We start from the raw sequence: 57,671 nt of genomic DNA, 5'->3' as shown, positions 1-57,671 counted from the left end.
ACCTCATGGTCGTCTACATTTCCTCATTGACGAATGTGCCGACCGAGATTATGGAGGCTGCGGAAATCGATGGCGCCAATCGCTGGCAGATGCTGCGCAGCATCATTGTTCCGCTGATTATGCCAGCTGTTACGATTTGTTTATTCCTGGCGATTTCCTGGGCGTTTAAAATGTTCGACCTTAACCTCTCGCTGACGAAAGGCGGACCATTTAAATCCACAGAATCGGTCGCCATGAACGTTTATGCGGAAGCCTTCCAGAATAACCGGTACGGTCTGGGTACGGCGAAGGCCATGCTGTTCTTCGTAATCGTCGCGGTCATTACGATCATTCAGGTGGCGCTGACGAAGAAGAAGGAGGTCGAGGCATAATGCAAAAAAGATATTCCGGTCGCCTGTTCGCAACGGAGATTATCATGGTTATCGTCGCTCTGCTCTTCTTATCTCCGTTCTATTTCCTGCTCGTCAACTCCGTCAAGACGTTTGGCGAGATTATGTCGAACTCGGCCAGCTGGCCGACGGCGTTCCAATGGAGCAACTTTACAAAAGCATGGGAGCTGACGCGGTTTCCCCAAGCGTTTACCAATTCATTGGTCATCACCGTGATCAGCGTAGTCATTCTGGCTTTATTAAGCGCTATGGGCGCTTATCGGATGGTTCGAGCCAACACCTTGTTCAACCGTCTGTTGTTCTTTCTGTTCATCGCCGCGATGGTTATCCCGTTCCAATCGATCATGATTCCACTCATGAGAATTGTGAATGAATTGGGCGTCAACAATAGCAAGCTGGGTCTGATCATCACGTATCTCGGGCTGGGAGCCCCGATGTCGCTATTCCTGTTCCATGGATTCGTCAAATCGATTCCCCTGGAAATCGAGGAAGCTGCAACTGTAGATGGCTGTACATCAATAGGCGTATTTTTCCGAATGGTACTGCCGATGCTCCGGCCAATGATTATGACGGTCGTTGTCCTGAACTGCTTGTGGATCTGGAACGATTATCTCCTTCCGTCACTGATCCTGCAGCGGCCGCATATGCGGACCATTCCGCTGGCTACCTTCTCCTTCTTTGGAGAGTATACCAAGCAATGGGATATTGCACTGCCGGCTCTCGTGCTGGGGATCACGCCGATCATTGCTTTCTTCTTAATGCTTCAACGCTACATTGTTGAGGGAATCGCAGCAGGATCAGTTAAAGGCTAAATAGCTGATCCTCTGTTCCAAATATTTATTAAGTATAGATCAAGGGGGAACATGGCAATGAAGATGAAAAAATACGTTGTCTTACTATCCGCGCTCATGATTTTGTCCGTCATTCTGTCGGCATGCGGCGGTAGCAGCAATCCTGCTAACAATGGCAGTGCCGGCAGCAGCGAAGGCAGCGGCAAGCAGGAGCAAAAAACGGTTACCATTTTCCAATTTAAAACGGAAATCGTAGAAGGACTCAATGAACTGAAGGTAGAATTTGAAAAAGAGTATCCGAACATCAAGCTGGACATCCAGACAGTTGGCGGCGGTGCAGACTATGATGCAGCCCTGAAGACGAAATTCGCTTCCGGCGACGCTCCGGATATTTTCTCCAACAACGGCTATTCGAAACTAGATATGTGGCAGGACAAGGTTGAGGATTTGTCTGATCAGCCATGGGTACAGGATCTGGTTCCGCTGGCTGCCGAGCCGATTACGAAGGATGGTAAAGTTTACGGCATGCCGCTGGCTCTCGAAGGTTTTGGATATATCTATAACAAGGATTTGTTCCAGCAAGTCGGGATTACCGTTCCGCCAAGAACGTATACCGAGCTGGAGGATGCAGCTAAGAAATTGAAAGCGGCGGGCATTACGCCGTTTGCCAACGCTTATCAGGAGTGGTGGCTCGTCGGCAGCCAAGGCATCAGCGTGGCTTTTGCGAACCAAGACGATATCGATGGCTTCATCAATGGACTTAACCAAGGCACGGCTTCTATCGTAGGCAATGAGAAGTTCGAGAATTGGGCGCGCCTGATGCAGCTTACCGTGGACTATGGCAACAAGAACCCGCTGACTACAGACTATAATACACAAGTGACCATGTTCGCCAATGGCGAAGCAGCGATGATGCAAGAAGGCAACTGGGCGCAAACGATGATCGACGGAATTACTCCGAACATGAACATTGGCGTTCTGCCGATGCCGGTGAGCGATAACGCGGAGCAAACAGGCAAAGTAACGATCGGGGTGCCTGTAAACCTGGTTGTGAACAAGGATTCCGATGCCAAAGAAGAAGCGAAAATCTTCTTGAACTGGCTCGTGACCTCTGATATCGGTAAAGAATACATCGTGAAGAAGTTCAAATTTATCCCGACGATGAAGACGATCCAATCGACCCCAGAGGATATGGGCGCGATCGCGGCAGATCTGTGGAACTATATCGAAGAGGATAAAATCATTCTGCATCAGGCCGGTAAATACCCGGATGGCGTAGCCCAAGAGTTCGGCAGCGTGATCCAGCAATTCATCGCCGGAAAGAGCGACATCAAGACCTGGACGGAGAACATGCAGGCGGCTTGGGATAAATTGAAATAATACCAGCCTGATGAGCTAGTATACAGGCAGATGATAGGAAAGTGAAATAGGCTGCTTCTGAGACTTGTCGATAAGGATGAGCGAAGGAGCAGCCTATTTGCTTAGACCGCGCTCAAATCAAGACCAATTCACGATCAATTCAGGGTCAAAGGAGTCATTGCCATGAACAAATATGCGAATCACGTGCAAGTCGGCGTCGTTTATTATCCGGAGCATTGGGATCGGTCCCTGTGGGAGCAGGATGTGCAGCTCATGAAGGTGACGGGCGTGCGGGTCGTCCGGCTGGCGGAGTTCGCCTGGAGCCGGATGGAGAGCAGCTCCGGGACGTATCATTTCGAATGGCTTGATCAGGCGATTGATCTGTTCCATAAATACGATATCCGCGTTGTTCTTTGTACGCCGACCAATACCCCGCCCCGCTGGCTGACCGAGCTGAGGCCGGATGTCCTGCCAAGAAATGCAGACGGGAGCATGACTTATCCGGGCGTCCGGGGCCACCGCTGTTATAACAGCAAATCGCTTCGAGTCTACGGCTCGCGGATCATCGATGAGATGACGCAGCGTTATGGACGTCACCCTGCGGTTATTGGCTGGCAGACGGATAACGAGTACTGGGTGATCGATTGCCATTGCGATGCCTGCAATGACAAATTCCGGGAATGGGTCAAGCGGAAATACGGCACGCTCGAAGCGGTTAACCGCGAATGGGGTACCGTCGTCTGGAGCGGTGAATACAGCGACTGGTCGCAGGTTGGCGTGCCATACGGAGGCTCCAGGCATCAGAACCCGTCCTATCTGCTGGACTTTGCCCGGTTTCAGTGGGATTCGATAGAGGAATTCCAGCGGAGTCAGACGGATATTATTCGCAGGAACTGCCCAGGCCATTTCGTGACTCACAATTTTCATACGTATCCGCAGAGGCTGAATCTGTACCAGACCGGCACCGATCTGGACTTCGCTTCTTTCGATTATTATCCGAACACCGCGCCGGACAAGCAGTCGACCGGACCGTACAGCGGAGCGCTGGCCCTGGATGTCACCCGCGGGATCAAGCGGCGAAATTTCTGGATTATGGAGCAGCTGAGCGGTTCGCCGGGCTGCTGGTTTCCGACGTGGCGGGCGCCGTATCCGGGATTTATCCGGGCATTCTCCTGGCAGGCAATTGCCAAAGGCGCCGACACGGTTGTGCATTTCCGGTGGCGCACGGCGGCCATGGGGGCTGAGCAGTTCTGGCACGGTCTCATCGATCCCAGCAATGTTCCCGGGCGGAGGTTCTCTGAGTTTGCGGAGCTTTGCGGAGAGGTCAACGCCTTATCCGCCAAACTGCAGGGCACCGCTCCACAGCATGAAGCGGCAATCCTGCTGTCCCATGAGCAGCTTGAAGCGCTCCGCATCCAGCCTCAGGCCGAAGGCATGGATTATTATGAGAACGTGAAGGATTATCACCGTGCACTGACGAAGCTGGGGATCGGCTGCGATGTCATCGAATGGACCCAGCCTTTGGACGGCTATAAAATCGTGATTGCCCCTAGCTTCTATCTGCTGAGCGAGAAGGCAGCCGCTGCATTGGAGCATTTTGCCGCCGCAGGCGGTACAGTGATCATTACAAGCCGCTCGGGCGTGAAGCATATGAACAATCAAGCGGTCATGCTGCCGCTGCCCGGATTGCTCGCGAACTGCACCGGAGTCCGAGTGGAGGAGTACGATCCGATCGGGCTTGATATGCACCGGGTTGTTAATAGCGATGGGCGCCCATTCTCCTGCTCGCAGTGGTGCGATATTCTAAGTTTGCATGGCGCGGAAGCGATCGCCTGGTATGACGAGGATTTCTATAGCGGCGTACCGGCTGCAACGGTGAATTCCTTCGGCGGGGGGCGCGTGTATTATCTGGGTACGCATTTAGAGGAAGCTTATTTGCTGGAACTGTTCGAAAAGGAAGCAAAGGCGCATGGCATGCTGATGTTCCCAGGTTTGCCGGAGGGTGTGCAAATCGCGATGCGCAGCGGGAAATCCGCAGCTTATCTGTTCGTGCTGAACCTGAGCCGTCAGCCGCATCAAGTGACATTGCCGGCGTCCTATCACAGCGTCCTCTACGGCATGAAACGACAGAATACGATAAGCATGGAGCCTTACGGCATCGATATTTTGGAACTGCCGCATTAGCTGAAGAGAATCATACCTAAATCTTGATTTATTCGCCTTTACGGCGGCTTGGGGTTTATCTAGTATAAGTTACAGACTGATCGATATATGATCGAAGAGGCAGCAATATATTTTAAATACAAATTTAAATCTATTAACTTGGCAGGGGGAATTCACGGTGACCATCATACAATTTCCGGAAAACTTCGTCTGGGGCGTATCCACCTCGGCTTATCAAATTGAAGGCTCCTTGGATAAGGACGGGCGGGGCCCGAGCATCTGGGACGTCATGGCGGCAACGCCAGGCAAAATCTATCAAGGCGATGATGCAAGCATCGCCTGCGACAGCTATAACCGCTACGAGGAAGACATCCAACTTATGAAAGAGCTTGGCGTTAAGGCCTATCGTTTCTCAGTATCGTGGCCGCGTATTTATCCCAATGGCTTCGGCGAGGTGAACCGCCAGGGCATCGAGCATTACAAGCGCATGGTGACCAAGCTGCTCGAGAACGGAATCGAGCCGTTCTGCACGCTGTACCACTGGGAGCTGCCGCAGGCGCTGCAGGAGAAGGGCGGCTGGGAGAACCGGGAAACGATCGATGCCTTCGTCATGTTCGCCGAAACAATGTTCCGCGAGTTCGACGGCCTCATCAAGCATTGGATGACCTTTAATGAGCCTTGGTGCACCGCAATTAACGGTCATTTGCTCGGCAGACATGCGCCATGCATTATGAATTGGCAGTCCGCGATCCAAGTCGGGCACCACTTGCTGGTCGCGCATGGCAAGACGGTAGCGAAGTTCCGCGAGCTCGGGACAGCGGGCGAGATCGGTTATGCGCCGGATATTTACTGGTATGAGCCATTCTCCCGCAAACAGGAGGATATCGACGCAGCTTACCGGGCATTTTCCATTTACACCTGGTTTGTAACTCCAGTATTTACAGGCAAATACCCGGAGGAAATGGCCGCTTGGATCAAGACGAAGGGCGCGGAGCCCGTCATAGAGCCGGGGGACATGGAGATCATTTCGCAAAAAATAGATTTCCTCGGCCTGAACTTCTACGGCGGCAATATTGTGCGCCATAAGGAAGGCAACAACTACTTGGACCTGGAGCATGTCGATCTCGGCTACGACAAATCGGATAAGGGCTGGTTCATTTTCCCGGAAGGCCTGTATTTAACCTTGAGCTGGCTGACCGAGCAGTTCGGGCCGATCCCGATATACATTACCGAGAATGGCGCCTGCTATAATGACGAAGTAGTGGATGGGAAAGTCAACGACGTCCGCCGTATCAAATTCCTGGAGAGCCATATTGCCGAGCTGGGCCGTGCGATCGAATCCGGCGTAAATTTGAAAGGGTATCTCACCTGGTCGCTGATGGACAATTTCGAATGGGCGTTCGGATATTCCTGCCGCTTCGGCTTGATCCATGTCGATTACAGAACACAGGTGCGCACACCGAAAGAGAGCTATTACTGGTACCAGAAGCTGATCCGCAAAAACTGGCTTGAGCTGGAGAGCCGTTAAATTAGACGAATAATTCATAATAATCTCTGAGCAAGCCCGCCCTTCGTATGAAGGGGCGGGCTTTTTGTCTGATTTATTTCAAAATGAATTGGTTTATAATAGTTTGAAGATTTTACAATCGAGGTGACATCATGAGGAGATGGTTGTGGCTCCCGCTGGCGCTGGTCATTGTGATGCTGGCAGGCTGCGGGGGAAGCAAGAAGTTTACGATGGAGGAAGTAGACGTAGCAGCAAGGATAATGCCAAACGGGGATCTGTTCGTCCAAGAGCTGTTCACCTACCGGTTCGAGGGCAGCTGGAACGGCATGACGCGGTATGTTGACCCCAAAGGGCATGGGGGGATCGAGTTTTTTGAAGCATATATTCCGCCGGAGGGACAGCATTTCAAAGACTTTACATATGACGATTTGCAGCGGCTTGCTGTAGATTTCAATAAAGATAACGATACTTACTTTATACATGCGCCTTCCGCGGATGAGACGAAGCGGGTCTATTACCGTTACCGGATCAAGGGGGCTGCTGTCCGCTATGCGGATACTGGCGAATTGGCGTGGAGCTTCTTCAAGAACAACAATGACGACATCCATAACGTGACGATTGATCTGCAGCTTGGAGAGCCGCTCGATGAGGAGCGCATCCACTATTTCCTGCATGACCGGACGGGCGGCCAGGTTTCGCTGATTTATGGCGGGAAAGGCGAGGCTTCTTATCTTCGTTACTCTAATGCGCTGCTTGATCAGTATGGGACGGCCCGCTTAAGAGTGCTGTTTCCGGCAGAGTGGATCAGCGAACAGGCGGCACTTCCGGAGGCGCTTCCGCTGGAAACGGCTCTGGCTGCGGAACGGGAGCGGGAACTGCGGTTAGCTAAACGGACGGAGCATCTGGCCATCGCTGACGCTGTGCTGGAGCTGCTGGCATATGGAGCCCTTCTAGTGCTGGGGCTGCAAATTTTGCCCTTCCGAAGGGTTGCGGGATGGCTTCTGCGAAGCAGAATAGCTTCCGGTAAGCTGGAGGAGATCGATCCGCTGCTGGCGGTATATATTTACCGTAAAGGGCGGCTGAAAATACGGGACATGTTTGCCGGAGTGTTCTCGCTGCGGCACCAAGGGCTTGTGGCAATGGAGGAAAGGCAGGCCCCAAGGCGGCTGCTGGAAGACAAGAAGGCGCCTGACATCCTGCCGGAGTTCGTCTTCACAGGAAGGCGCTCGGCTTTAAACGAAACGGAGAGGTTTTTCCTGGATAAGTTCTTCTATGGCAAAAAGCTGGAGACCGAGCGGTTTGCCGGCCCTACACGGAAGGAGAAGAAGGATGCCAACGAGTTGAAGCGGTATCGGCGCCTATCCGAACGCCTTCACGCCGATTTTAACAAATGGCGGGTGCTGCTGGATCACAGTGAGGATTATCACGCGTATGTTTACCCGAATCAGTTCCAGCGGACCATGAAGCCGGCTATGATCCTTATTCATTTCTTGATGATCCTTGCCCTGTTTGTCATCGATGTCTCGAAGTCCTCAAGTATCATCTGGGCGGTTCTGATTGTTGGAACGCTGGCCGGATTTGCGCTTGCTTATCCGAAGAAAAGATGGCTTTCTGGATTGTATTACTTCGGCTGCTTCGCAGCGGCAGGATTTCTGTACGACAGCTCTGCCACAGGCACGTATGCCGTGCTGATCGTCATTACATTTATACTCTCGCTCATTCTGCGCCCCTATACTTTGACGCTGGAGGGCTGGAAGCTTCACGCTGGTCTTCGTTATTGGCGCAGGCGGCTAAAACGGGGAAAGTGGTATTCGAAAGGGGCTCCTCGCTACGATACGGAATCCGGTCTCAGACTCGCTGAATTCGCGATCATACTGGATGCAGGGCCACAGCTCCTAAAGGCGATGAAGCGCCGCTCCGGCGACGAAGCATTGCAATCGGTCGCGGCGCGGATCAGCCAGTCTGCGGTGGAGGGCCTGGTCTATTCCCAGAAGGCCATTGCCTATATGCCTCCGGATTCTTCCTCCGGGAGCAGCGGCGGCTTCTCCGGCGGCGGAGGCGGCGGCGGGGACGGCGGGGGAACCGGAGCTTTTTAGGAAGGCGATGGCGATATAAGAAAGACCTGTTAAGGCGGTTATCTCGTCAGCTAGTATATGTGCTATGCGCTATGCGCTGCCAGTGGAAGATGACCGGCCACAGCCCCGTCCTCATCTAAGCCGGCAATAGTGAGCTGGAACGTGATTTGCAGAACGAGGGCGGAATCGTAAAGCGCTTCTTGCTAGGACCTTCCGTTTGATCGGGTAACTGAATGCTGAAAAGCCGGGTAACCCTGTTGCCGAGAGGTTGGATGTACCGAAAGGTTGGGTAACTGCGTGGTGCCGAGGGGGTTAGGAAGCTGCTAACGGACAGAGAAGCCTTTAATGAGAGTCAATCATCTCATTTTCGCTCCATATTAGCGATATAGAGAACCCTCTGTCCGCTAGTTTCGATTTTGCAGGTATTTTCGGCGAATAGCGGAACCAAGGTCCATTAGCATTACCAAGCCAAGCCCATGAAAAAGGGGCTGTCCAGAAGTCATTGAAAACAGACTGCTGGGCGCCCTTTTTCTGTTGAGAAGGTTTTTATAGGTAATCTGACAGCAGCACCTTAGCGATGTCCGGATAACCAGCTACTTGATGATGCGGCTGATGATCCGATTCCGGATGAACGCTGCGGTGGTTGAACCACAGCACCTTCCAGCCGGCATCGAGCGCGCCGACAACGTCGTTGCGCCAGGAGTCGCCGATATAGCAGCAATGCTCGGGAGCCAGGCCGAGCTGATTGGTCACGTGCCGGAAGAGGCGCACGTCCGGTTTAGTGAAACCGACGGCTCCCGAGACATAAATCAATTCCTCCGGGATTAGCCTTGTCAGGATCAAGGCTCTGACCTTGTTCATTTGATGATCGGGCGGACCGTTCGTTATAACGCCAACCACGAAGTTTCTGGCCTTCAGCTCCAGGATCAGCTCTTCCACCCCGTCGAACAGCCTGATTGCATATTGCAGGCTGAGATACTCGTCCTGGACAGCTTGCGCTTGATCCGGTGTAAGCAAAAGGCCGAATTCAGCCAAGGAGAGCTGAAAGCGCTGCCGCCGCATCTGGTGCAGCTCTTCGCCATGTGTTGGCGTTCCTCCAAGCTCTGCGGACAGAGCGTCGCTGAAGTAGCGCATCCGGTGGTAGGCTTGATCGTACGGAAAATCCTCCGGCGTGGACAGGATGTTAGTCAGCGCAGTGCGAAAAGGAATGAGATGATCGTACAACGTGTCATCGAGATCGAAGAATACGGCCCGCTGCCGCGAATTAGATATCATGAATGCAGTTCTCTCCCTTGTAGTTGATCATTCGTATTAGTTACTATTATACCGCCTACCGGAAGAGAACTGGGATTAAAATCTTCTGCTGGCTCCGCCCCCGCCGGAGGAGCCTCCGCCACCGCCGCGGAACCCGCCGCCGCCGCCGCGGAATCCTCCGCCCCGGCCGAGGATGGACAGAAGGAGCATGGTGAATGTTCCGCGGAAGAACACGATGTCGATGATGATGAACGCCACGATGATAATGACCCATAACGGGGACAGGCCGCCGCCCTCCGCAGAAGCGGCTGAGTCCGGCAGGGCTACTTCCTGAGGGCTCAGTTCCTGGTCTACGCCGTATTCCTTGGCGACCTCGTTATACAGGACTTTGTACGTTTCAACGATGCCTTGTCCGGGCTGCTGATTTTCGATATACGGAATAGTGACCTGGTCGAGAATCCGCCCGGTCTTGCCATCGGGCAGCGCTCCCTCCAGGCCATAGCCGACCTCGATACGGACCTGCCGGTTGCCAGGCTGGTTGTCGCCTAAGGAGACGAGCAGCAGGACGCCGTTATTCAGCTTAGCATCGCCGAGCTGATAAGTTCGCAGCGCCTGGAGCGCATACTCCTCGATGGGCTCATCGCCCAAGGAAGGCACGGTCAGTACGGCGATTTGCGCCTTCGTGCGGTCTTCGAGCGTCCTGCCGAGCGAGAGGAGATATCGAGACTGCTCGGGGGTTAGCAGCTGCTCGAAATCCTGCACATATATATCCCCTTGAGGTTTCGGAATCTTCGGAACAGCTGAGACGCTGGAGGAAGAGGCGGCAAATATGAATATAGTCAGGATGAGAAGCGGGAACAAGCTGCGGATGATTCGTTGCCGGCAGGCCGATGGGCTCATGCCCATTCCCCTTTTGGCTGCAGCCTGAGATGCTGAGAACCGGTTCCCGGCAGCGCAGGAATCTGCGAAGTCTCATCCGTGCCGAAATCGACCTCCGGATTCGTTCTGGATTCCGGTGTCGTCTCGAAGTACCGCTTCTCATCGAATCCCATCATCCGTGCGATAACAACACCGGGGAAACGCCGGATCAGTTTGTTATAGTCCGCGACCGCATTGTTGTAATCGGCGCGGGCGACGGCAATCCGATTCTCCGTTCCGGCCAGTTCGTCCATCAGTTGGGTGAATTGGGCATCGGCCTTCAGCGTTGGATAGTTCTCAACGATGACCAGCAGCCGGCTGAGCGCGCCCTGAAGCTGTTGATCGGCTGCGGCCAGCTCGTCGGGTGTGCGTGCTCCGCCCAGCGCGGCCCTCGCATCGGTAACCTCTTTAATAACTTCCTTTTCATGCTGGGCATAGCCTTTGACGGTATTGACCAGATTCGGTATAAGATCGTATCTTCGCTGCAATTGCACGTCGATTTTGCTCCATTGCTGGTTTACCGTTTCCTCAGAGGTCATAAACTTATTGTAATTTCCCGCGAACAAGGCAATGCCGATAATGATAACTGCCGCAATGATAATGATGGGGATCAGACAGCCTTTTCCCTTTAGATTCATTGGCTATATTCCTCCTGTTCATGTCGCTATTCCTTATCTTTATACCCTTTGCTTTATTTCTAAAAACTAAACAAGGTTTTTACAAATTCGCTTTAGACAATATCATGGATCAGACCCAGAGCTGGATTTGGCGCGCCAATTGCCATCGATAACCATGGCGGTTTACATGAAATGGGAGGAATATGGATGATGCGAGAGCATTCGGGAGGATGTTTACGAGCGCCAGGTGCCGGGTTCATGAGCATTAGCGTCATACTCTCTCACCTAGGAGGATACGGGCTCTCCGCGGTTTCACTTCGGGTCTTTACATTCTATAATTAGAGATGTTTTTCAAATAATATTGAGGAGTTGACTTGAACTTGGCTTATGATGAAGTGTTGGAGCGCCGTAATGAGCTGTTGAAGAGACAGGTAGGTGAGATGCTCGTCAAGGAGAACCAATATGGATTGAAAGATCAAGAGAGTCATTTCCTCCGGCGAATGATTAAAGAGCTGCATCAGACGGAATTCGAGCTAAGCGGCAAATCATTGTAATCATTGAATTGGATATGATCATGGAAGTTATGACGACGGTAGAGGATATGCACCAGGTGCATATCCTCTATTGTTTTGAGCAGAGATCATTGAAAGGATGCTTGCAAGCAGAGGACGGAGGGGAGGTGCGATCCGTATCTTGGAAGCAGCCCGTGGAAAGACTCAGGGCAAGCAAGCTGTACCCGCCGTATATGTTTCTTTGCCTTGCAAGAAACCTTGGGAAATTAAAACTAATTGTATTTTATACAGCTAGTTGAGCTCTTTTATCAAAAAAACCATGCGCTAAATGTAATACATGCAGTTAGTTTGCCTGAATGGAGCCAATTCGTCGAAATAGCTTAAATCTAAATGTAGGTTTTGCAGTTAGTTCCCTCTAACAGGGTCAAAACCGATGAACTAACTGTATGAAGTACAACTAGTTACCTTACCTGATCCTGACCACCAGATACTCATCACCTGATACCCACCACCTGATCCTGACCATCTAGTCATAAATCCGTAGTTATAGGAGAGAAACATTCCAGTTCAATGAAGGCACCGTAAGGTAAATACAGCAATCTAGCTGAAAATGTCCAAACTGACCCTAAAGCTGCAATTTTACGCTATGGCTCAGCAAGCAAAGTTTCCAGGAGGATGAGTATTGCGGTTCACGATGACGCTGGATGCGCGCTGCTCCCTGAGCGCACGAAGCGGACCCGGTCCGATTGCATGGCTCCTGCAGTGCCGGTAATGCTACCTTCTGGATAGCTTAAGCACCATTTGATTCAGCACTTCGGACAATACGAGTCCGATGGCGATGGAGCCCGAGATCAGAAATGCCTTGGCGGCAAGCTGGACAGCCAGGTTATATTCGCTCACGACGAACTGCCGCATGGCGTCGTAGGCCAGCCCCCCGGGAACAAGCGGTATGATTCCAGAGACGCTGAAGAGGATGACCGGCTTCTTGTACAGCCTGGCTAGCGTTTGGCTAATACCCCCGACAATGAAGGTTGCTACGACAGTGGCGAAGACGGCATCAAGACGCGGGGACAGCAGGACATAGGCGATCCAGCCCATCATTCCGGCAAGCCCGCATTGCAGGAGCATCCTCTTCGGGGCATTAAACAGAATGCCAAAGGCAGCGGAAGCGATGAAGCTCGTTATAAGATGGGCACTGAGCGATATCCATTGCGGCGATATCATCCTATGATCAAACCTTCTTTCCGGTTAGAAAAATGTGACGACAACGGCAATTCCTACGCCGATGGCAAAGGCGGTCAGGAAAGCTTCGGCTCCTCTGGACAGGCCAGAGACCAAATGTCCGGCCATCAAATCGCGGACGGCGTTGGTGATCAGCAGCCCGGGTACGAGCGGCATGACGGAGCCAATCACAATCTTGTCCAGCACTTGCCCAAATCCAATCTTGACGAACAAAACGGCCAATAGCCCAATTACAAAAGACGCGGAAAACTCCGCAAAAAATTTCACCTTGACTAGTCGCTGCAGCGCAAGAAACATGGCAAAGCCGGCTCCGCCGCATAAGACGCCGGGCAGGATGTCGGCCATGCTTCCCTGGAACATATATGTAAAACAGCCGCTGGCGGCGGCTGCCGTGACGATCTGCAGCCAGATGGGGTACTGGTTTCCGCTTCGTTCAATATCCGTCAGACGGGCACGGGCATCGGCTGGCGTCATGTCTTTGCTTGCCAGCTTGCGCGATACGTCGTTGACTGCAGCGATTTTCGCTAAATCAGTCGTCCGTTCGACGATGCGAATCAGCTTGGCTGGCAGCGAGCTGCCTGGCTGGAACATGATTACCGTAGGGGTGACATAGCTGTGGGAGCCTCCCAGATTCATTGCTTCAGCCATACGGGTCATCGTATCCTCGACTCTGTACGTCTCCGCTCCGCTTTGCAGCATCATTTTGCCGGCCAGAAGACAAAGTTCCGCAGGGTCGATATGGCCTTGTCCGGCGGCGCCTGCAACCATATAGCCAGGTGTCTCTAAAGACTCCATCCCGAAAGAGCTCTCCGCTCCGCCAGCCGCTCTATGATTTTCACGTTCATCCGCGTTATCCATGTGTGTATTCACCCCTGGTTCATACTGCGTCCATTATATCATGATTGCCTTGAGCGGGCGGTGATTCGTCTTACAGTGGCATTGCATCAGCACTTCCCTCGCTATTATGGCCGAATCGTCACTCTCGTTCCTACAGGCACAAGCTTCGACAGGGCCAGCACGTCTTGGTTATACATACGTATGCAGCCATGGGACACTTCGTGGCCAATCGAAGAAGGATCGTTAGTCCCATGAATGCCATAGTGGGGTTTGGACAATCCCATCCAGAACGCGCCGAAGGGCCCGCCGGGATTGGCCTGTTTATTAATAATGACGAAATCCCCGGTCGGCGTCTGGGTCAGCATTTTGCCGATTCCTACAGGAAAGGATCTCACGACGGTGTCCCCGTCAAGCAATTGCAGCTGCCGTTCCGATAAATCTACGATGATCCGGTAATCGGGCATGTTACAACATACCTCCTGCTTCGGTATAATAAAAGGATTCGTTTAGCTCAGGATATGTATATTCCGGCCCAAGGCCAAATGTCCGACGACCTGATCATATTCTACCCTATAGCTTATAATTCTCCCCTTACGAACTGAAAACGCTGACACTACAATGAGATTATACAAATAAGGGAGGTCATGGAATGAAGAGAATTTTTAAATTTGCAGCATTAGTATCCATTCTAGCGATGGTACTGGCAGGCTGCGGAGCAAATAACGCAACCAGTAACGGGCAGGCTGCCCCGGAGAAAGTGAAGCTGACCATCTGGCATAACTGGACGGGACAGGATGCGAAAGCGGTCACGATGAGACAACTGCTGGATGATTTCAGAGCAGCTCATCCTGAGATCGAACTGGAGGACGAAGGGCTTCCGACAGACGGCTTGAAGACGCGGCTCAGAACAGTAGCGGCCGCGAATGAAATGCCTGACCTGTTCGTCATGTGGCCGGATGCCATGACGAAGGAATTTGTGAAGGGGGATCTGCTGCAGCCGATCAATGAATTCATCGACAGCAAACCAGAGTGGAAGGATAATTTCATTCCAAACGCGCTTGATGGCTTTACGGTAGACGGCGGGATTTATGCCGTACCGATGAACCTGGCGCCAACCTCTTTCATTTACTACAACCAGGCTATCTTTGACGAGCATGGCGTGAAGGTTCCGACGACGTGGGCTGAACTGGAAACGGCGATCCAGCAATTCAACGAGAAGGGTGTCATCCCGATTGCGCTGGGCAACAAAGCGAACTGGGTAGCACAGTCGACCATCTTCAGTGCAATTGCCGACCGTGTTACGGGAACAGAATGGTTCCTCAAGGCCGTTGAACAAGACGGCGCCAAGTTTACTGATCCTGAATTTATCGAAGCTCTGAAGGTACTGCAGAATCTCGGCAACATCGGCGCATTCCAGGAAGGGTTCAACAGTATTGACGAGACACAAATGATGCAGCTGTATTCTCAAGGCAAATCGGCGATGTTCATTAACGGCGGCTGGGCGCTGGGTAACCTCGTCAACAATACGCCGAAGGAAGTGCTTGATCATACGCATATCACGATCCTGCCAGCGATCGAAGGCGGCAAAGGCGAGCCCAATTCGACATCAGGCGTCGTAGGCACAGGCCTTGGCGTCAGCAAGAAATTGACCGGTGCAAAGAAAGACGCTGCAATGGAGCTGTTCTACGCTTTGGGCGGCCCAGAGGGACAGAAAGCGACGCTGGACAGCAGCACGCTGGTCAGCTACAACATCGAGCTGGATACGAGCAAAGCTCATCCGCTGTTCGTAGAACTGCATGAGCTGATGAAGAACGTGAAGATCCACCCGGTTTACGACTCCAAGCTGAGCTCCGCTGCGGTTGAAGTGATCAACAATGGACTGCAGGAGCTGCTGATGGGCGGCAACCCTGAGGATATCGCGAAGAAAATTCAAGATGCCCAAGCAGGCGCACTCGGCAAATAAGCAAATAGACGATGTATCGGCCCTCCTATCCAAGGAGGGCTCATATTTACCCTTAAGGAAGTGATACTCGCAATGAATATAAGAAGTCACCGGAATTTTATCGTTCTTGCGCTTTTGCCCGCATTACTGATCTATGCCCTGTTCGTGTTCGTGCCTGTGATCTGGTCGGCGTACTACGGTTTTTTCAACTGGTCGGGGATCGGAGAGGCGAAGTTCATCGGGGTTAAGAACTATATCGAAATTTTGCAAGACCCCGTCTTCTGGCGGTCGCTCAAAAACAATTTCATTTTCGTGCTCGCCGCCGTATTCGGTCAGGTGCCGATCGCTCTCGTGCTTGCAGTTCTGCTGCATAAGAGCAATATGATTCAACGATTTTTACGCTCCGCTATTTTCCTGCCTATGGTGTTATCCACCGTTGTTATCGGGATGATCTGGCAGTACATCTACCACCCGCAAATCGGCATTCTAAATTTTTTGCTGGAATCGTTAGGGCTGGAGAGCTGGAAGCTGCAGTGGCTGTCGGACAATAAAATCGCGATTTATTCGCTCCTTCCGCCGTTGATTTGGAGCTTCGTGGGGCTGTATCTTATCATCTTCATTTCCGCACTGCAGAATATTCCGGGGGAAGTGCATGATGCTGCCAAGATTGACGGAGCCTCTGGTCTCAGAAAACTCGTCAGCATTTCCATTCCCATGATTTGGGGAACAATTCAGGTGGCGATTATTCTGTGCATCTCCGGCAGCTTGAAGTCGTTCGATCTCGTATATATCATGACCAAAGGCGGTCCAGCCCATGCGACAGAGCTGCTGGCTACCTACATGTATAACTCTACCTTTACCTCCTATCGTTACGGATTCGGGAGTGCCATATCGACGACAATCGTCGTGATCAGTCTGCTGCTCATCGGCACAAGCCAGTGGCTGACCAGCAGAAGAGGCAAAAAATAAGGAGGGGGAGAGAAAATGAGCAGTACCATGCTTAGTATAAGAAAAATAAGATCGTCAATTTTTTGGGCAATTTTGATTGGTTATGGTATCGTTACGATATATCCTTTCTTTTGGCTGATTATTAGCGCATTCAAGACGAATGAAGACTTTTACAGCCGCCCGTTCGGCCTGCCGATGAATTGGCAGTGGGAGAATTTCACCCGGGCCTGGGAGAGCGCCAAATTAGGCACGGCATTCATGAACTCGCTAATCGTATCGCTGGGTTCGCTGGCCGTTACATTGTTCATTGCAGCGCTGGCCTCCTTCGTATTGGCCCGGTTTCAATTTCGCATGAAAGGCATGATTATGGCCTTCTTTGTGGTCGGCATGCTGATTCCGATTCATAGCACGCTGGTTCCGCTATTTATTCTAATGAAGCAAATCAAATTGCTGAATACGTATTGGGCGCTGATTTTGCCATACACGGCATTTGCGCTGCCGACGGCGATCTTTGTGCTGTCTGCTTACTTGATGTCGATACCGAAAGATATTGAGGAGGCTTCTTTCATAGACGGGACCGGGGTATGGGGACTGTTCCTTAAAGTCATTCTGCCGATGTCATTACCGGCTCTGTCCACGGTTACTATATTGAGCTTCCTGCATTCGTGGAATGATTTTTCTTTTGCTCTCGTGTTCATTAGCAAGACGAGTCTGAAAACTCTCCCGCTAGGCATCGCGAATTTTGCCGACGGCTATCAGACCGACTACGGGCTGACGCTGGCGGGAATGACCATATCGGTAATTCCAACGGTGATCATGTATTTGATTTTCCAGGAGCAAGTTATGAAAGGTATGACGGCGGGAGCTGTCAAAGGATAGATTGGTAGAAGATTTTAGGATGAACTGACTGACAACATGGGATGGTGGATGGGAATGTCTTTACGGCGAAAACTTTCAATGATGATGTTGGTTTCCATCCTGATCCCTTTGCTGTTTTTAGGTTCTTTTGCGTTTATTACCTCATCCCGTGTTACGGAGGAGAAGACGAAGCTGTCAGGCATCGAAACCTTAAGGCAGATGGACGGGAATCTCAGATTCATTATTCAGGACGTGGAGAATATATCGCTATTCCTGATCAGCCAAGGCGATGTGCAGCAATACTTGAGCTCGGCAAGCGAGGATGAGAAGGTGAGGTCGCGCATCGTGGGGATGATGATGAACCTGGCCAGCTCCAAAAAATATATCACCGATATTTCGATTGTATCGCGGAAATTTCCAACCGCGATGTCGACGGCGACGTTATATGATTCCAGCCTGCCGCAGCAGGTCGATATTCGGAAGGTAACGGATAAGATGTGGACGGGCGTGTACCAAGTCAAAGACTATTCGGGCCTCAAAAATGTCATCACGTTTATCCGTCCGCTGCGCAGCACCCATCACTATGGCGATCTCGGCTGGCTGGCGATCAGCATCGACGAGAAGGCGATATCCCAATATTGGTCGCAGCCCAAGCTGGGCGAAGGACGGGGGCAGGTCGCGCTCGTCAATGAAGAGGGGCTTATTTTGTCGGCGACCGAGAAGGATTGGCTGGCGAAGCCGCTTGAGGAGCTGTATCCTGGCTTGACTCGCGAATTCAGCGCGAACCTGTACGGGAGTATGACGTATGGCCAAGGGGCAAACAAGCAGACGATGCTGCATTTTCGCGAGCCAAGCGTCGGCTGGATGCTGATCGGTATGATTCCGTATGACCAGTACAGCGCGCAGAACCGCTACATTTTGCTGCTGACGATTGCAGCTGTAGCACTTGCGGCTATGATCAGCGTCGGGCTAATCCTGTTTGTCGCGCAGCGCGTGACGAACCCGCTGCGGCTATTGACCCGTTTGCTGGCCAAGATCGATCCGGATGCCCCGCTTCCGCTGTTTCCGACGAATTCGAGCGACGAAATTGGCAAGCTCGGAGAGAGCTATAACATGCTCGGCAGGCATATCGAGAAGCTGAAGGCGGAGCTGATCCGCAACGAGGCAAGGAAGAAGGAGGCGGATATCCTGGCGCTGCAGGCCCAGATTAATCCCCATTTCCTCTACAATACCTTATCCTCGGTACACTGGATTGCACTCATGGCCGATGAGAAACGCATCGCGGATATGGTGGAGGCGCTAAGCGACTTTTTACGGATCAGCCTTAACCAAGGCAAAGAATTTTATCCTGTGCGGCAGGAAATTGCTCATATTCAGAACTACGCCCAGGTGCAGGCAATCCGCTTCCCTGACAAATTCAATATCGATTTCATCATCGATGAAAATTTACAGGATAAATATATGCTTAAACTGCTGCTGCAGCCTCTGGTGGAGAACGCATTGATACATGGCATCCAGAAAAAAGAGGGGGCCGGCACGATCACCGTTTATCTGGAGCAAAAGGGCGGAATGATGTGCTTCCTGGTGCTGGATGACGGCATCGGCATGACCGAAGAGCGACTTGCTGCCGTAAGGGCCAATCTGCTGCCGAATGCGAATCGAGAGCAGAAGGAGCTGCATGGTTCTACGTCTGTAAGCTACGGACTTCGCAACGTGAATGAACGGCTGATTCTGCATTACGGTCTGGATGCGGGGATTGAGATCGAGAGCAGGCTGCATGCCGGAACAAGGGTATCCTTTTCTATTCCGATTCTGGAGGAACGCGATGAGAATCATGATAGTTGATGATGAAGTGATCATAAGAACCGGGCTTGCCAAGGTGATAAGATGGCAGGAGATCGGCATTGAATTGCTGCCGCCGGCAGCATCGGCGGAAGAGGCGCTGGAGCGCATATCGCAGGAACGGCCGCATATTCTGCTTACCGATATCCGCATGTCAGGCATGACCGGCCTCGAACTTGCGGAGGAGGCGAGAAGAATCAGCCCGGATATCGAAGTGATCATCCTGTCCGGGTATGATGATTTTGTTTATACCCAGCAGGCGATCCGTCAGGATGTTTGCGATTATTTATTAAAGACAAGCAGACCCGAGGAAATCATTAAGACGGTGCTGAAGGCGAAGCGGCGTGTACAGGAGCGCTGGGCAGCGGAAAGCCAAAATTATCATTACAAAAAGGAAGAGGTCAGCCGATCCTTCGGGATGTGGGTTGTTGACGGAGATACGCAGGAAAGCAGAGGCATGCCGCCTGTCCCGCTATTCCTGCCGGCTTTGATAGATGAACAGCAGATCGGCGACTGGAAGAAGCAGGTGCTGATCATTGCCGCCGACGGCTGGAACGATTCGCGTGCGGAAAGCCTGCTGCTGTTCGCTGTGGAGAATATGCTATGCGATCTGCTGACTTGCACGACGATAGTGCAGAAGAACAGAATCGTGGCCGCCATTTACCTCGATCCGCGCCATAAAGACGAGGAAGCTCAGTATCGTCAGGTCATTCGCCATATTGAATCGATGATGAAGTGTACGCTTTTCGTGGCTGCCGGCGAGCAGGTATACGAGCTGGAGAAGCTTCATGAGTCTTATTTGACTGCCGACGAGGCTTTCGGCTATCAGATGATCATCGATAGCAAAATGTGCAGCTACGAGGAGATCAAGCGGCGCAAGGGCGGCAAAACCGTGTGCACATACGAGGAAGAAATCGAGCTGTCGGCGATACTGCTTGAAGGCGATCCCGTAGCCTTGAAAAGCTGGGTGCAGAGGTTCATCAAGGAGCAGCGTCAGGATCCGCAGGCAACATTGGAATCACTGTCTGCATGCCTGCATTCGGTAGCGATCGCTGCACATCGCTGGCTTGAGCGGGTGCTTACGGCTACCGGGAGGGAGAAGCTGCTCGACGGGACCCCTGCACCATTCCAATGGAGGCGCGGCGATGTCATGATTCCTCAGGATGCGCTGTTCCAGCATTTGTATACGATTATGAAAATCTATCATACCCAGCATGCAGAAGGGCAGACAGCTCATGTCCATAAGGCGATGGCTTTTATCGAGGAGCAGCTTGAGCATGATGTCAGCCTGCAGCAGGTGGCAAAGCATGTCCATCTGCACCCGAATCATTTGAGCGAGGTGTTTAAAAAATCGACGGGGATGACCTTCGGCGATTTCGTCATCCGCAAGAAGATGAGCCGGGCGATGGAAATTTTAGCGGTATCCCCGGCCAAGGTAAGCGAAGTCGCCTCTCAGGTCGGGTATGAGGACGTGAAGTATTTCAGTAAAATTTTCAAAAAATATACGGGGAAAACCCCGAGCGAATTCCGCGATGAACCCACGCTGGAATTGAAGCCGCAGTGAAGAACAGGATATTGCGTTATTTTGCCGGAAGGGGAGAGGGAGTATGGAGCTTACAGGATTATGGAAACTTCAGCATTATGACGTCGGCCAAGTGAAACCAATGGAGATCGCTGCGCCGGGCCTGGATGATCGCTTCTGGATCACGGCACAGGTACCGGGCGACGTTCATTCTGCGTTAATCGAACGGAACATCATTGACCATCCGTATTTCGGGCATAACGATGCCAAGAGCCGCTGGATCGAGCAGAAGGAATGGTGGTATCGTACTCATTTTGATTATACCTGGCCGGAAGGGGAGGACGATCATCAGCTGGAGCTGACGTTTGAAGGATTGGACACATTCGCGACGATTTATGTCAATGGGCATGAAATCGGGACGACCCGCAATATGCTGATGGCGCATTCGTTTGATGTCACTCGCATCCTAAGGCGCGGCTGGAACTGTATTGCGGTGAAGTTCGATCCGCTCTATTTGCACCATAAGGACAAGGAGCAGTTTCAGTGGTCGTCCTATACGAAAGAGCGTCCGTGGATTCGCAAAGCAGCGATGAATTACGGCTGGGACTGGGGGCCGCGGATGGTTACGGTCGGTATCTGGGGCAAGGTGACGATCGCGCGGAGAGTGCGCGCCAAAATTGACAGTGTATATGCGAGAACGACTGCGGCTGCCCAGGATAAGGCGACTGTGCGGGTTGAAGTTGACGTGAAGGTGTACCGTAAAAAGCAGCTGTCCTACGACCGCGAACGGGAAGAGCTGCAAATTGGCGGCATGCCCCGGATCGAATGCGAAGTCCGGTTGCTTAGCAAGGATGGCCAGGCTGTTGTCAGTTCGCGTATTCCCGTGGAAGGCAAAAGTGCTTCGATAGATTTATTGGTGCCTCAGCCTTGTTACTGGTGGACGCATGATTTGGGCGAGCCATATTTGTATGAGCTGGAAGTGCGGCTATTTGCAGATAGCCTGCAGGTGGATATGTACCGGCAGCCGTTTGGGATCCGCACGATTGAGCTGGAATTGCACAATGAGGCTGGGGAGCCGTCTTTCGCTTTCCGGCTGAATGGCGTAAAGCTGTTCGCCAAGGGAGCCAACTGGATTCCGGTCGATCATTTTATCGGATCGGCTCCTGATCTGAGGTACCGTCATCTGATCGAGCTGGCCGTGGAGTGCAATATGAATATGCTTCGCGTTTGGGCGGGCGGTATCTATGAGAAAGACGTATTTTATGACGAATGCGACCGGCTCGGTGTGCTGGTGTGGCAGGATTTTGCTTTCGCAAATGCGCTGTTCCCGGATTTTAACCGGGATTTCATGGACAATGTCCGGGCGGAGGTCGTCTATAACGTGAAGCGCCTGCGTAATCGGACCTCGCTCGCGTTATGGTGCGGCAATAATGAAATCGACTGGCTGTACGACATGAAGTCGTCTGGCGGAGACATTACTTGCCCTTTCTATGGAGAGAGTATCTACCACGAGCTGATTCCCGAAGTGCTGGAGGAGCTCGACCATAACCGGGCGTACTGGCCGTCTTCCCCGTTTGGCGGCAATGATGCCAATGATCCGGATATCGGGGACCGTCATAATTGGCAAGTCTGGCACGGCTCTGTGTACCCTCGCAAATTCGGGGAGGCGCCGCTGCTGGATTACAGCGTGGAAGGCGTCACGTTTAAAAATTACAAGAAGGATTTCACTTTGTTCAGCAGCGAGTTCGGCATGCACGCTTCCGCCAACCGGTACACGCTGGAGAAAAATATCCCAGAAGGCGAGTTCTACTGGGGCAGCGTGGAAATGGCCTATCGAAACAAAGATACGAACCATCAGAAGGGCATTCTGCTGATGGAGGGATTTACCGGCGTTCCGCAGACGATCGAGGAGTACATGAAGTTCTCGATGCTGACGCAAGCCGAGGGTTTGAAATATGGCATCGAGCATTACCGCCGCAACAAGCACCGTACGAGCGGTTCCTTGGTCTGGCAGCTCAATGACAGCTGGCCGGGTACAAGCTGGTCTGTCATCGACTACGAGCTGCTGCCAAAGGCATCGTATTACTATATGAAGAAATTTTATCATCCGCTGCTGCTGTCAATCGATCATGATGCCGGGCAGCCGCTCCATGTGTGGGCGGTCAATGATACGCTGCAGGCTTATGAGGGCAAGATCATGTTGAAGGTGTATGATTTTGCAGGGACAGAGGTGTATGCCCGCGAATTCGCTGTAACGATTCCGGCCAACGCAGCTGTTCAGCTCGGCAGCTTGAAGGAGAGCGAGGTGCTCGGCGGCAAGGGAGCGCAGGAGGTTGTAGTGCAGCTGTCCTCCGAGGGTTTTGCTGCTCCAAGCAATCTGTATTACCTGCGAGATCAGAAGGATTTGGACATGCCGGCCGCAGCGCTAGAGGTTCAGGTTGACGAGCAGGAGCAGACGGCAAGCATCACAGCGCATAATCATTTGGCACGGATGGTCGTTCTTGATGTGCCGCAAGGTCATGTGTCGTTTAGCGACAATTTCTTCGATCTGCTGCCGGGTGAGACGAGGACGGTTCACATTCGGCATCTGGACGGTGACAGGGTAAGCTTGGAGAAACTGCAGGTTAGCGCGCTGAATGTCTGAGCAGCAAGGCTGGACGAGCAGCAGGTCAGTGTGCTGCATTGAACGGGACACTAATCCAACTACAAGCTAGTATGCGATTGGGGTTAGCCGTAGGATATACCGATAATCTGATATAGTTGGGGCCGGGGATATGCCTCAAATGAAGAGACCAGGAGTCGATCCTGGTCTCTTTTTATTTAGGATTGGACAGCCGACCTATGAACGGACAGAGGTTCCTCTATTTTCAATAAAAACAGCAAATTCGGATGCTAAAGGACCGAGGTTCCGCTAATACAGCAAATTTGGCCCATGATAGGCTTGAATTGGATCATAAGGTTCGCTGTGTCCACAAGGTTTGTGAATAAGGGGAAAAAAGTGGAAATAATACCCTCGGTGTTTGTTACACCGTAGAGCTGTGGGGCCCTAGAATCCGCCCTTGATATAATGGTCCATGCATGTTTTGTCGAATTATAGCGATTTTTAGCGAAAATTAATCTTTCATCCTTAAATTATATGGTATGCTTACATCAATCAAGGGTAGGGTATTACATTGCTCGGGACGTCAATTCTGTCAATCCAGCGAGGGATGTTCGATGTTTGAGAGTTTGTTTAACAATTTTACGACTCTAACGACCTTTTTATTTTTTGGAAATATGATTCGAACCAAATATTTGCTGAACAGCAGCCTGGAAGAAAGAAGCAAACGCGTAGTGCTGGGAATTGCTTTAGGTTTGTTTGGCGTAGTGCTCATGTATTTTACCTTTCCGATCACGGATAATGTGTTCGCCGATTTCCGCCAGCTTCCGATACTGATCTCGGTTTATCTGGGCGGGATGACCTCGGGAGGGGTCGCGACGCTGATCATCTCGGTTTATCGGATGTTTTTGCTCCATGGGGTCGATCATGTATCGATTTTCGGGGGAGGGTTAAATGCAATTGTTACGCTGCTCTTCGCGCTCCTGCTGCTGCGCATCCCCAGACTTTCATTGAGCAGATGGCTTGCCGCGCTTGCTCTATGTATCATTGCTTCTGACCTCGTCTATTATTGTACGCTGGAAGGAAGTGACCGCAGGGAAGCGATAGTCATGTTCAGCATCGTATTTGCCTTTGGCGGGCTCTTCACTTTTTTCTTGCTGCGATATATGAAGAAATCAGGAGATTCCCTTCGCACCATGCGCGAGGCGGCTTACCGGGATTTTCTCACGGGATTGTATAATGCCCGGGCCTTCGAGGTATTGCTGCAGCAAAAAATAGAATCCTTCAGCCGGTATAGCATCCCCTTTACTCTGCTTTTGGTAGATATCGATCATTTCAAACAGGTGAATGATACATACGGGCATGCTGCTGGCGATGCGGTATTGTCCCAGTTTGCCGATCTGCTGCGCGATACGTTTCGTCCGGATGATAAGATTGCCCGCAAAGGCGGGGAGGAGTTCGTCGTTCTTGTCGATCACTGCGACAGGGACAAGATCGCAAAAATCGCCGAGTGTTTGCGGAGCAATGTGGAGGAACAGCCGTTCTTGCTGCCGCAGGGGTTAATTATTCATTTGACGATTTCCGCAGGCAGCGCGTCATATCCTGACATCGGGGAGGAGCAGCTGCTGGATATGGCTGATCAAGCATTATATAAAGCAAAGGAATCAGGAAGGAACCAGGTCTGGCGTGCGGAACGCTAGGCCTTTTTTTTGTCGAATACAAAGCTGCTGGGGCCATGAGGCACAAACTGAGAAAAGCAAATGTATGATTTATCCGTTTCGTTGGAACAATAACCCGGACTGAGAGGAATGCGTAAAAAGATTTGCAAAACGAAAGGATATTATTCGATATGCCAACGATACGAAATGAGCAAAGGATGGAAGCATGGTTAGCCGAGCAATTGACCGGTCTGATGGATTTCGAGGAGAGGTCCCTGGGAAATTCCGGCGACATTAAAATGATCTACTTGAGAAGCCTGACCGATTCAGATACGGTTAAACGCTTCATTGTCGTACCCAGTTATGAGATGGACGTTCAGGAATATGAGAACTACATCTTTTCTTTTCCGGGGTGCGAGAAAGCCAAGGATAAGCAGCAGGTTATCGAGTTTGTGATGAAAGGCTATATTTTTATTCGGATCAAGGACAGCAGTTATTTGTTTGACGCGATGAAAATAGAGTTTAGCGGTATTTCCTCCAGCATAACGGAGGCAATCGTCCAAGGGCCGAATGATGCCCTGACCGAGAATATTGAAATCAACGTCAATTTGATTCGCCGCCGCTACCAGTCCAAAGAATTGAGGATCGAGCCGCTAACGATCGGCGATGTGTCCCAAACCACGGTTGTCGTGATGTATGACGATTCCCGGGTGGATAGGGATGTATTGCAAGAGATGAAGCAGCGGCTCTCTGAAATATCGGTTGATATTTTGCAATCGGCGGGCGAACTTGAAAAATATATCAGCGAGCGGAGGTATCAACTTTTTCCAACAACGATCGTAACGGAAAGGCCTGACCGGGTCGTATTCAACTTATCGGCAGGCAAAGTTGCCGTACTTATGAACACGGTAGGTTATGCAGTAATAGCCCCAGCCATGTTCAACGACTTCTTCACGGCAATGGATGACAAAATCCAGCTTACGTTAGTCGGCTGGTTTATGAAGCTGATCCGTTACATCGGCCTCTTTATCACGGTTACGCTCCCAGCCTTCTATGTTGCTTTTACATCCTATAATCCGGAAATATTAAAAATTCAAATCACGCTTCTGATCGCGGGAAGCCGCGCTGCCGTGCCTTATCCGTCTTTCGTCGAGGTTGTCTTGATGCTGCTCATGATGGAATTTCTCATAGAGGCGAGCTTGAGGCTTCCAAAGGCGATCGGGCCGACGGCGACGACGGTAGGAGGTCTTATTTTGGGGCAAGCGGCAACGCAGGCCGGTTTGGTCAGTAATATCATGATCATTATCGTATCGGCAGTCGCGATCTCCAATTTTGTCATCCCCTTGAATATGATGGCTTTTACTGTGCGTGTACTTAAATATTACCTCATATTCTTTGCGGCAACGTTCGGACTAATCGGCATCGTGGTGAGTACGGTGGGAATTGTGATGTATCTGTCGGGCATGCGCAGCTTTGGAAAGCCTTATATGGAAATATTTTCAGCGAAACGCCAATCAAGCTAAGGGAGACAAGCAGAATGGTTAAGGAAAGGTATTTCTATTATTTATATTTGATCAACGCGTTAATTAATATCATAAATTTCGTACCCCGCGTCTTGATCGACAACCGATTTGAGGGAGCGCTGCTGTCCATCTTGATTTCGGTTGTGCTTGGGTCGACGCTGTTGATCACCTTTACGAAAATCATCAGCCATTTTCCCGGGGAGGGATTGCCAGAAATTGTGGATTCCACCCTTCCCCGGTTTATAGGCATCCCTTTACTTTGCATTTTTGCTTCCCTTTGGTATGGATCCGGGGCTATCACTCTAGTGTCTTTTGTTGATATTACACTCCGCTTCATAAGTCCAGATGTCTCTCCTTTCTTTGCTCTCATCGCTTTTTTATTGCTGGTTACGATTAGCAGCCGCCTAAAAACAGAATCTATCCTGTATGCGCTCGAGACGACCCTGATCATTAACTGTCCACTGGCTGCTTATATGCTGCTTAAGGCGCTAATAAATCCGCATTTCAGCTGGGATGCGGTCATGCAGGTCATCACCCATCTATGGACTATGCCGAAGTACAACTCTATTGCGGGGGCTTCTTTTATTTTTACCGGATATGTGAACCTGGCCATTTTCAACCGCTCCTTTAAAAGCTTGAAGCCTAGACATTTGTGGATGATCCCGGTATCCGGACTGTTGATCCTGCTAATTACGCTGCTTGTTCCCATTGGCTATCACGGGACGATCGGCGTAGAGGACCAGGTATACACCTGGTTTTCTACGGCGGATGCCATTCGCAGCGAGTTTTTTATCGTGGAGCGCGTGCTGTTTATATTCTATTTCACTTACTTAGCCTTGTCGCTAGTTAGCGCCGTCATTCATTGGCATATTGCATTGGAAATATTCAAAGGATTTTTTATGAAGAAGAAGACAAAGGGATTAAAAGCAGCTTCGAATAAGGACTGGTGGATTCTTGGTGTGATGACGGCAGTAACGGTTTGGATGGGATTCTATTTAGATCAGGTGAAATTAACGGTGCTTGGACAGTGGTTTCTGAATGTTCGCCTGCCCGGAGAGTTTCTGCTGATAGCTACGATCATTGCCGCATACCGGAGGAGGAAGAAGAGGGCATGAGAAAATGGCAGTACCCGAGGCTTGTATTCCTGTTATGCCTGGTATCCCTGCTGCTAGCAGGGTGCCAATTCAAGGACGTGGACCGGCGCGTGTTCGTATTGAGTTTCGGAATTGATTCCGTTCAAACGGAGGAAGCGGGCGGAGAAGGCGGAGAAGGAAAAGAGGGAGAAGGCAAGGGTAAGGGTAAGGGTAAGCATTTGATCGAGGTTTCGCTTAAACTGGCTATTCCCGAAGGTGATCCGACAAAACGTAATCAGGAAGCCATTGTCATTTCTCAGATTTCAAGCAGCATACCGGAGGCAATTCGCCTGCTGAAATCAAAGGTGGATAAGGAGCTGGATTTCAGCCTTTGCAAGACGCTATTGTTCGGAGAGGGATATGCCCGGAACAATATTTCCGAAATGACCGATTGGATGGTCAGGCGCAGGGATATTCAACTAGTCGCCTATAACGGAGTGGCCAGGCCTACGGCCAAGGAAGTGCTTGGCGTACGTCTAAAAAGCGAGCGGGTCCCCGCTTATTACCTCATTTTAAGCTTGGGGAAGGAAGGAACTGAATCGCCTTTCATCGTCAGCACGTTCTCCTATAATTTACGGCGTCATTTGACGGAGCAAGGCCTGGATCCTGTTCTGCCTCTCGTGGAGAAAGAAGGGGAGGATACTCTTCTGATTAATAAAGCAGTGCTGCTGGACAATCAGAGAATACGCGCTGAATTAACGCCCGACGAGGCAAGACTGCTTAATTTGCTAACCCAGCGAGGGCTGCGGACCAGCTTCAATGTAGAAATGGATGGTAACATATATAGTTACAATATGGAAACTAACCGATCCAAATTCAAATTGGCTAAATCGAATAAGGGTAACATGGTCGTGCAGTATACCGTCGGAGGCAGGGCATCGTTGGAGGATAACACGGGCGGAATCGAGATGACAGGGCCCATTCTCAGAGCCGTTTCCAAAGCGGCCAGCGAGCAGTGGGAAAAGGAAATTAAGCAATTCCTTGTCAAAATCCATGGAACCGGGCTAGATCCGTTCGGATGGGGGTTAAGATACAGCGCCATGAATTGGAACAACGCTACGGAGCTTGAAGAGTGGAGAAGGATATATCCGAATTTGGAATTCAGCGTCAAGGCGGATGTGCAGGTTAGATATTCGGGCATGATCCGCTAGCTGGAGGAATTTGCGAAATTTATATCGCCAATAAAGAACCTCTCTCCCTGAATTTGCGGGGAGAGAGGTTCCTTTGTGAAGGTATTACAACGGTTCGGACCTGTCACTTCATCGTAACCGGCATGGCTCACTCATCCCCGTCATCCCCATCATAGCCGTTCAGCACATCAATGCCGGGTACCGCGTTCGGGTCAGGGGCGGCAGGATCTACGGGGCTGTTTGCGGCAATTTCATCGGCATCGGGCACATCAGGAAAATCGCTGCTATGCCGCACATCGTCCGCCTGCTTGCTGGAATGGGGGTCATCCTCGCTAAGCGCTTGGGTGATGCGTGTATCATGCGGGAGCAAATCGTCGCCGGGAATGTCGTTCTCCGGCCGATACTCTCTCAATACCTGGTATCTCTTGTACTCGTGATCAGCGGCCTCAGTCTTGGGATTATCGCCGTGTTCTAAATGTTCTAAATGTTCTAAATGTTCTAAATGTTCTAAATGTTCTAAATGTTCTGGCAAGGGGAATCTCCTCCTCATTATGATGTGCAGGCTATAAGCTGATGCTTAATTGGAGTTTACCCCGAATAGCCACATTCAAACGGAAGAAGTAACAAAAAAACCGGGACGCCTCCTGGCGTTCCGGCAAATGCGCAAAGATTTCAATAAATTAAAACATTGGAAATACGTATTTTACGAGGAAGTACAGAAAGCCGAAGAACAGCACAATATAAGCGGCATATTTAATAAACGTTGAAGCAACCATGCTTGGCTCGGATTTCTGCTGAATGTCTCTTCTTTCTACGTCTACGTTACTCACTTCATTGCGTTCGCGAGGCTCATACATGGACTTTACCTCCTTATCCTCTCAAATTGGGGATGTGTTTTGCTGCTTGTGTAATTTTTAAACGTCGGCCAGGAGGTTGAAACAAATGCAATTGTCACATTTGTAGTTGACTTGTTGCCGCCGGGACGACTACAATTTGCTTGACACGTACGAGACCATGCTCGGATGAATGTACCAGGAGATGAGTAAACGCTTTGACTACGATTTATGATATTGCCAAGTTAACCGGATTTTCGCCGACCACGGTGTCCAAGGTGTTCAACGGCTATTCGGACGTTAGCGAGAAGACCCGCCGTAAGATTCTCGAGGCCGCGCAGCAGCTGGATTATGTTCCGAACGCCCATGCCCGGTCGCTAACGACCAAGCGTTCCTGGACGATCGGCGTACTGTTCAATGAATCGTCAGGAGCCGGAATTTTGCATCCTTATTTCGGCGGCGTCATTGAAGGCTTCAAGAAGGTGGCTACCTCGAAAGGCTACGATCTGATGTTTATCACAAAGGATATCGGGGGCAAGCCCAGCGGGTATCTGGAGCATTGTAAAATACGCGGCGTCGACGGCATCGTCGTGATTCTGCCGGACTATGATGACCCTTATTTTCACGAACTGGTGGAGGCGGATATTCCTTGTGTCCTGCTGGATTCCGATTCGGAGCATGCCAGCACGATCTATTCCGACAATACGATGGGCAGCGAAATGGCCGTTGATTATTTATATTCGCTTGGACACCGCTCCATCGCCCATATTGGGGGCGGGCATTCCTTTGCCGGCGAGAAGCGGACTCAGGGTTTCATCGAAGCGATGAAGCGGCGGGGCTTGTCGCCTAAGCCGGAGTTCATCGTGCAGGGCAGCTATGACTTTACCGTCGAAAGCGGACGGAAGGCGATGGAGCAGCTGCTCCAACTGCAGGACCGCCCTACGGCGGTGTTCGCGGCCGGGGATAATCTGGCTGTCGGCGCAATGATTGCGATGAGGGAGCAGGGGGTATCCGTTCCAGAAGACATCTCCGTCATCGGCTTTGACGATATTGAAATGGCGAAATATTTAACGCCCGCCCTGACGACGATCCGCCAGAATACATATGGACTTGGCAGCAGGGCCGCAAACATGTTAATCTATTCGATAGAAGGCCATAAAGAATTACAGCGAGATATGCTTCCGGTCGAGCTGGTTATACGCGATTCATGCCGCCCTTTGTAGTTAACCTGCTTCATGGGCCGGCTTGTTTTTTGAAATAAATCGAAACCGGTTTCGACCCTTTATCAGATGGGAAATATCTTGTAAACCGATGGGTTGAAAACTAAAAGATAAATGGAGGTAACAGCATGTCTAACTATTCATTTGATCAGAACGCTTTCGTCATCACGCAGTTTGATAAAGCCAAGCCTTTTTCGAGCTTTCTCCCTGGCTTGGCAGGCCTGAAGGGGATTCCGATGTGGACGTTCTACGTCAATCGCGGCCAGGCGGTATGCAGCTTCGGCATTCGCGACAAGAAGAGCCCGATCATGGAGTTCTCCCCGGCGAGTATCACGTACCAATCGGTAACATCCAAAGGCTTCAGAACTTTTATCAAGCGGGAAGGCGCTAAGGGAATCTATGAACCGTTTCAAAGCGCGGCCCCAGATGCCGCAGCCGAGCGGAAAATGGTGATTCTGCCGAATGAGATCGGGATTGAGGAAGTCAACAAGGAGCAGGGAATCGGAATAAAGGTGACATATTTCCAAATGCCAAACGACGACTATGCCGCCCTGGTGCGGAAAGTGGAGATCACTAATATTTCCGGGGAGCCCATGAAGCTAGAGATGCTGGACGGTCTGCCGGAAATTCTGCCATACGGTGTAGACAACGCTGGATACAAGGAAGTCGGCAACCTGCTGCGGAGCTGGATGGAAGTATATAATCTGGATAATAACATTCCTTATTACCGCGTACGTTCAAGTACAAGCGACAGTGCGGAGGTCAGCGAGGTGCAGAGTGGTCATTTCTACCTTTCGTTCGGCCAGGACGGCAAGATCGTCAAGCCGATTGTCGACTTCCAGATCATTTTTGGCGACAATACGTCCTTGGCGTACCCGGACCGTTTTGCCGAGCGTTCCCTCGCCGAGCTGACGGCGGAGCAGGAGTACTGCACGAATAAGGTGCCTTGCGGTTTTACGGGATTATCCGCGCAATTGGCAGCTGGCGAGACGACTACGCTGTATACGTTAATCGGACATATTGAGAGCATGGAGCGTTTAAACGAAAAAGCGCCATCCATTGCTAGTCCTGATTATATTGCCGTGAAGCAGGCGGAAGCAGGTCAATTGACGGAGGAGCTGACCGATGATATCGCAACTCGGACGTCATCGCCGCTCTTTGATGCATACTGCCGACAGAGCTACATGGATAACTTCCTGCGCGGCGGCTATCCGTTCCTGTTCGAGAACGGCCGGGAAGGGTTCGTCATTCACTTGTATTCCCGCAAGCACGGGGATCTGGAGCGCGATTACAATTTCTTCTCGATCGCCCCGGAGTATTATTCTCAAGGGAACGGGAACTTCCGCGACGCCAACCAGAACCGCAGGAACGACATTTACTTCAATCCGCGGGTAGGCACGTTTAATATTGTGACGTTCTTCAGCTTAATTCAGGCGGACGGTTATAACCCGTTGGGCGTAGAGGGCACGAGCTTCACGGTGCAGGAGCAGCGGGCGGCCGGCCTGCGGGAATGGGTGGAGACTTCGGTATCGAACCCGAAGATCGCCGAGAAGTTGCAGGCCCTTTGCCTAGGCAAATTTACGCCAGGTAAAGTGATCTCCCTACTGGCGGACAAGAGCGCAGGCCTGCGGCGTAACGAGGAAGAAATTTTGACGGGGATTCTATCTCTGGCGGAGCAGAATATCGAAGCCGCTTTCGGAGAAGGGTACTGGTCGGATCACTGGACATACAATATGGATCTCATCGACGGGTACCTGGATATTTTCCCGGATCGTAAAGAAAAGCTGCTGTTCGGGGAAGAGGTCTACACGTTCTTCGACAGCCCGGCACGGGTGCTCCCGCGAAGCGAGAAATACGTCATCAACGGAACGAAGGTGCGCCAATACGGAGCGCTGGAACATGATGAGGAGAAAATGCAGAGGTTCGGCCTGTCCCTTAATGATACGAACTGGCTGAAAACGAAGCATGGAGAAGGCGAGATATTCCGCACGAATCTGTTCGTCAAGCTGATCTCATTGTCGCTGAACAAATTTGCGACGCTTGACCCTTATGGCATGGGCGTGGAAATGGAAGGCGACAAGCCTGGCTGGAACGATGCGATGAACGGCCTGCCAGGATTATTCGGCTCCGGCATGAGCGAGACGTTCGAACTAAAGCGGATCGTGAAGCTGGTCATCGAGGCAAGCGAGCTGTATGGCGATCGGCAGGTCGGCCTTCCAGAAGAGATGCATGAGCTGCTTGATCGAGTAAGCCGGTTAATGGAGCGTCAATTCGCCGGGGAGCTTGAACAGTTCAATTATTGGGACCAAGTGGCTGCCGCTCGCGAGCAGTACCGTGACGACATTCGCTTCGGAATCAGCGGCGAGCTGAAGCAGATTTCACTTGCCGAGCTAGGATCCATTTACAAACAAATGCTGAAGAAAATCGATCAAGGCATTGAGCGGGCCATTGAATTAGGGCATGGCCTGACGCCGACATATTTCGTTTTCGAAGCGGTGGAATACGAGCCGGTTATGGATGTTCAGGGCAAACCTGTCATTAGCGGCTATGGTCTGCCGAAGGTCATTGTGAAGAAATTCGAAGCGAAGCCTTTGCCGCACTTCCTTGAAGGGCCGGCCCGTTGGCTGAAGACGATCAACGATAAGGCGCAAGCCGAGAAGGCGTATGAGCTGATCCGGCAGAGCGACCTGTTCGATAAAAAGATCCAGATGTACAAAACCTCGGTGAGCCTGGATGGCGAATCCCAGGAGATCGGCCGGATTCGGGCCTTTACGCCAGGCTGGCTGGAGCGGGAGTCAGTGTTCCTCCACATGAGCTATAAATATTTGCTGGCGCTGCTGAAGAGCGGGCTGTACGAGCAGTTTTTTGCGGAAATGAAGACGTCCTTGATTCCGTTCCTAGATCCTGCGGTATACGGCCGCAGTACACTGGAGAACTCGTCGTTTATCGCTACAAGCGTCAACCCTGATCCTCATGTGCACGGCCGTGGTTTTGTAGCCCGTCTGAGCGGATCAACCGCGGAGTTTATTAGCATGTGGATCAAAATGATGATGGGAAGTACAGTGTTCAGCGTTAACGATGGCCAGCTGCAGCTTGCCTTTGAGCCTACCTTGCCAGGGTGGCTGTTCGACGAGCAAGGGAAAGTCGCATTTAAATTCCTTGGCAGCACTCAGGTGACCTACCATAACCCGCTTATGGCGGATACGTTCGGCGCAGATAAAGCGATGGTAGAGCGAATTCAACTGATGAAGAAGGATGGCTCTACAGCCGAGATTATCGGTGGTGTCATTGGCGGTGAACTGGCGCATGAAGTCCGGAATGGCCAAGTGGCAGCAATCGATATTTATTTAAAATAAATTTTCAGCTAACATGAAATATTTTACTGTCTGGCCCGTAGTTGACTCGCTTGTTTATTTGAACTATTATATTTGCTATAAACCACGATGTGGTGGCGTGTTACCGTTTGCGGGCATGAGCCAAGGGGAAACCTCTGTTGTTCGGAGGTCTCTTCTTGGCTTTTTATGTTTTTTAATAACCCTTTTGCCAAAATAAGATTATGCTTAGAAGAAGGGGGGATCCGACATGAGTGGGCCGGAGATGTTTGAGGTCATTCGGGTGATCGGCAACAATGTCGTTTTGGTGCACGGCGGCGGGATGAAAAAATTCGAATATGTAATACTTGGCAAAGGGATCGGCTTCGGCACGAAAGTGGGCGGGACGATCGCCTCGGATGATCATCGCATTGAGAAGCTGTTCAAGCTCGAGGACCAGGAGCAGTTAAATGAGTATCGTCTGCTGGAGGAATTTGATCCAAAGGTGCTGGAGATTACCGACGATATATTGAACAGTATCAGCAAGGAATTTCCGGGCAAGCTGAATGACAAGGTATATCTTGCGCTTCCGAGCCATATCCAATTTACGATTTACCGGATTCGGAAGGGTATGGATATTATCAACCCGTTCCTCGAAGAGACGAAAATCAGCTTTCCCAGGGAATATGAAATTGCGCTGAAGGCAGCGGATATGATCGGTCAAGCGTTTGGTATCGAAGTGCCCGAGGATGAAGTGGGATTTTTGACATATCACGTGTATTCCGCCGTCAGCCACGTCCCGGTTGGACAACTGGTCAAGGCATCCAATATGGTCGGACGGCTTATCGACATTATCGAACGGGAACGCGGCACCGCCTTTGAAAGCGGTAGCATGGATCATGTCCGGCTGCTGATGCATCTGCGGTTCTCGGTGGATCGGATCCTGAATCATTCGGTGAATGTAGACAATCCGTTTGCGGATCAGATCAAAAGCCAGTTCACCAGCGAATACAAGCTTGCGAGCCGGCTGGCCAAGGAAATGGAGCAGGAATTGGGCAGGACCGTACCGGAGGCGGAGATATGCTTCTTGGCTATGCATCTATACCGCCTATTTCGCGGACGCACACAAAACAAATAGCAGTGGATCAAGGAGGAATCATAATGTTCGAACGCTTTAAGAAGAAATCAAGCAAAGTAGTGCAGGTTCAATCTCCCTTGACGGGTAAAGCCGTCCCGCTCTCCGAGGTGCCGGATGAGGCATTTGCCGGAGGGTTTATGGGGCAGGGGGTAGCGATTGAACCTGCTGAAGGGCGTCTGGTGGCTCCTTTTGATGGCACGGTTGCCCATGTCATTAAGACCAGGCATGCCGTTATGCTGGAGGACAATGCCACTGGACTGCAGTATCTGTTCCATATTGGCATCAACACCGTAGGCTTGAAAGGGGAGGGTTTTACAAGCCATGTGGAGGCGGGGGATTCGGTAAAAGCGGGACAGACGCTGATTGAATTTGATAGGGATGCCATTAAGGCAGCCGGTTATCCTGTAGTGACGCCGATTATCGTTACCAATGGGGACGAGCTGGCCTCTTCTGTCGAGGGACATACTGGAAATGTAACTGCAGGAAGCGATTATGTTCTAAGTGTGACCCTAAAATCCTAAGTAACATTTTTTGTTATTGACAATCGGATAAGGCTGAATTAAGATAACAACATCAAATGAATACGTTTTAAGGCGTGTTACCATATATGTGGGCATGAGCCAAGAAGACATGATTAATATAGTCATTGTTCTTCTTGGCTTTTTTTGTCGAATTCTCCGAGGTCAGACACCGAACCAAGTCGCCTTAAAGCGATGATTAAAAATCCTGCAAGGAGGCGGTGCAAAGCGGCTTTTCATTTCTATCGGCCAAGGAAGAAAAGCAGGTGCCTACCCGGTACATATTGTAAACGTTTTCATGGTTAGGGCTAAGAGCAGTGCTAAATTAATGAGTCGAAAGGATGATTCGTATGCTGGCTAAATTACAAAGGCTGGGCAAGTCTCTAATGCTGCCGGTGGCTACATTGCCTGCAGCAGGTATTTTACAAGGGCTTGGGATGATCGACTATCAGAAAGATATTCCATTAGGGGTCGTCGGAAGTTTCCTGAATCAGTTTGTTACACCGTTTATGACCTCCGGTGCGCTTGCGATTTTGGACAATTTGCCATTTATCTTTGCGATCGGCGTTGCGATCGGTTTTGCCGGAGATGCGGTTGCTGCTTTATCGGCATTTATCGGATATATGGTATTTACGAAGGTGCTCGCTCAGGTTCCGCTGCAAATGCCGTTCATACCGGATGATGTGAAGCTGAATATGGGTGTGCTGGGCGGTTTCTTTGTCGGTTTATGGTCGGCTTTCCTGTATAACAAATACCACAATATCAAGCTCCCGGATTGGCTCGGCTTCTTTGCCGGCAAACGCTTCGTGCCGATTATCACCGCCGCCTCCACGATGGTATTTGCAGTTCTGATCGGTATGATATGGAGTCCGATTCAGGACGTGATTGCCGACTTCGGCAACTGGGTTGTTGGATTAGGCGGCATCGGCTCGTTCGTATTCGGAACTGCCAACCGTCTGTTGATTCCATTGGGATTGCATCATGTACTGAATTCTATCGCCTGGTTCCAGATCGGTGATTACACCAACGCCGCCGGCGAAGTCGTTCACGGGGATCTATGGCGTTTCTTTGCCGGAGACCCGACGGCAGGAATGTTCATGTCCGGTTTCTTCCCGATTATGATGTTTGCGATGCCTGCGGCGGCCCTGGCTATTATTCACACGGCTAAGCCGTCCAAGCGCAAGTTCGTTGGTTCCATCTTTTTGGGTTCGGCGCTTGCATCATTTTTGACGGGGATTACCGAGCCGCTTGAGTTCGCGTTCATGTTTGTTGCCCCGGTATTATATGTAGTTCACGCGGTTTTGACGGGGCTGTCCGGTCTAATCATGTATGTGCTGGACGTGCATTTAGGCTTCACGTTCTCTGCCGGCTTGATCGACTATCTGGTAAATATGAAGATGTCCAAGAACGCTTTGCTGCTGATTCCGGTAGGTTTAGCCTTTGGCGTGGTTTACTACTTCCTCTTCCGGATTCTGATCTCGAAGTTGAATCTGAAAACCCCGGGACGCGAGGATGACGATGAGGCGGAAATTTCCACGGGTACGGGTAATGATGCAGCGAGAGGCGAAGGCTCTGGGGGTTCTAAAGCATCAAAAGCGGCCAAGGTGCTGGACAATATCGGCGGTGCCGAGAATATTGTTAGCATCGACGCATGTATAACTCGCCTGCGCTTAATTGTGAAGGATGAAACTGCGGTAAAGGACTCTGAGCTGAAAAAGCTTGGCGCATCAGGGGTTATGCGTCTAGGCCAGGGAGCGGTCCAGGTTGTCTTTGGACCACAGGCGGAATCCATTAAGGATGAAATCAAAAAGATGATATAAAAAGGCGAAAAGCGGGCGCTTGCCCGCTTTTTATCATTTTGCCCAGCATGGGCGCAACCGATATGGCGAAAATCCAGAAGCTCACAATATAACTGAGACCTAGGGGGGTGGCAGGCAGTCTTAATGATGCCGATGCTGGAACCCATAGTCTTTTACTTTAAATGTGAAGTTGCATGTAATATTTAAATTCGCGTATTCCTCTCTCCAGTTCATTTCCTTCCAGTCTTTGTAGTTCATACTGTTTCGAACATAATTCCCAACGCCGAGGCTATCGGCCTTTAATGCTTGGAGTTTCTTAATAACCTGATTCCCTCGTCGGGTCATTTCTTCGGAAACCTTTCGTTCAAATTCTTGCAAATCTCTATCGTTGCTAAGGGTTAATTCACCCGGATAATCAACTACCGATGCTTTTACTTTAAGATGGAGCCTGATCTCAGGGTTTCCTGAACTTGTTCGTACTAATTTAACCTTTCTCTTGCTTTGCAGCGAATCGAAGAAGACCGATACGACCTTGTCTGATTCTTCAGTTAAATTCACGGTCAACTCGCCCCTTTTGAAGCTTCTATAGAGGCAAGTAAATATGATCCCTTCTTCTGAATTGATTTCACCAACATACTTATCATCGCGAAATAACCCGATCCCCTGAACAGCTATGCTGTCTGTTTCACTTCTGATAATGGGTGCAATTGGATCCTGTCCGTCATTGTAATAGTCTCTTAAAAAGGAATAAAGCGTAGTTTTCGGGATGATATGCTCGCCTGATTCTCTTGCAATAACCCCGTCGATGTATTTCCCTGTTCGGGGAAAAGACTCGTAATTTTTGCTGAGTAAGCTTGCAGCATCCCCGTCTACGATGACAATTTTCACCGTTTCGGACACGGTAGGATCTCGGTAAAACGAATCAATACTATCCCAGATCCCTTGCTCTGCTTGTGATCGGCCAAATAGAATTAGTCGTAATTGTCCTCTGACTAACTTCAGATTCGTCTGTCTGGCCAGTTTCATTTGGCCGACCTTGCTGCTGATCGCCACCGTCTGTAGAAATTCCCGGCCCTCTTTGATATCCGGGTTGGCAATCGGTACACTTATTGCAATTTTTAGCTGTCCATCAGGTAACAGGTCTTGCGAGGTGGATTGCACAAACCCGATTTTGTCGATGATTCGTTCATCAGAGCCGCATCCGCTTAGTAGCACTACAGCTATGAGTACCCATATTTGATGCCTGTTCAAGTGATTTCACCTCGTATTCTTTGTGTCAGCAGCAAGATAATCAAAAGAATGGGGAACACAATGGCGATACCTGTTGCCAGATACCCTAAATTGCTGGACCAATTCATCACTTCTACGAGTGTGTCGGGAACCAGTGCTATGCTAAAGACCGCTATAACTAAAATAAGGGCCAATAGCTTCTTGGGAGCACGAATCATCGTTTGAGTCGTTTCTAATGCTGCCCATAAATACATACCTGCGGTAATTAAAATTGAAAAAAGGAAGAAACCATAAAATAAATTTTCCGTACCTTGAACAAATGGCAACTGAACATAAGCAAGGATGTTGAGGATTGGAAATTGTATCGTGCTTAAATGCTTATAACCATAAAATCCGAAGGCGATAAAGGTAACATAGATGTATACAATTGTAACCATTGAATTGCTAACTAACAGGGATTTAATCAGCTTGGTCTTCCGGTTAATATAAGGAAACAGCAATAAACCCACCTCAAACCCAATGAAGTTAAAGTATATATTTAACGCACCAGATACTGACATATGATGATCACGAAAGACAAAGGGGGTTAAACGTGCCCAATCGAAATCTCTGAAGTAAAACAGCATTAATAAAAGTAACGGAACCGTTAGCCAGTGGAAGATTGTAGCGGCTTTTGCGATATTATATATCCCTTTAATAATAAGAAGGAAAAGTAATACATCTACGATGAATTTGAAAATGGTCGGATTCGCGGTGGGGTAAGCTACCATTTGAAATACAATAATATAGTATTTTGCAATCAGGCATCCGGTTACTGACCATATCCCGATCAATACCGAATAGAGAGGATATAAAATGAATTTAGGAATGGACTGCTCCAGGATTTTGAATATGGATCGGCCTTTTGCAAGATGGTAAACCACCGCAATTAACAATATATTCAAGGTGGATAGCAAAAAGGCAATTGGCAGCATCAACCATCCGTTGGTACCAAATTTTTCAGCTAATAACCGGGGAAGAGTGAACAATCCCATACCTATTTGGGTCATATAAATTAGGATGGTTGCATGGAATGGTGAAAGTTTTTCTGTCATGTCCGCCTCTCCTTATTTCTTCATTTTGTTCCGGACGGTATTAGGCGATTTGCTTTGTGATGGTCTCTCGATCAAAAATCTGTAAGGAGCAATAATAAATGTATCCATCCATTCATTAATTTTGAATGGGGCGACGGGCGTCAAATAAGATGTGCCCAGGCTGGTGAGTCCACTCATGTGTATCACGATAGCCGCGAAACCAGCGGTGATTCCAAAATTCCCCCATAATCCTGCCAAAATAATAAGGAAGAAGCGCAGCAGCCGAACTGAGGCGCTCATGATATATACCGGGGTCACGAACGAAGCGATCGCAGAGGACGCCACTGCTATGATAAGAATATTACTGGTCAGACCCGCCTGAACGGCAGCCTGTCCGATTACGATTCCTCCCACGATACCAATAGTCTGACCAATTTTAGTAGGTAACCGGGCTCCTGCCTCTCGAAGCAGTTCAATTGTAATCTCCAGGAAAAGAGCTTCGTAAAGAGGAGGGAAAGGCACCTTATTTCTGGATTCCGTCAAGGTGAGAAGCAAATTCTCCGGAATCATTTCATAATGAAATGTTGTCACAGATACATAGATCGCTGTAAATAAAAGGGTGATAACGAGCGCCAAGAACCTTAATAGTCGAATTGCAGTGCCAAGCAGCCAGCGCTGATAATAATCATCGGAAGAGGAAACAAACTCGAAGAAGGAGGATGGGGCAGTGAAAAGGCTCGGGCTCCCATTCAGCATGCCTACAATTCTACCCGCCACGAGCTTTGAGGCGATCGCATCGGGCCGCTCTGTCGTAAGGAATTGCGGAAAAATGGAGTAAGGGGAGTCATCAATATATTGGAGCAGCATGTTAGTATCAAATACGGAGTCAATTTCAATATTAGATACACGGTACTTGATCTTCTCCACATAATCCATGTTCACCAGATCTTTAATATATAAAAGATAGAAATCTGTTTTGGTCACTTCCCCTACGGAAATTTTGACTACTTTTAAATGTGAGCTTTTGACCCTCATGCGGATAAGCGACAAGTTAGTTTCAGCATGTTCAGTAAAAGCATCATGCGGGCCTGTAATTACGCTTTCGGTCTCAGATGCAGATACAGACCGAGATTTATACTCAGCAATATTAATGAGGTAAGCATTCTCCTGGAAAAATAAAGCGGCCTGTCCTGATGCGATTTCGATCACCAATAATTTACTGTCTGTGGTTAGACTGAAGTTGGGCTGCTTCAATAAACGCGGCAAATCCATGATTTGAATATGCTCTAGAGGTTCGACAACATTTCGATAAAGACTATTCTTATTAATCAGGGAACTACAGTAGACCAGGTTAATTTGATGGTCTAAATAGGTGTGATGTACAAAATCTGCACAGTCTTCAAACTCGGAAATGACATGTTCTAGGACAGGTCGTTCGGTTGACTTTTTCTTCATGGAATAACTCCTTCATTTGTTACTAGTTCAGGAGTTATATTGCACTTTTTATGGAAATATATACACTTTATCAAACGGGGTGTTGAACGTATTCCGGAAGATTATAGCACAGGAGTTTAAGAATATTTTAAACTTGATCTTGTCATTATTCAGTGATAAAAAGAAGGTACTTGAGTTGCAAGATAATATAATTTTATTACAGCCAGAGGGTAGTCTTAATGTGGAATATATTAAAGACTACCCCTTTTTTTATCTTGGAACGAGTTGACTAGAGATTAAGACTGAACGAGCAAATCAAAATCAATGAACGGGATAGGGGGAATAGAGGATTGGAGGGAGAAATAAATGTCGTGCTTCGAAAGAATGCTAGTTTATTCGGACACCCATATTCTATCCGAGGGGGTAAAACGCCATGAGGAGCCGAACGATTCTTATCGTCGACGACGAACCGAGATCGCGAGAGGGTATGAAGAAAATACTTAGAGTATGGGCAGCAGGCCAATACGAGATCCTTACGGCTAGCAGCGGGGGGGCCGCTATGCAAATTCTGGAGGAGACCCCCGTGGAATTGATGATAACGGACATCCGTATGCCGGAGATCAGTGGTCTTGCTCTAGTTAGCCAAATGAGGAAGAAAAGTATCCAGCGTCAGCCATCTGTGATTCTCGTCTCCGGCCATGCCCAGTTTGAGTACGCCCAGGAAGCGCTTCGATTGTCCGTAGTGGACTATTTGTTGAAGCCGATCGGCCGGGAGAAGCTAATTGCCTCCGTTGAGGATGCCCTTAAGGTCGTGGAAGAGCAGGAGGATATCGTCTACATGCGGAAGATGGCTGATCCTAAATTAATGGCCATCAGGGAGGAGGAAGCCGGACTAAGCGACCCGATCCGCAAGGCGATGCACTATGTGGAACTGCATATCGAGGAGGTAATCAGCCAACAGGAAGTCGCTGCGCATGTACATCTGAACGTGAGTTATTTCAGTTCGCTTTTCAAAGAACAATGCCAGATGAATTTTAGCGAATACGTCACCCGCAGAAAGCTGCAGAAAGCGAAGGAGCTGCTGCTGAAAACGAACCTGACCATCATAGAAGTCGCATATCGTACCGGTTATCAGAGAGTCAAATATTTTAATAAGCTGTTTAAGGAATACGAAGGAATGAGTCCGGGCCAGTATCGATCCATGCGGAACGGAGTAGAAGCTCATATTCCATAATGGCTGAACAAGCGGAATAGGGCAGTGAATCCATGTTATTTTGCAACCGCTTGCAATGGGGGTGAGAAATTTTCTTAATTTAAAGATAATCTATGTTCATGACCGGAACGGAATCCAAAAAAAAGAGGAACCTTTCCTAAAAAGCGGACCCTTATCTCTTAGGACTAGAGGCTCTATAATATGAATGCGGTTACATAAACCGAAGAAATAAATAAAAAGGGGAGGCAAAGTATGAAAAAAATGAAACGTGTTTTAGTGGGACTTTCTTTAATGCTCGTAATGTCGTCTGTTCTCGCAGCGTGTACCGGCGGAGGCGCGAAGGAACCTAACTCACCAAACAATACGACCCCATCAACGAACAATGGTTCAGCTTCAAAAGGCGGAGATAGCCCGAAAGTCACTATCAATCTCTGGAGCTTCACGGATGAAATTCCAAACATGACCAAGAAATACTTGGAAACCCATCCTGATGCGAATGTGGAATTCAAAACGACAGTTATAGCAACTACCGATGGCGCTTATCAGCCGGCTCTTGACCAGGCCCTGGCCGCTGGCGGCAAAGATGCTCCGGACATTTATGCAGCTGAAGCTGCGTTTGTGCTCAAATATACACAAGGCGATGCATCCACTTATGCCGCCAACTACGCGGACCTCGGTCTGGATGATCAAATGGTTAAGGATGCCGGGATCGCTCAATATTCCGTCGATATCGGCAGCAAAGATGGCGAACTGAAAGGCCTCGGCTACCAAGCAACCGGCGGAGCCTTTATCTATCGCCGCTCCCTTGCGAAGGATACCTTTGGAACAGACGATCCAGCCACAATCAAAAATGAAATTGGCCCTGGCTGGGATAAATTCTTCGAAGCAGCTGCGAAGCTGAAAGCCAAAGGCTATGGTATCGTATCTGGTGACGGCGATATGTGGCACGCCATCGAGAACAGTTCTGATAAAGGCTGGATTGTCGATGGAAAGCTTCATATCGATCCGAAGCGTGAAGAGTTTCTGGATCTCTCCAAGAAGCTGAAAGATAATGGCTATCACAACGATACGCAGGACTGGACGGAAGCCTGGTATGCAGATATGTCCGGATCTGGCGCTCAACCGATCTTCGGTTTCTTCGGACCGGCATGGCTCATTAACTATGTCATGAACGGTCAAGTCAAGGATACGAATGGCGACTGGGCTGTTACTGAGCCGCCGACAGGCTTCTTCTGGGGCGGTACATGGCTGCTTGCCAACAATGAAGTAACGAAGGATGAGGCTAAGAAAGCAGCAGTTGCAGACTTTATTAAATGGGTTACGCTCGACACTTCTGAAACGGGCCTCCAGCATTACTGGGCTAACGGTACGATGAATGAGGGCGAGCAAGGTACTAAGGACAGTGTTGCCTCCTCCGTCGTCATGGAGAAATCCAACGGAGAAGTGCCGCTGCTCGGCGGGCAGAATATGTTTGAAGTATTCGTTCCAGCCAACGCCAACGCTTCAGGCAAGAACTTGACTCAATATGACGAAACGATAAACAGGCTCTGGCGCGATCAAGTACGTGAATACACCGCAGGCAACAAAGACCGCGAAAGTGCGATTGCAACCTTCAAACAGCAGGTCAAAGACCAGCTTGACATTGATAGCGAATAAGAAGGAAGCGGAAGGGGCGGGGGAGTTCCCCCGCCTCTTTATATCAACAAGTGAGGTGAGGACATGCGTCGCAAGGTTGTCAACTATTCGAAATATGGTTATTTGTTTACCTTTCCGTTTGTGGTTGCATTTGTGATTTTCTCGTTATATCCCATTTTATATACCGCAGTTATCGGGTTTACTGATATGAAGGGCTTAGTACCTAAGCCAATTCATATTCTGGATAACCCATTTCAGAACTTTCAGGATCTCCTTTTTAATAATCCTTCGTTCAGGAAATCTCTGTTCAACACGGGACTGCTCTGGATTGTCAATTTCGTCCCACAGATCGTTCTCGCGCTTTTGCTCACGGCATGGTTCACGAATCAGCGCCTCAGAATAAAAGGGCAAGGCGTGTTCAAGGTTCTGTTCTATATGCCTAATATTATTACTGCAAGTACGATTGCTGTACTATTTAGCTCCATGTTCGCCTACCCGATGGGTCCTATGAACAGTTTGTTTCAGATGATGGGCTGGTCCGACGCCCCGATCTTCTTCCTTCAGGATAAGACGACAGCGCGCGGCATTGTGTCGTTCATCCAGTTCTGGATGTGGTACGGGAACACGATGATCATTCTTATCGCAGGGGTTATGGGCATAAATCCCGCTCTATTCGAGTCTGCGGCGATCGACGGCGCAAGCGGGTTTCAAACGTTCTTCCGTATTACATTGCCTAGTCTGCGTACCATATTGCTGTTCACGCTGATTACATCGATGGTCGGCGGTTTAACGATGTTCGATATTCCACAGTTGTTCCTTGCAGGCGGACCGGACGATTCCACGCTTACCGCGACTATGTTCATCTATGGGCAAGCGTTCAAGGGCAGCTATTTGTATAATCGTGCCGCAGCGGCGAGCATGATCCTCTTTGTGATCGCAGCGATCTTGTCAGGGTTGCTATTCTACCTCATGCGTGACCGCGACGCAGCAAAAATGAGGAAAGCGGAAAAGGAATATAGAAAGTCTGCCCGTGCAGCAGTTGAGAGAGAGGTGTAATCCATGGAAAAAACTCAGAGAAGCGGACTCGCCGGTTTAAGGATTAGCAGGGCGATTATTTACATTGTCTGTATCCTGCTGGCGATCCTCAGCATCTTTCCGTTTTGGATCATGTTTGTAAACGCTACGCGCTCTACAGCTGAAATCCAAAGCGGTCTTTCGCTGCTTCCTTCCACTCACTTAATGAGCAACTTGCAGGTGCTGCTCGACAAGAGCTTCGATCCTATTCAAGGATTTCTGAATTCGTTTATTATCTCCAGTTCGGCAACGATCTTAACGGTCTACTTCTCGTCCTTGGCGGCCTATGGATTAGTGACCTATAATTGGAAGCTGCGCAACGCATTTTTTACTTTCATCTTGTGTGTCATGATGATCCCTGCCCAGGCAAGCGCGATCGGCTTTTATCAGTTCATGTATAAACTGCAATGGACGAATAATTTCCTGCCGCTGATACTGCCTGCGATTGCGGCGCCGGCTGTGGTGTTCTTTATGCGCCAATACCTGCTGGCCACGTTGTCTATTGAAATCGTGGAAGCAGCGCGCGTGGACGGTTCAGGCGAATTTAAAACGTTCAACCGAATCATCCTGCCGCTGATGGTGCCGGCGGTGGCAACGCAGGCCATCTTTGCCTTTGTGGCCAACTGGAACAACCTGTTCATGCCGCTGATTTTGCTAACCAAAAAAGAGATGTATACGATGCCGATTATGGTAAGCCTGCTTCGCGGTGATATTTACAAGACGGAGTTCGGTTCGATCTACCTAGGGCTGGCATTGACGGCTTTACCGCTGTTTATCGTCTACTTCCTGTTATCTCGTTATATTATTGCGGGGGTAGCATTGGGAGGTGTGAAAGAATAACACCGTCTATTTGGTATTCAAAGACGGGCAAACCTATTGGCACTTATATGTTATTTATTGATTAAGAATTATGATGTTGGCGTGTTACCGTTTAGGTGCACAGGCCAAGGGAAGCCTTTGTCTTGAAGGCCTGTTCCTTGGCTTTTTCTGTTATAATAAGACCTTAGTCGATCAGTGATTGTTATGCATAAAGTTCGTCATTCACTTTCTCTAGCGTCTATCCCCGGAAGTAAAGTCATGGTATATTAACAATTTGGAGTACGTTTACTTATACAAGTGACAATATATGATAAAAAAATTTAGGCATTTCCAGAATATTGAAGGTTTAAGCAAGATTATATCGAATTATATAAAAAAGGGTTTGTTAAATGTTTTTTTATTTTGCAGGCAGGGGTGCTGTAATGAAAGGGTTAGTCAAAGCCATTGTTATTTTTATGGGATTAGTATTAGCAGCCTATTGTGCATATTTACTTGAAAGCTCTGGGGAGAAGGATTCATTAGGGCAAACTATTGTACAATGGGATATCGCATGGACTAATGAATTTGATACAAATATGGATGAGCGCAAATTGGAAGAAATCCAAGGTTGGACGCAGATTTCATTAAATGCCCCTATGCCTGAAAGACCTAGGGATGCAACGTCCCAATGGATAAAGGTTACACTTCCAAAGCTTTTACCGGGTTCCTCTACGATTCTAATCGATAAAATTTATGGTAAGCATATTGTTGCTTTTATGAACGGTAATAAAATATATGAGTCAGTGCGTGATTATAATTATGAAATTAATAGTGTACTCTTGCCTTTAGATGAAGTTGATTCAAATAAAACACTTTATATCGGAATCTATTCTCATAATAGAATAGGAATTCCAGATGTAATTAAAGTAGGGGCCTATCAAGAGCTGATCAAAGAGTATGTCAGGGGGAACATAGCTGACTTTATATTAGGCAGCACACTTATTTTTATTGCAATTATTATGTTAGCTTGTACAGTATTTTTAAGATCGGATAACTTGATTATCTGGCTCTCTCTATGTGTGGTTTTTTTATCTAGTGGTGTAATTGTTGTAACCTACTCATCCTTTTTATATTGGCTATTTGAGGATAAAGGAAATTTATATGTTACCTTGTTTGATGCGGCACTATTTATTTTATTGCCGGCATTCACATTTTTCTTTGAGAAGGTATTTGGTCCTGGCTATTACTCCATTATTAGGAGGTTTAGGAACTTCCAACTTGGATATTCTATGTTTTGCGTGGTTATGGTTGTTTTTCATCATTTATCATCAGGAAAGTACCACAGTATGTATAGCTTTGTGACACAGGAAATACTAGGGTACATTATGATTATTCAGTTTATCTTACTTCTGAGTATCGTCACTGTTTATACATTCCAAAAGAATAAAGACGCAGTTATATTTACAACTGGATTTTTGGTTTTCGCGATACTAGGAGTTGGTGAGCTGATTTGGTTTTATTCTCAAAATGCATACTACGACCTCTTCCTATGGAAATGGGGTGTAATTAGCTTCCTAATCTCCTTAATTATCATACTTGGGAGAAGATTTTCTGAAAACCATGAACAGGTGGTCGAGTACTCTAAGCAGCTTGAGATGTTCAATAATGAATTGCAGCGTTCGGAGAAAATGGAAATTATCAGTGAAATGGCAGCTTCTGTAGCTCATGAAGTTCGGAATCCACTGCAGGTAACCAGAGGATTTATTCAATTAATGGCTGAAAAACATGAGCAATCTGAAAAGGTATATTTGAATATGGCTCTTGATGAACTTGATCGAGCATCGAATATTATCACTGACTTTCTTACTTTTGCCAAACCGGAAGTAGGAAAAGTGGCTACATTAAACTTACTTCAGGAATTTATACATATTGAGGGAATACTAGTACCAATGGCAAATTTGCAGGGAGGAAAAATATCTGTAAATATACCTGACAATTTATTGATTAAGGGAAATTCCTCTAAATTTAAGCAAGCCATTATTAATATTATCAAAAATAGTATCGAATCACTTCAAGGCGAAGGAGATATTCAAGTTTGGGGATATAAAGAAGATGGCTGGGTCTACGTTCATATCAAAGATAATGGTGAGGGAATGGATTCAGATGTATTGGCCCGGCTTGGGGAACCTTATTTCTCCAATAAAACTAAAGGGACGGGACTCGGCCTAATGGTTACGTTCCGAATTATTGAAGTAATGCAAGGTGAAATTACCTTCTTGAGTGAAAAAGGAGTAGGTACCGAAGCAATTATTCGCTTCCCGTCAAGAGATACTTGACGGGAAGTTTTTTTGCCATGGCCCTACTCGTTTGTGATCATATTTCAAAAATATTTACATCCACACAGCATTCGGCTTGATGTCACTTTTAATTACTTCCGACGGATTTGGGGGAAGAACAAGATAAAATTCGTCGGAATTTTCCTCAACTGCCTTAACCTTGATGTGATCCGGAATTATAACCCCGAGCGCCTCCTGGATTGCCGCCTTTGGATCGGCTAGCAGCTTTGCTTTGAAACTAGGGTCTTGCCAAGCTTTCTGAATAATTTGCGTTTGAAGGAGAGCTCCTGATGTTGTCATAAAGATCACCCTTTCTCAGAAAAAATGGTTATAAACACTTACATATTATAGCATTAATCTCAGTTTTAATCTAGGAATTAGAATTTTTTTTCGACAGCCAGTACTCCAATCCGCCATTTTCCAGCAATTTCCTGTCCTTTTCGATCTGCTTGGCGGCTTGCCGAATATTATGTACAAGGAATTCATGGAAATCATAGAGATGCTGGGTGTAACAACGAACACCACTTAATGCTTGGTGGTGAGTCTCTGCTTGCTGCGCATACTCTGATAAGATGCCTTGCGTGTATATAGCTTGTCTTATCTCATCTGGCGTAGGTCGGCGCATCTCTGTCAGCTGCTGCTTCGTTTCGATCAGTGCAATGAGGCAGTTATAGCTGCCTTCCTTCAGATCCTTCTCCCAGTCCATCCAATCATCCAGCATTTGCAGTGTAATCAGAACGGTATCCACGCTGTCTTCGAGCAAAGGAATCATGTTCTCCTGATTAGAGAGCAAGCAAATAGCGGCAACCGTCAGCTTGACGGGCGCTGCCTTATGAGCGACCCTTACAGGAGCCTCTAGGAAGAAATTATTACTGTTCTCGTAAGTGACGGCATCTGCCCATTCCGCGATGTATTTCCGGAAATAGGGCCAGAACGGTGAGTCGGCAGGAAAATAGCTTCTGTAGATGTTCAAGAATTCAAAGTGAATCAGATCGGCCAGGGGCAACTGATGCTTAAACCGCGCTTCTGGATTATCCATCAGATCATCAAGAAGGTGATAGTACATCATTCCGAAAATATTTGCTATCGCGATTTGGCGGCAATCCGTAATCGGTACTGTGGATTTTTCCTTCAGCCAGTACGGCAGAAGGTAGCAAATATAATTTTTCGAGCGATTCTCCTTCAATACATGGAATTTGTCGAGGAAGTCACGGGCTGGTTGGCTAAAGGAGGGAGGGAGGCCAGATAACAACTTGTCTGCAGTAGTGAACGCTTGCTGCAAATCTTCTTCATAATTCAAAAGCCAGCGCAAAATAAACACCTCTCATCATAATAGAAGCCCGGTATACCAATAACATAATTCGTTAGGCAAAGAAGACGAGAGTAATCCGGTAACTATTATTATAGCCTATATGAAAAGTTCTAAAAATACAAATTTATGACTTTTGATCTAATTGCAGCTCGTTTGTTCTTTTTTCATATTCAAAATACCGCCAAGAGACCTCTTAGCGGTATTTTAGGAAAGGCGACATGTTATGCGTTCGGCATATTTAAGGCTTTGTCGACATTTTGTATGTCCATCTGTATTTGTTGGTCTGGATCGTAAGCGTTATAATAGCCGTTATCCTTCATATAATTGAAAATTTGTTCGTGAAGGTTAACAGCTTTACTCAGTTGATCGCACAGTACGTTTCTGACCTCTGGAGTTGCTGCCTCGGAGAGTGCGGCTCATAGTTTTTAATACCGCTTTTAGCTGCAATCAATAGATCGGAGGCAATCACCTGATCAGTCATTGCGTTCGTCCCAGTCTTATTATTCATTATGGTATTCATTTGCGGCCTCCTGTTTTATACGAGTAGATTTCTTAGCTGCTGAATATCTTCAGTTCCGCTGCGCACGTCATTTTCCAAAATCGTTTTAAGGTTTTGATCAGTCACCATGGGAGCCATCGTCTGGCTTTTAGTGAGGCAAGTGGTTTTGAAAGTAAGCAGCTCATGAAGTTCCAGCTTCTCATGAACCCCCAGATTTTGTGCAGGCATAATAACCCCTCCTTTCTCAAGGATTGTTATTTCCTGAACTTCGGGGATTTATACTGGCTTCTTTGCGGCGATTCGAATACGCATGTAGTCCGCGAAACCGCCTTTAGAACATTTGCCGAAATCCGATGAAGATCAACAGCAATCCGGAAACTACCGTTGCCCGGTGGCCCAATTTCTCGGCTGCGAACTTCTCCCCGAATCCAGCGCAAAGCGCCAGCAGGATGAAGCTGAATAAGCCAACGGACAGAGAGGTGTACCATACGTTCAATTGAGTAATGCCTGCGTTAAAGCCGCCGGCTAAGGCATTCATCGCTAGGGCGATTCCGAGTACTATGGACTCAGGCAAACTAAGCGATTTGGAGCTGTCGGCATCCGCTTCTTCTGGGTTTTGGAGCAGACGTGTAAATGAATTGGAGGAGGAAGTTTTGGGAGACGGCTTTTTTTCTACATAAGGCTGGACCAGCACCCATACGCCGACACCGATAATGACGATGGTTCCGATCAACTGGCCGATCCAAGGGGGCATCCAGGTGGATATCAAATTTCCAAATAAGCCGGAAACGAGGGTAGCCAAAAAGGAAATGAAGGCAATGGTTAAATTGGAATACCAGGGAATATGGATTTTTCGAACACCGTAAGCAATTCCGACCCCAGCGTTGTCTAAATTGGATGCCACACCGATCGCGATGATCGCTAACAAACTGTAGGAACTCAACGAGGTTCACTCCTTTGCATCGCTTTGCTCACAGCATATGCCCAGGACAGCATTTTGGTTTCTCCCATAATAATTTGCTGAAAGTGAAGAGAAAAACTCCCTTTCTACCGTATAAAGTAGTATAATTTACAATAAGATATATCTGAGGAGTGATAAATGTGCTTGAAAACTTGTTGCGGCCAACGCATCTGCTGTTGCTGGTCATTGCCGCGCTCCTGTTGTTCGGTCCCAGCAAACTGCCGGAACTTGGACGCAGTTTTGGCACGATGTTAAGGGAATTCAAGAAAGGCGCCCGCGGAGATTTCAAAGAAGAGGAAGACAAGCCGCAGGAAGTCAAGTCCATCGAAGAAACAAGCAAGTCCTAATGATAGAAAATGGGGGCGCCGAAGGGTGCCTTTTTTGTATCTGGAATAAACGCAATTCGCCTGTAAAAGCCAAGAGTATGCCTTTATTCAAGTGGCTCACCTCCAAGAAAAAAGCTGTGCATAAGTCATCGAAATAACTTATACACAGCCCAACCCTATTATTTTAGCTTAAAGGCACTGATGTCTTCCTTAATTCTGGTGATACTTTCCATTAATTCCTCAACCACTTCCAGATTTTGAACTAATGTGTCTGCTAATTCATCAGTTACTGCTGTTGTAATTACGGTTTTATCCAAAATTTCTTGTGAATCGCTGCTAATGAGGTCAACGGCATTCACAATATCCTCTGTGCTTAGCATTTGTCTTGTGATTTGCTCCATGAGATTTGTAATATAAGCCGTACTATGCTCTGTTGATTCCTTCATATTGTTAATAATATGAGTAAAATGCGTTGCAATTTTCTCTGTATCCTCAACATGGAATTTAACATCTTCATTGGCAGATTGTACTTGGGCTATTTTACCGTTAATGTTGTTGATAATCTCGCTAATTTTCTGTGTTTCTAAACTTGTAGCTTCGGACAGCTTCTTCACTTCATGGGCTACAACGGCAAAGCCTCTGCCTTCATCACCAGCTCTGCTTGCTTCAATGGAGGCGTTCAAGGATAACAAGTTAGTCTGGTTTGCAAAGTTCTGTATGGTTACCAATACCTCTTGAATCGATTGCGCATATTCGATCAGCTCCTGTATTTCATGGCTTGATCGGTCGACGCTTTGTGAGATTCCTTGAACATTGCTATTCAATGTCTCGATATTATGCACACCTTCTTGGACACTTGCTAAAGATTTCTCCGAGATGGTCTTCGTAGCGCTAATTTCATTTACGGAGCCTTTATTGGTTTCCAATATTTCATGCAGGCTCGCTAATGATTCTTCTGTGTTTGCACTTTGATTTGTAACGCTATTTTCGATCAATCTGAAATGTTCTTGCAGCTGCAATATACCCTCTCTATCGTCCTTACCGTTCACTACAGACTGGATAACACCATAAACAGCAGTATTTTTCTCATTCACTTCTAACGTTAGATTCTGTATTTTTTGCAAAGTCGCACTGAGCTGGTCGCTAAATTGGTTCAGGTAATTCGAAAATAGCGAGAATTCATCCTTAGAGGTAATTTTAGCACGTGCACTCAGGTTTCCTTTTCCCATTTCTTGCAGCAGATATCGGAATTGATCGACGTTCTTTTGGATACTGCGAGTTATGATGAATACAATGATAATAACGATCGCAACCGCCGCAATACTTAAAATGATAATTGTCGCTCGTAAACTGTTCGCACCGGTTACCATATCGTCTGAAATCTTCCCATGTATGCTTTCAATGACGCTGCGTACTTCGGCAACCAAGGTTTTATTTTCATTGATTAACTGAACTAGCGATGAATCTATGGGCTGCAATTCTTCTAGGATGTTCATTTTCTCTTCCATAAGGCTTATCGCTTCTGTTGGTGTTTCGTTACTGCCGAAGTAATTACCAAAGGCTGCCTTCATTTCATTCGTAATTGAACTGATCTCCTGATAAAGCTTTGTAACCTCTTCACTTTTACCTTCGATCACAGCCCGATTATATTCATTCAAAAGCTGATTAATCTGATTGGAGGCATTGCTGAAATCATAGCGTTGATCCAAAGCGACTCCTATTGAGATATTCTTGGAATGAACAGCTGTATCAAAGTATATTTCAAAAGATACCTGATCATATTCATTTAAATGGATGTCTGTCGTATCTATTTCAATACCAATCTCTTCCCATGAGGCATTTGCTGCTGTAAATTGGTTAGCAATTTTAAATGCAGGTTGCCCTTGAAAGGTTGTAAACTCAATTCCGCCGAAGGCAGAACCGTAGCTGCGCTGTAGAGCGGAATCTGATACTTTTGCAAAATCTATCACAGTTTGGGATGATTCGTTGATGAGTTGAATATTCGTTAAATAGGCTGTGCCTTTGTATTCTACGGCATCACCGCCGATCCGGGCCAATAGCTTATCGCGATCCCCTTTATCGGGAATGTCGTTGAAATAGCGATATTTACTATAGGTAGTTCCGTCGACAGTTTCAGTACCTAGTGATAAGGTCGCAGTACTCAACATAGGAATATCGACCCAGTTCGCTATCTTGCTCAGCAAATCCCTTTGTTCCTGAAGTGAGCTTTCATTTTCATTCAGCTTTTGATAGATGCCAGCGGATAGATCGAACCCGCGTTCATCGGATAGGTCAATAATTTGTTGCATGTTTGATTTATTCTGAGCTAATAGATTTCCTAAACTATCCCATTCCTTATTGTATTTGCTATTTGGATGGTTCGTATTGATAATAGTAAAAGCTTCGTCGATGTTAGTGTAGATTTCGCCCAAATAATTGCTATCTTTAGAAGAGACATACATGACATCCAAGGTTTCATTCTGTTCCGATAGCCGGTTAACTTGGCTCATATGGGTTGTCATTTGATAGTTTTGATTGTTGCTATTCAGCATAGCAAGCGACATTCCGCCAATGAGTAATATGATAACCAGACATACTGCGCTTAGTAACATCAGCTTGAACTTCAAGGAATGAACCAGCTTTGTTTTAATTTCCCCATGAACTCCTGATGCTTTTTCTCTAGATGGTTTGCTCTGCATGTACGAATCTCCTCTTTCAGTATTGTCCTTCATCGGACTCTCTAATTTTATGGTACAAAAGCACTACCTCGATTTATTATCGGCTTAAGCTTGATGATTTCTTAGGGGGAGATTAGTTATGTACAAAGCAGCCGATTATCAAAAAAACGGCATTCTCTCCCCGATAGAGTTCCGGGAATTGATCGCCGCTTATAACATTATTGCAGTATGAGTTTAATACGCCTTGATTAAATTGTATGTCGTAGTCCCGGCAAAGGTCGAGGAGCTTTGGATCATCCAGCCGGAAGGCATATTAAAAGTAGATGTGACTGTGACTGTGATTGTGTTCCCGTAGGCTGCGTGACCCAAGCTGTACGAATTGGCAAATATCAGAAGGAAAACGAGTAGAACGGCACAGAAATTATATCACTTTTCCCTCATCCAACACTCAAGAAAGGCAACCGACACTTATTGCCTCCTATATTAAGGCTACCCCTGCAAATTCAAATTATGCTCCAGGATCATCATCAATTGATCCACCATTTCCGACGGAGTGTAAGGCATTGAGTTAATAATCCACCATTCCACCAGACCGGCCACTGCAATGGTTAGAAATTGGGCGAGGATTTCACGGTTCATGCTCGGGCCGATGCCGTTGCTTTTGATATGCTCCTCGATACTTATCTCCATCATCGCCATCATTCGCTTTCGGAATGCGGGAACTCCTTTGCTCGTCATGAGCGTGGAGTAAACTAAGGCGTGACGCTCCAAAAATTCGAATGTGCGAAGCAGTAAAGCTTTGGACGGAACCTTTCCTGGTTCCCCGTCAGGTATACAACTTTCATACAATAACTGCAAGTACGTTTCGATGCACTGTTCCAGCAGGTCGTACTTATCCGTAAAGTGCAAATAGACGGTCCCTCGGTTTACATTCGCCCGGTCCGCGATTGCATGTATCGTGATCTTCTCAAAGCCGCGCTCCTCAATTAGCCCGATAAAAGCTTCCATAATGGCCTGTCTCGTTTTTAGAATACGTCTATCCATTTGTCTCTCTGCTCCCTTTTAGACAATCAAAGCCCATTTTGTTGAATTTTCAACAGAATCAAAAATATTACCGATTGATCCGTAGTTTAGTCAGATGTTAGTTTAATTGTAGTTGACAAACGTTGTTAATACAACAAATGTTCATTAAACGAAAAGAGAGGATATCAACATGAGAGTATTGGTTTATGGCGCAGGTGTCATAGGCAGTTATTTAACCCATGTTCTTGAACGTGGTGGCAATGATGTGACCGTATTGGCCAGAGGAAACCGGGCAGAGGAACTGGAGAAAGGGGGACTTGTCATTCGCCATTATTTTCAGCGGAAAACGACGGTAGATCGGATTCGTGTCATCCGGACTCTGGACACGGACGATAATTATGATCTCATCTTTGTTGTCATGAAATATACGGATTTTTCGGCGGTTCTGCCTATATTGGCCAACAATAAGAGCCAAAATATCGTAATCATAGGGAATAATACAAATGCCCATGATATGCAAGATTATTTGAATGAGCATAGTGATATACCCAAAAATATCGCCTTCGGGTTCCAAACTAGCGCGGGAAGCCGTGAAAACGGGCGGATTGTCTGTATCCGTGGAGGCGGTGGACAGATGGTGCTCGGTGGACTGGAAGGCCCGATTCCTTTTAAGGCCGATCTCGATCAAGTGTTTTCGAAAACCAAGTACAAACTTATCTATCACGAATATATAGACGCATGGCTGAAGAATCATATCGTGCCTATTATTGCGCTAAACTTTGTAACGGTTATACACGAGCGCCAAATGAAAAAAATCGCTAGGGACGACAAGTTGTTGCGGCAAATGATCGCGGCTATGGACGAAGGCTTTCGCGTGTTGGAGGCCCTGGGTTATCCGCTAACGCCGGCCGCACAAGCTTCGCTTATCCGCAAACGACCAGCGCTGATGCGCCTGATTATGAAAATTTATCATATTTTGCCGATTAGCCGACTGGTTGACGGATCCATAGGCGAAATTGTGGCTTTAAGCCGCGTGTTTCACCTTTGGAAGGAACAGACCCGCATCCCTACTCCCAACTGGGATGCGCTGGAAGTGCGGTTTAATGCCAAGTTAAGCTGATAATAAGTTTTACCTAAGAAGGAATATATGAACAAAAGGTAGCCATATGGATATCCTTAACCTTTTACAGCTTACGGTTCTTAGCATTTCAGAGAATGAACACGATATTCTCATTCAAGTGGAGACGAACACTCCAACCTACTCATTGCCCTCACTGTGGGTGCGTTACGAACCTCTACAAGCACAGTAACAGAGAGCAGCTTTGTACGGATTTACCGGTCCACGGTAAGCGTGTAGGGCTTCTTATTAAACGTCAGCGGTATAAATGCCGGAGAAATTGGAGAAGGGCGATTATAGGCCCTTTTCCACCATAAAATCCGAATACCCGAAGAAAATACGGATGGCAACAGTTTTGATGGCGCAATTGATACACCCATTTATCCTTCAGCAACCTCCGGTTTCTTCCAGTACAGCGCGATTACCGTTCCGATCAACAGGACGATGGCCGCGAAATAGTAGGGATAGTTCAGATTAATATCGAACAGCGCACCACCCACAATCGGGCCAAAAATATTGCCGATGCTAGTAAATGTCGAGTTCATGCCGCCCACAAAGCCTTGCTCGTTCCCGGCAATCTTCGATAAATACGACGTGATGGCCGGGCGTATCAAATCGAAGCCGGTAAAGAGGACAAAGGTGGTCAGCAGGATGATGAAATATGTGCTTACATATGTCATTAGGAGTACAAGAACCGTGGAAATTCCCAGGCAGTAACGGATGACATTGATTTCGCCTAAACGCTTGGTGAGGCGGTCAAACAGCAGGATCTGGGCAATCGCGCCGACCAGTGCCCCGCCAGTAATGACGATAGCAATATCCTTCGGCGTGAAGCCGAACTTATGGTCGACGAACAGGCTGAAGAGCGACTCAAATGCAGCCAGGCCGAACGACAACACGAAGATCAATATGAATGCGATGAAATACATCGGTATGAAGATGCGGCGCAGACCGCTCGTTTGCCCTGGTTTTGTGGAACCCTCAACTGCACGTTCAGGCTCTTTCAGCAGAACCAGGGACAGAATCGCCGCGAGCCCACCCAGCAGCCCGGCTGTATAGAAAGGGAGGCGCGTGTCGATTTCCGCGAGAAATCCGCCAAATCCGGGGCCGATGATAAATCCCGTGCTGATGGCAGCAGACATATAGCCAAGCGCCTTGGGCCGGGTTTCGTTTGTTGTAATATCCGCGATAAAAGCTGTTACCGCTGGCATAATGAACGCCGCGCTGACTCCGCCAAGCATGCGGGACAGGAACAATACTTCAACCGTTTTTCCGAATCCGAACAGAAACTCCGAGAAGCCGAAAATGAACAGGCCGAGCACAA

General features: G+C 48.4%; 48 protein-coding genes and 1 pseudogene (2 of these 49 only partly in view). 30 read left to right on the top strand and 19 right to left on the bottom strand.

What is annotated here, in order from left to right; all coding sequences use genetic code 11:
- The 6 genes from MKX50_RS20185 to MKX50_RS20160 all read left to right on the top strand — a co-directional run.
- Positions 1 to 371, top strand: the 3' end of a protein-coding gene (locus MKX50_RS20185; protein ID WP_213593293.1) for a sugar ABC transporter permease. It extends 511 nt beyond the left edge of the window; 371 of the gene's 882 nt are visible here — the last part of the coding sequence; its start codon lies beyond the left edge, outside the window; the stop codon is at positions 369 to 371.
- Positions 371 to 1,201, top strand: coding sequence for a carbohydrate ABC transporter permease (locus MKX50_RS20180; RefSeq protein WP_213593295.1), 831 nt, complete (start codon positions 371 to 373; stop codon positions 1,199 to 1,201). The genes MKX50_RS20185 and MKX50_RS20180 overlap by 1 nt, the downstream gene beginning before the upstream one ends.
- A gap of 57 nt (positions 1,202 to 1,258) precedes the next feature.
- On the top strand, positions 1,259 to 2,560 hold the full coding sequence (locus MKX50_RS20175; protein ID WP_230873928.1) for an ABC transporter substrate-binding protein: 1,302 nt from the start codon (positions 1,259 to 1,261) through the stop codon (positions 2,558 to 2,560).
- A gap of 162 nt (positions 2,561 to 2,722) precedes the next feature.
- Positions 2,723 to 4,723, top strand: a complete 2,001-nt coding sequence (locus tag MKX50_RS20170; protein ID WP_339157664.1) for a beta-galactosidase — start codon at positions 2,723 to 2,725, stop codon at positions 4,721 to 4,723.
- A 157-nt stretch (positions 4,724 to 4,880) separates the two neighbouring features.
- The gene (locus MKX50_RS20165) at positions 4,881 to 6,230 is read left to right on the top strand and encodes a GH1 family beta-glucosidase (protein ID WP_339157663.1); all 1,350 of its coding nucleotides are present in this window, start codon (positions 4,881 to 4,883) and stop codon (positions 6,228 to 6,230) included.
- A 131-nt stretch (positions 6,231 to 6,361) separates the two neighbouring features.
- Positions 6,362 to 8,305 carry a DUF2207 domain-containing protein gene (locus MKX50_RS20160; RefSeq protein ID WP_339157662.1) on the top strand — a complete coding sequence of 648 codons (1,944 nt, stop codon included), beginning with the start codon at positions 6,362 to 6,364 and terminating at the stop codon, positions 8,303 to 8,305.
- Positions 8,306 to 8,830: 525 nt separating this feature from the next.
- On the opposite strand, the gene MKX50_RS20155 is transcribed toward MKX50_RS20160, so the two are convergent.
- From MKX50_RS20155 to MKX50_RS20145, 3 genes are all read right to left on the bottom strand, one after another.
- Positions 8,831 to 9,559 (bottom strand): HAD family hydrolase, encoded by a 729-nt coding sequence (locus MKX50_RS20155; protein ID WP_339157661.1) that lies wholly within the window; start codon positions 9,557 to 9,559, stop codon positions 8,831 to 8,833.
- Positions 9,560 to 9,634: 75 nt separating this feature from the next.
- Positions 9,635 to 10,438, bottom strand: a complete 804-nt coding sequence (locus MKX50_RS20150; RefSeq protein ID WP_339157660.1) for a TPM domain-containing protein — start codon at positions 10,436 to 10,438, stop codon at positions 9,635 to 9,637.
- Positions 10,435 to 11,094: a LemA family protein gene (locus tag MKX50_RS20145; RefSeq protein WP_213593307.1), complete on the bottom strand. Its 660-nt coding sequence runs from the start codon at positions 11,092 to 11,094 to the stop codon at positions 10,435 to 10,437. The genes MKX50_RS20150 and MKX50_RS20145 overlap by 4 nt, the downstream gene beginning before the upstream one ends.
- Positions 11,095 to 11,453: 359 nt before the next feature.
- On the opposite strand from MKX50_RS20145, the gene MKX50_RS20140 reads away from it, so the two are divergent.
- Positions 11,454 to 11,627 carry a hypothetical protein gene (locus tag MKX50_RS20140; protein ID WP_196427170.1) on the top strand — a complete coding sequence of 58 codons (174 nt, stop codon included), beginning with the start codon at positions 11,454 to 11,456 and terminating at the stop codon, positions 11,625 to 11,627.
- A gap of 732 nt (positions 11,628 to 12,359) precedes the next feature.
- Here MKX50_RS20140 and MKX50_RS20135 read toward each other — a convergent pair.
- The 3 genes from MKX50_RS20135 to MKX50_RS20125 form a co-directional block, all read right to left on the bottom strand.
- Positions 12,360 to 12,809 carry a threonine/serine exporter family protein gene (locus MKX50_RS20135; protein WP_339157659.1) on the bottom strand — a complete coding sequence of 150 codons (450 nt, stop codon included), beginning with the start codon at positions 12,807 to 12,809 and terminating at the stop codon, positions 12,360 to 12,362.
- Positions 12,810 to 12,833: 24 nt separating this feature from the next.
- Positions 12,834 to 13,595 (bottom strand): threonine/serine exporter family protein, encoded by a 762-nt coding sequence (locus tag MKX50_RS20130; protein WP_244996721.1) that lies wholly within the window; start codon positions 13,593 to 13,595, stop codon positions 12,834 to 12,836.
- A 194-nt stretch (positions 13,596 to 13,789) separates the two neighbouring features.
- The gene (locus tag MKX50_RS20125) at positions 13,790 to 14,128 is read right to left on the bottom strand and encodes a L,D-transpeptidase (protein WP_213593313.1); all 339 of its coding nucleotides are present in this window, start codon (positions 14,126 to 14,128) and stop codon (positions 13,790 to 13,792) included.
- A 185-nt stretch (positions 14,129 to 14,313) separates the two neighbouring features.
- Here MKX50_RS20125 and MKX50_RS20120 point away from each other — a divergent pair, with 185 nt between their 5' ends.
- The 10 genes from MKX50_RS20120 (at position 14,314) to MKX50_RS20075 (ending at position 28,840) form a co-directional block, all read left to right on the top strand.
- The gene (locus MKX50_RS20120) at positions 14,314 to 15,627 is read left to right on the top strand and encodes an extracellular solute-binding protein (RefSeq protein WP_339157658.1); all 1,314 of its coding nucleotides are present in this window, start codon (positions 14,314 to 14,316) and stop codon (positions 15,625 to 15,627) included.
- Between the two features lie 72 nt (positions 15,628 to 15,699).
- Positions 15,700 to 16,575 (top strand): sugar ABC transporter permease, encoded by an 876-nt coding sequence (locus MKX50_RS20115; RefSeq protein ID WP_155611337.1) that lies wholly within the window; start codon positions 15,700 to 15,702, stop codon positions 16,573 to 16,575.
- A 27-nt stretch (positions 16,576 to 16,602) separates the two neighbouring features.
- Positions 16,603 to 17,433: a carbohydrate ABC transporter permease gene (locus MKX50_RS20110; protein ID WP_230873810.1), complete on the top strand. Its 831-nt coding sequence runs from the start codon at positions 16,603 to 16,605 to the stop codon at positions 17,431 to 17,433.
- A 78-nt stretch (positions 17,434 to 17,511) separates the two neighbouring features.
- Positions 17,512 to 19,257 carry a sensor histidine kinase gene (locus MKX50_RS20105; protein ID WP_339157657.1) on the top strand — a complete coding sequence of 582 codons (1,746 nt, stop codon included), beginning with the start codon at positions 17,512 to 17,514 and terminating at the stop codon, positions 19,255 to 19,257.
- Positions 19,238 to 20,818, top strand: coding sequence for a response regulator (locus tag MKX50_RS20100; RefSeq protein ID WP_283925686.1), 1,581 nt, complete (start codon positions 19,238 to 19,240; stop codon positions 20,816 to 20,818). The genes MKX50_RS20105 and MKX50_RS20100 overlap by 20 nt, the downstream gene beginning before the upstream one ends.
- A gap of 43 nt (positions 20,819 to 20,861) precedes the next feature.
- Positions 20,862 to 23,420, top strand: a complete 2,559-nt coding sequence (locus tag MKX50_RS20095; RefSeq protein WP_339157656.1) for a glycoside hydrolase family 2 protein — start codon at positions 20,862 to 20,864, stop codon at positions 23,418 to 23,420.
- Between the two features lie 572 nt (positions 23,421 to 23,992).
- Positions 23,993 to 25,075 carry a diguanylate cyclase gene (locus MKX50_RS20090; protein WP_213593323.1) on the top strand — a complete coding sequence of 361 codons (1,083 nt, stop codon included), beginning with the start codon at positions 23,993 to 23,995 and terminating at the stop codon, positions 25,073 to 25,075.
- Between the two features lie 176 nt (positions 25,076 to 25,251).
- Positions 25,252 to 26,556, top strand: a complete 1,305-nt coding sequence (locus tag MKX50_RS20085) for a spore germination protein (RefSeq protein WP_244996703.1) — start codon at positions 25,252 to 25,254, stop codon at positions 26,554 to 26,556.
- Positions 26,557 to 26,570: 14 nt separating this feature from the next.
- Positions 26,571 to 27,671: a GerAB/ArcD/ProY family transporter gene (locus tag MKX50_RS20080; RefSeq protein WP_213593328.1), complete on the top strand. Its 1,101-nt coding sequence runs from the start codon at positions 26,571 to 26,573 to the stop codon at positions 27,669 to 27,671.
- Positions 27,668 to 28,840, top strand: a complete 1,173-nt coding sequence (locus MKX50_RS20075; protein ID WP_213593330.1) for a Ger(x)C family spore germination C-terminal domain-containing protein — start codon at positions 27,668 to 27,670, stop codon at positions 28,838 to 28,840. The genes MKX50_RS20080 and MKX50_RS20075 overlap by 4 nt, the downstream gene beginning before the upstream one ends.
- A 127-nt stretch (positions 28,841 to 28,967) precedes the next feature.
- Here the strand turns inward: MKX50_RS20075 and MKX50_RS20070 are convergent, their stop codons facing one another.
- Both MKX50_RS20070 and MKX50_RS20065 read right to left on the bottom strand, forming a co-directional pair.
- The gene (locus MKX50_RS20070) at positions 28,968 to 29,351 is read right to left on the bottom strand and encodes a hypothetical protein (protein WP_339157655.1); all 384 of its coding nucleotides are present in this window, start codon (positions 29,349 to 29,351) and stop codon (positions 28,968 to 28,970) included.
- A 148-nt stretch (positions 29,352 to 29,499) separates the two neighbouring features.
- Positions 29,500 to 29,676, bottom strand: coding sequence for a hypothetical protein (locus tag MKX50_RS20065; protein WP_196427172.1), 177 nt, complete (start codon positions 29,674 to 29,676; stop codon positions 29,500 to 29,502).
- Between the two features lie 194 nt (positions 29,677 to 29,870).
- Here MKX50_RS20065 and MKX50_RS20060 point away from each other — a divergent pair, with 194 nt between their 5' ends.
- The 5 genes from MKX50_RS20060 to MKX50_RS20040 all read left to right on the top strand — a co-directional run bounded on the left by MKX50_RS20060 (position 29,871) and on the right by MKX50_RS20040 (position 37,659).
- Positions 29,871 to 30,875, top strand: coding sequence for a LacI family DNA-binding transcriptional regulator (locus MKX50_RS20060; RefSeq protein WP_213593334.1), 1,005 nt, complete (start codon positions 29,871 to 29,873; stop codon positions 30,873 to 30,875).
- Positions 30,876 to 31,000: 125 nt separating this feature from the next.
- Positions 31,001 to 34,228 carry a cellobiose phosphorylase gene (locus MKX50_RS20055; RefSeq protein ID WP_339157654.1) on the top strand — a complete coding sequence of 1,076 codons (3,228 nt, stop codon included), beginning with the start codon at positions 31,001 to 31,003 and terminating at the stop codon, positions 34,226 to 34,228.
- Between the two features lie 226 nt (positions 34,229 to 34,454).
- Positions 34,455 to 35,321, top strand: coding sequence for a PRD domain-containing protein (locus MKX50_RS20050; RefSeq protein ID WP_339157653.1), 867 nt, complete (start codon positions 34,455 to 34,457; stop codon positions 35,319 to 35,321).
- Between the two features lie 23 nt (positions 35,322 to 35,344).
- Positions 35,345 to 35,842, top strand: a complete 498-nt coding sequence (locus tag MKX50_RS20045; protein WP_339157652.1) for a PTS glucose transporter subunit IIA — start codon at positions 35,345 to 35,347, stop codon at positions 35,840 to 35,842.
- Between the two features lie 347 nt (positions 35,843 to 36,189).
- Entirely contained in the window at positions 36,190 to 37,659 is a 1,470-nt protein-coding gene (locus MKX50_RS20040) for a PTS transporter subunit EIIC (protein WP_213593342.1), read from the top strand.
- A 120-nt stretch (positions 37,660 to 37,779) separates the two neighbouring features.
- On the opposite strand, the gene MKX50_RS20035 is transcribed toward MKX50_RS20040, so the two are convergent.
- Genes MKX50_RS20035 through MKX50_RS20025 form a run of 3 tightly spaced genes read right to left on the bottom strand, consistent with a single transcriptional unit; the run spans position 37,780 to position 41,396 of the window.
- Positions 37,780 to 38,889, bottom strand: coding sequence for a Ger(x)C family spore germination protein (locus tag MKX50_RS20035; protein WP_339157651.1), 1,110 nt, complete (start codon positions 38,887 to 38,889; stop codon positions 37,780 to 37,782).
- Positions 38,886 to 39,962 carry a GerAB/ArcD/ProY family transporter gene (locus tag MKX50_RS20030; RefSeq protein ID WP_339157650.1) on the bottom strand — a complete coding sequence of 359 codons (1,077 nt, stop codon included), beginning with the start codon at positions 39,960 to 39,962 and terminating at the stop codon, positions 38,886 to 38,888. The genes MKX50_RS20035 and MKX50_RS20030 overlap by 4 nt, the downstream gene beginning before the upstream one ends.
- 12 nt (positions 39,963 to 39,974) lie before the next feature.
- Positions 39,975 to 41,396: a spore germination protein gene (locus MKX50_RS20025; protein ID WP_339157649.1), complete on the bottom strand. Its 1,422-nt coding sequence runs from the start codon at positions 41,394 to 41,396 to the stop codon at positions 39,975 to 39,977.
- Between the two features lie 412 nt (positions 41,397 to 41,808).
- Between MKX50_RS20025 and MKX50_RS20020 the strand changes: the two genes are divergently transcribed.
- The 5 genes from MKX50_RS20020 to MKX50_RS20000 all read left to right on the top strand — a co-directional run bounded on the left by MKX50_RS20020 (position 41,809) and on the right by MKX50_RS20000 (position 48,431).
- Positions 41,809 to 42,609 carry a response regulator gene (locus MKX50_RS20020; RefSeq protein WP_339157648.1) on the top strand — a complete coding sequence of 267 codons (801 nt, stop codon included), beginning with the start codon at positions 41,809 to 41,811 and terminating at the stop codon, positions 42,607 to 42,609.
- Between the two features lie 231 nt (positions 42,610 to 42,840).
- Entirely contained in the window at positions 42,841 to 44,244 is a 1,404-nt protein-coding gene (locus MKX50_RS20015; protein WP_155611356.1) for an ABC transporter substrate-binding protein, read from the top strand.
- 63 nt (positions 44,245 to 44,307) lie between these two features.
- Positions 44,308 to 45,279 carry a sugar ABC transporter permease gene (locus MKX50_RS20010; RefSeq protein WP_155611357.1) on the top strand — a complete coding sequence of 324 codons (972 nt, stop codon included), beginning with the start codon at positions 44,308 to 44,310 and terminating at the stop codon, positions 45,277 to 45,279.
- Positions 45,280 to 45,282: 3 nt separating this feature from the next.
- Positions 45,283 to 46,137 carry a carbohydrate ABC transporter permease gene (locus MKX50_RS20005; protein ID WP_155611358.1) on the top strand — a complete coding sequence of 285 codons (855 nt, stop codon included), beginning with the start codon at positions 45,283 to 45,285 and terminating at the stop codon, positions 46,135 to 46,137.
- A gap of 401 nt (positions 46,138 to 46,538) precedes the next feature.
- Entirely contained in the window at positions 46,539 to 48,431 is a 1,893-nt protein-coding gene (locus tag MKX50_RS20000; protein WP_155611359.1) for a HAMP domain-containing sensor histidine kinase, read from the top strand.
- 54 nt (positions 48,432 to 48,485) lie between these two features.
- On the opposite strand, the gene MKX50_RS19995 is transcribed toward MKX50_RS20000, so the two are convergent.
- From MKX50_RS19995 to ytaF, 5 genes and pseudogenes are all read right to left on the bottom strand, one after another.
- The gene (locus MKX50_RS19995; RefSeq protein WP_155611360.1) at positions 48,486 to 48,731 is read right to left on the bottom strand and encodes an NHLP leader peptide family RiPP precursor; all 246 of its coding nucleotides are present in this window, start codon (positions 48,729 to 48,731) and stop codon (positions 48,486 to 48,488) included.
- Positions 48,732 to 48,801: 70 nt separating this feature from the next.
- Entirely contained in the window at positions 48,802 to 49,752 is a 951-nt protein-coding gene (locus tag MKX50_RS19990) for a hypothetical protein (RefSeq protein WP_339157647.1), read from the bottom strand.
- Between the two features lie 212 nt (positions 49,753 to 49,964).
- A pseudogene (locus MKX50_RS19985) lies at positions 49,965 to 50,263 on the bottom strand (spore coat protein).
- A 15-nt stretch (positions 50,264 to 50,278) separates the two neighbouring features.
- Positions 50,279 to 50,470, bottom strand: a complete 192-nt coding sequence (locus MKX50_RS19980) for a hypothetical protein (RefSeq protein WP_213593378.1) — start codon at positions 50,468 to 50,470, stop codon at positions 50,279 to 50,281.
- Between the two features lie 103 nt (positions 50,471 to 50,573).
- Positions 50,574 to 51,185, bottom strand: coding sequence for a sporulation membrane protein YtaF (ytaF, locus tag MKX50_RS19975; protein WP_213593386.1), 612 nt, complete (start codon positions 51,183 to 51,185; stop codon positions 50,574 to 50,576).
- Between the two features lie 158 nt (positions 51,186 to 51,343).
- Here ytaF and tatA point away from each other — a divergent pair, with 158 nt between their 5' ends.
- Positions 51,344 to 51,550 (top strand): twin-arginine translocase TatA/TatE family subunit, encoded by a 207-nt coding sequence (tatA, locus tag MKX50_RS19970; RefSeq protein ID WP_213593387.1) that lies wholly within the window; start codon positions 51,344 to 51,346, stop codon positions 51,548 to 51,550.
- A 158-nt stretch (positions 51,551 to 51,708) separates the two neighbouring features.
- On the opposite strand, the gene MKX50_RS19965 is transcribed toward tatA, so the two are convergent.
- Together MKX50_RS19965 and MKX50_RS19960 are read right to left on the bottom strand one after the other, a co-directional pair.
- Positions 51,709 to 54,228: a methyl-accepting chemotaxis protein gene (locus tag MKX50_RS19965; RefSeq protein ID WP_339157646.1), complete on the bottom strand. Its 2,520-nt coding sequence runs from the start codon at positions 54,226 to 54,228 to the stop codon at positions 51,709 to 51,711.
- Positions 54,229 to 54,696: 468 nt separating this feature from the next.
- Positions 54,697 to 55,251, bottom strand: coding sequence for a TetR/AcrR family transcriptional regulator (locus tag MKX50_RS19960; protein WP_213593389.1), 555 nt, complete (start codon positions 55,249 to 55,251; stop codon positions 54,697 to 54,699).
- Positions 55,252 to 55,420: 169 nt separating this feature from the next.
- On the opposite strand from MKX50_RS19960, the gene MKX50_RS19955 reads away from it, so the two are divergent.
- Together MKX50_RS19955 and MKX50_RS19950 are read left to right on the top strand one after the other, a co-directional pair.
- The gene (locus MKX50_RS19955; RefSeq protein ID WP_339157645.1) at positions 55,421 to 56,350 is read left to right on the top strand and encodes a 2-dehydropantoate 2-reductase N-terminal domain-containing protein; all 930 of its coding nucleotides are present in this window, start codon (positions 55,421 to 55,423) and stop codon (positions 56,348 to 56,350) included.
- 95 nt (positions 56,351 to 56,445) lie between these two features.
- Positions 56,446 to 56,664: a transposase family protein gene (locus MKX50_RS19950; protein ID WP_339157644.1), complete on the top strand. Its 219-nt coding sequence runs from the start codon at positions 56,446 to 56,448 to the stop codon at positions 56,662 to 56,664.
- A gap of 63 nt (positions 56,665 to 56,727) precedes the next feature.
- Here MKX50_RS19950 and norA read toward each other — a convergent pair whose 3' ends face one another.
- Positions 56,728 to 57,671, bottom strand: the 3' portion of a protein-coding gene (gene norA / locus MKX50_RS19945) for a multidrug efflux MFS transporter NorA (protein ID WP_213593391.1). 220 nt of this gene lie beyond the right edge of the window; 944 of the gene's 1,164 nt are visible here — the last part of the coding sequence; its start codon lies beyond the right edge, outside the window; it ends in the stop codon at positions 56,728 to 56,730.

Source organism: Paenibacillus sp. FSL W8-0186, assembly GCF_037969765.1.
Lineage (GTDB): Bacteria > Bacillota > Bacilli > Paenibacillales > Paenibacillaceae > Fontibacillus > Fontibacillus woosongensis.
The sequence above is the reverse complement of the archived record's forward strand: the minus strand, read 5'-3'. Positions and strand labels throughout refer to the sequence as shown.

What these genes read in the sequence shown, in the direction of transcription:
- MKX50_RS20030 (WP_339157650.1), bottom strand. Translation starts at nt 39,962, where the DNA reads ATGACAGAAAAACTTTCACCATTCCATGCAACCATCCTAATTTATATG.
- MKX50_RS20105 (WP_339157657.1), top strand. Translation starts at nt 17,512, where the DNA reads ATGATGATGTTGGTTTCCATCCTGATCCCTTTGCTGTTTTTAGGTTCT.
- MKX50_RS20085 (WP_244996703.1), top strand. Translation starts at nt 25,252, where the DNA reads ATGGAAGCATGGTTAGCCGAGCAATTGACCGGTCTGATGGATTTCGAG.
- MKX50_RS20065 (WP_196427172.1), bottom strand. Translation starts at nt 29,676, where the DNA reads ATGTATGAGCCTCGCGAACGCAATGAAGTGAGTAACGTAGACGTAGAA.
- MKX50_RS20170 (WP_339157664.1), top strand. Translation starts at nt 2,723, where the DNA reads ATGAACAAATATGCGAATCACGTGCAAGTCGGCGTCGTTTATTATCCG.
- MKX50_RS20025 (WP_339157649.1), bottom strand. Translation starts at nt 41,396, where the DNA reads ATGAAGAAAAAGTCAACCGAACGACCTGTCCTAGAACATGTCATTTCC.
- MKX50_RS20150 (WP_339157660.1), bottom strand. Translation starts at nt 10,438, where the DNA reads ATGAGCCCATCGGCCTGCCGGCAACGAATCATCCGCAGCTTGTTCCCG.
- MKX50_RS20010 (WP_155611357.1), top strand. Translation starts at nt 44,308, where the DNA reads ATGCGTCGCAAGGTTGTCAACTATTCGAAATATGGTTATTTGTTTACC.
- MKX50_RS20075 (WP_213593330.1), top strand. Translation starts at nt 27,668, where the DNA reads ATGAGAAAATGGCAGTACCCGAGGCTTGTATTCCTGTTATGCCTGGTA.
- MKX50_RS20160 (WP_339157662.1), top strand. Translation starts at nt 6,362, where the DNA reads ATGAGGAGATGGTTGTGGCTCCCGCTGGCGCTGGTCATTGTGATGCTG.
- MKX50_RS19995 (WP_155611360.1), bottom strand. Translation starts at nt 48,731, where the DNA reads ATGACAACATCAGGAGCTCTCCTTCAAACGCAAATTATTCAGAAAGCT.
- MKX50_RS19955 (WP_339157645.1), top strand. Translation starts at nt 55,421, where the DNA reads ATGAGAGTATTGGTTTATGGCGCAGGTGTCATAGGCAGTTATTTAACC.
- MKX50_RS20115 (WP_155611337.1), top strand. Translation starts at nt 15,700, where the DNA reads ATGAATATAAGAAGTCACCGGAATTTTATCGTTCTTGCGCTTTTGCCC.
- MKX50_RS20020 (WP_339157648.1), top strand. Translation starts at nt 41,809, where the DNA reads ATGAGGAGCCGAACGATTCTTATCGTCGACGACGAACCGAGATCGCGA.
- MKX50_RS20015 (WP_155611356.1), top strand. Translation starts at nt 42,841, where the DNA reads ATGAAAAAAATGAAACGTGTTTTAGTGGGACTTTCTTTAATGCTCGTA.
- MKX50_RS20050 (WP_339157653.1), top strand. Translation starts at nt 34,455, where the DNA reads ATGAGTGGGCCGGAGATGTTTGAGGTCATTCGGGTGATCGGCAACAAT.
- MKX50_RS20125 (WP_213593313.1), bottom strand. Translation starts at nt 14,128, where the DNA reads ATGCCCGATTACCGGATCATCGTAGATTTATCGGAACGGCAGCTGCAA.
- MKX50_RS20095 (WP_339157656.1), top strand. Translation starts at nt 20,862, where the DNA reads ATGGAGCTTACAGGATTATGGAAACTTCAGCATTATGACGTCGGCCAA.
- MKX50_RS20110 (WP_230873810.1), top strand. Translation starts at nt 16,603, where the DNA reads ATGCTTAGTATAAGAAAAATAAGATCGTCAATTTTTTGGGCAATTTTG.
- MKX50_RS20090 (WP_213593323.1), top strand. Translation starts at nt 23,993, where the DNA reads ATGTTTGAGAGTTTGTTTAACAATTTTACGACTCTAACGACCTTTTTA.
- MKX50_RS19980 (WP_213593378.1), bottom strand. Translation starts at nt 50,470, where the DNA reads ATGCCTGCACAAAATCTGGGGGTTCATGAGAAGCTGGAACTTCATGAG.
- MKX50_RS19960 (WP_213593389.1), bottom strand. Translation starts at nt 55,251, where the DNA reads ATGGATAGACGTATTCTAAAAACGAGACAGGCCATTATGGAAGCTTTT.
- MKX50_RS20155 (WP_339157661.1), bottom strand. Translation starts at nt 9,559, where the DNA reads ATGATATCTAATTCGCGGCAGCGGGCCGTATTCTTCGATCTCGATGAC.
- MKX50_RS20130 (WP_244996721.1), bottom strand. Translation starts at nt 13,595, where the DNA reads ATGGTTGCAGGCGCCGCCGGACAAGGCCATATCGACCCTGCGGAACTT.
- MKX50_RS20005 (WP_155611358.1), top strand. Translation starts at nt 45,283, where the DNA reads ATGGAAAAAACTCAGAGAAGCGGACTCGCCGGTTTAAGGATTAGCAGG.
- MKX50_RS20055 (WP_339157654.1), top strand. Translation starts at nt 31,001, where the DNA reads ATGTCTAACTATTCATTTGATCAGAACGCTTTCGTCATCACGCAGTTT.
- MKX50_RS20180 (WP_213593295.1), top strand. Translation starts at nt 371, where the DNA reads ATGCAAAAAAGATATTCCGGTCGCCTGTTCGCAACGGAGATTATCATG.
- MKX50_RS20000 (WP_155611359.1), top strand. Translation starts at nt 46,539, where the DNA reads ATGAAAGGGTTAGTCAAAGCCATTGTTATTTTTATGGGATTAGTATTA.
- MKX50_RS20120 (WP_339157658.1), top strand. Translation starts at nt 14,314, where the DNA reads ATGAAGAGAATTTTTAAATTTGCAGCATTAGTATCCATTCTAGCGATG.
- MKX50_RS19950 (WP_339157644.1), top strand. Translation starts at nt 56,446, where the DNA reads ATGAACACGATATTCTCATTCAAGTGGAGACGAACACTCCAACCTACT.
- MKX50_RS19965 (WP_339157646.1), bottom strand. Translation starts at nt 54,228, where the DNA reads ATGCAGAGCAAACCATCTAGAGAAAAAGCATCAGGAGTTCATGGGGAA.
- MKX50_RS20040 (WP_213593342.1), top strand. Translation starts at nt 36,190, where the DNA reads ATGCTGGCTAAATTACAAAGGCTGGGCAAGTCTCTAATGCTGCCGGTG.
- MKX50_RS20145 (WP_213593307.1), bottom strand. Translation starts at nt 11,094, where the DNA reads ATGAATCTAAAGGGAAAAGGCTGTCTGATCCCCATCATTATCATTGCG.
- MKX50_RS20175 (WP_230873928.1), top strand. Translation starts at nt 1,259, where the DNA reads ATGAAGATGAAAAAATACGTTGTCTTACTATCCGCGCTCATGATTTTG.
- MKX50_RS20045 (WP_339157652.1), top strand. Translation starts at nt 35,345, where the DNA reads ATGTTCGAACGCTTTAAGAAGAAATCAAGCAAAGTAGTGCAGGTTCAA.
- MKX50_RS20100 (WP_283925686.1), top strand. Translation starts at nt 19,238, where the DNA reads ATGAGAATCATGATAGTTGATGATGAAGTGATCATAAGAACCGGGCTT.
- MKX50_RS20080 (WP_213593328.1), top strand. Translation starts at nt 26,571, where the DNA reads ATGGTTAAGGAAAGGTATTTCTATTATTTATATTTGATCAACGCGTTA.
- MKX50_RS20135 (WP_339157659.1), bottom strand. Translation starts at nt 12,809, where the DNA reads ATGATATCGCCGCAATGGATATCGCTCAGTGCCCATCTTATAACGAGC.